A 51,213-nucleotide genomic window follows, 5' to 3' on the forward strand; every position below is an offset into this window, starting at 1 on the left:
CGGCCTCCACCCGGGGTCACCCTTGAGGTCGGAGTCAGTGACGTACATCTCGTCGATCCACACCTTGCCCCCCAGCACGATCCGGTCCTGGTAGCCGTCCACGGTGGCCATGACCCGGTGGCGCCACTCCCAGGCCGTCTGGTGGGAGATGCCGCAGAGCTCGGCGCAGGCGTCGAGCTGCACGTTGAAGCACATGAGGCGTATGAAGACCACCCACCTCCAGAGCGCCCTCTTCGCGTTCTCGAAGACGGTCCCAGTGAGCGAGTTGAACTTCCGGCCGCACCGGCCGCACGACCAGGCGCGGTGGCCCGCGGGCGTGGAGCCGTCGGAGGCGCAGCCCTCGTACGAGCACGACGGGCACCTCGGCCTCGGCCTCCACTTCCGCGCCGCCTCGTCGTAGGTCCCGGCGCCGACGAGCTCGCGGCACCTCCTGGTCTCGACGGCATCCACCAGAAGGGCGAAGTCCGCGTCGGAAAGCGCGTCGACCCCGCCCGAGAAGGGGTTCGGGCTCTTCATTTGGCGTTGTCCCATCCGCGCAGGCGCCCATCCGGCCGGGACGTCGCCAAACATAGGGCCAGATGGGCACCCGCGCAAATCTACGTTTGGCAGCGTGATTGTACCACCCTGCCGCGGCGGCTAGATGAGCACGCCCTCATCCCTACACTGGTTGACTGTCGGAAAAGTAAAATGCGGGGCGACGAGAAAAGTCGCCCCGTTGTTCTTCTGGGGCGTGTATAGAGAGCGGGATCTTATGAAAAACGCCGATTTCCGCAAGTGGCAAGCGGCCCTCGGAGCGACGCTTTCCGTCTTGCTTGCATTTACCCTTGCTTGGGCGTCTCCGATGGGTGGCGGGTTCAGCCAGGCGGCCGCCTTGGGGGTTGTCACCGCTGATGCGGTGCCCATGAGCGATGGGGCTGCGTCGGGGGAGGGGCAAGCTGCTAGCAAGACGGTTTTGGATGCGGCGGCCGAGTCGGAGGCCTCGGATGCAGCAAACGCAGGTGCCTTCGAGCAAGCTGCCGCCGATGTCGGAAGGGCGGAGCCCGAGGTTGAAGAATCTTCTGCGGAACCTGCGTCTGGCGCAGAGGCCGTGCTAGCTCAGACCGATGCCGACGAGGCGCAACGCGCCGCCGAAGAGCGGGCGACGGACGTCGACGAACTTGGCTACGTTCCGGGCGAAATTGTCGTCATCTACGAGGAAGATGCCTCGGTTTCCGAGCAGAGCGATGTTGCCGCGACTATCGGCACCGAGGGAGAGCCCGAGCCGGCGTCCTTCGAAACCGGTGATGCAGCGGTGGTCGACATCGTCGATGAGATCACGGTGGACACCGCCGTGGAAGCGGCCTCTGCCGAAGACGCCGTGAAGTATGCTTTCCCCAATTACGTGGCCAAAAGCTTCGACGAGCCGGTGGCTTCCGCCCAATCGTCGGCGGCATCGCCACTGGCAACTGGCGATGAGCTGGCTAGCCAGCAATGGTATCTGAGCGCCGTAAAAGCCCCGGAAGCGTGGAGTCTGCTGGCGGCTCCGGGGCGCAGCATTGAGCCCGTGAAAGTGGCCGTGCTCGATACGGGCGCGTCTATCAGCCATTCCGATCTGCAGGACTCCATCGATATGAGCCGAAGCGGCGAGGTCGTTTGGGTCGATATGCAGGCGGGCAAGGTGTCCTTCAAGCCGCTCCGAGGCGACGGCTATTTGAACGGCACTAACGAAATGCCCTTCTACAGCACTCATGGCACCCATGTGGTGGGCATCATAGGCGCCAAGGCCGGTAATGGCGGCGTGCTCGGTGTGGCGAGTGGGGGAAGCACAGCGCTCGCCAATAAGATCGTCTCCATTGCGGCGATTGATATCTTCTCCTGCATTGGTGAAAACAACGACGGCACCAGATTCTCCTCCGCGACGGTGCTCGATATCCTTTACGGGCTGGCGAAGGCACGCGATATGGGCTGCAGCGTCGTGAACATGAGCCTGGGTTTTTACACCGACGACGAGACGTGCATCGCGGCGCTCAACGAGAAGACGTCCGAGCTGGACGAACAGGGCGTTGTCCAGGTCTGCGCGGCGGGCAACGATCATACGGCGGCGAAGTCGTACCCGGCCGCCTGCGATGCGACGCTGAGCGTCATCAGCCTTTCGAAGCGCGGCGCTATTCCCAGCAACTCCAGTACCTATTCGATGAAGACGTGGGAATCGGCCGATGGTTACATGCGCTCGTGGTTCTCGAACTACGGAGACTGGTGCGACATTGCGGCGCCCGGTGAGAACATCTTCAGCACGGGTGTGTTTGAGGGCACGTTGAAGAACGGCTATCTGTCCATGAGCGGTACCTCGATGGCGTCTCCGGTGGTGGCTGCGGCGGCGGCGTTGGTGCAGGCTGCCGACCCCGATTTGTCGTCGGCCGAGGTAAAGGACGTTCTGTGCCGCACCGCCGCCGATTTGCATACAGCGGGCAAGGATGGCGAATCGGGCTGGGGTTTAGTGAATGCTGAGGCGGCGGTGAAGGCCGCGTTGCCCCCTTCTCAGCCAGAGGGGCCAGTAGTTGAGCCTGACGTTCCCGAAGAGGAACCGCCTGCGAGTTTGGCGAATGCGAAGCTGGCGATTTCCTCGCTGACCTACACGGGCAAGGTTCAGACGCCCGCCGTTTCCGTGACACTCGGCGGAGCCACGTTGGTGCAGGGACGTGACTATCGTGTGACGATCTCTCCGACGACGGTAAAAGCGGTTGGTACCTACAGCGTGTCTATGGAGGGCGTGGGGGCCTACCGGGGCACGCTCAAAGGATCCTTCAAGGTGAATGCCGCCGACATCTCATCGGCGCAGATTCAGGCTATTGGCAGCCAGAACTATACAGGTAAGGCGGTAACGCCTCAGCCCAAGGTAACGTGGCAGGGCATGACGCTAATGGCGGGAACTGACTACTCGGTGAGCTATACCAACAACGTGAATGCCGGCACTGCCAAGATGACCATTTCCGGAAAGGGCAACTTCACGGGGACGAAGTCGGTCAGCTTCTCAATTGTCAAAGTCGATCGCAATGTTTGGAGGACGGTTGGAGGCAAGACTTACTACTACGGCGCCGACGGACAGCCGGTGAAGTGGGAGCAGAAGATTGACGGATCGTGGTACTACTTCAACGGCTCCGGCGTCATGCAGACCGGCTGGGTGATCTGGGCCAAGCTCGGCACCAAGAGCTACTTCGACGCTGACGGCAAGGCCCGTACCGGCTGGCACACCCTCGGCGGCAAGACCTACTACTTCGACCCCGCCACCGGCCGCTCGGTGAGGTGGGAAAACAGGATCGGCGGGTCGTTCTACTATTTCAACAGCGCCTCGCAGATGCACACCGGCTGGCTCACGTGGAGCGCCGACAAGAAGCGCAGCTACTTCGATCCGAAGACCGGGAAGGCCTATGTCGGTTGGCATAAAATCGGCGGCAAGAACTATTATTTCGATCCTTTGACTTTCAAAACGCGCTAATTCGAGGAGGGGAGCGATGAGGAAAACATTTCGAAAGATCGTCTCAGGTGTGATGGCCGTTCTGCTGATGCAGCTCTCGCTACCTGCTACCTCGTTTGGCGAGGAGTCTGCCCCGCAGGTGGTGCAGGCGGTAGGGGCAGGTACTGATGGCGCTGAGCAGGAGGGCTCTGTTGTCGAGGCTGCTTCTTTGGCTGGTGATGACGTCGTAACGGTGACGGCCCGCGCCCACAGCGTCGATCCTGACGGATGGAGCGCGACGGTGACCTACGAGAAGCCGCAGGCGGGAGTGTCGACGGAGTTCACGATTACTGCCGATGGCGGCCCGAAGGGTTCCGGCAGCTACCAGTACCAGCAAGGCTTTATCTACAAGTACGATCCCTATATCTGGATATACGACCCCACTTTCCCTCCTGCCGAGACTTTCCGTGATTCCAACGTGCTGAGCTATCAGTTCGTCGGTGCCGGGCGTTATCAATACCAGTTTGTGGTGCGCGACACGGAGACGGCGCGCTATATGCGGTTCTCCTTCGAGGTCGAAGTTGCTGGCGATGGTTTTATCGACGCGAATGAAAAGGCCAGAGAAATCGTTGCAGAGTGCTTGCCCGACGGAAACGTGGACGACTATGAGACGGCGCTTGCGCTGCATGATTGGATCATCGACAACGTCAGCTATGATCACACGTTCAGGAACTTGAGCGTCGATCGGGCGCTCTTGGGCATGGCGGTCACTTGCGAGGGCTATCACGCCGCCTACGTTAAGCTCCTCGAGACGGCAGGCATGGAAACGGGCCGCGTCGAAGGAGGCGGCCATGTATGGACGGCTGTGAAGATGGACGGGAAGTGGTATCACGTCGACACGACCCACGACGACGTGAAAGACAGCCTCGCGGGCGCCGATATCCCGGGCTTCCTCTCGAAGGAGCAGCAGGCGCATCTTCTATTTGGCCTCGATGATGCAACTATGAAGCTAGCGAATGCCGGCTATCATGGGCCAACGGCCGGCTTTGAAGCGGATTCGCTCGAGAACAGCTACTTTATCAAAACAGGCGATATTGCCGAGTGGTCTGATCCTATCGCGATCCAGATTTTGGGGAAGCTCAATCAGAAGGAGACCTCCTTCACCCTAACCCCGACAAACGCGAGTTGGGCTCAGGACAGCTACCGGAATGTTGTCAGCAACCTGGTGGCTTACGAGCTTAACCAAGCTGAATGGACGACGGATAACCAGCAGGCCGATGCTATCGTGCGTATCGATTACGCCGACAACAGGTTCGCCGTGAATACGTTCACGGTTCTCACATCTGCGCCGACAGTGGTTCGGAACTTGATCTATAACGGCGCCAGCCAAGCCGGCCTGGCGGTTCCCTCTGCGGGATCCTATGCCCTGTCTGGAACAACGAAGGCCATCGACGCGGGGACGTACACGGCGACGGTTGCTCCTGGTGCTGGTTACGCATGGGACAAGTTGGGGGATAAGACGGCGCGGAGCTACCAGTGGACGATTGCACCCGCCTCAATTGCTTCAGGCGCGGTTTCCGTGTCGGGCGTCAAAGCCTCTTACGAGCATACGGGCTCTCCCATTCGCCCCAATGTGACGGTAACGCATAATGGCCGCACATTGAAAGCGGGGACGGACTACCAGGTGTCTTACGGGGAGAACACTCAGGTCGGAAAGGCGACGGTGACCATTCGAGGAGCGGGCAAGAACTACTCTGGGAGCAGAACCATCTCTTTCGATATCACCAATCCTCGCAATGCGTGGAGAACCGTCGGCGGCAAGACCTACTACTACGGCGCCGACGGGCAGCCGGTGAAGTGGGAGCAGAAGATCGGCGGCCACTGGTACTACTTCAACGGCTCAGGCGTCATGCAGACCGGCTGGGTGACCTGGTCCAAGCTCGGCACCAAGAGCTACTTCGACGCGGACGGCCGCGCCCGGACCGGCTGGCACACCATCGGCGGCAAGCGATACTACTTCGACCCCGCCACCGCCCGCTCGGTGAGGTGGGAGAACAGGATCGGCGGCTCCTGGTACTACTTCAACGCCGCCTCCGAGATGCAGACCGGCTGGGTGACCTGGTCCAAGCTCGGCACCAAGAGCTACTTCAACGACGACGGGAAGGCCCGCACAGGGTGGCACACCCTGTGGGGCAAGCGATACTACTTCGACCCCGCCACCGCCCGCTCCCTGCGGTGGGAGAACAGGATCGGCGGCTCGTGGTACTACTTCAACTCCGCCTCCGAGATGCAGACCGGCTGGGTGACCTGGTCCAAGCTCGGCACCAAGAGCTACTTCAACGACGACGGGAAGGCCCGCACAGGGTGGCACACCCTGTGGGGCAAGCGATACTACTTCGACCCCGCCACCGCCCGCTCCCTGCGGTGGGAGAACAGGATCGGCGGCTCGTTCTACTACTTCAACGCCGCCTCGCAGATGCACACCGGGTGGCTCACCTGGAGCGCCGACAAGAAGCGCAGCTACTTCGATGTCAACGGCAAGGCCCTTACCGGCTGGCAGACCATCGGCGGGCAGCGCTACTACTTCGATCCAGCAACTTACAAGACCGATGGCGCCGTGGCACAAAGCGTTACGGGTTCAAAAGCTGTGGTGTATTGGGTCGTCGACGGGGAGGTCTACCACACGACGAAGGACTGTGTCTCGCTTAAACGCTCCACGAACATCAAGAGCGGTACAGTAGCGCAATCGGGAAAGAAGCGCGTCTGCAAAAATTGCGGATAGGGAAGGCGGGGCTTTCTGTTCTGTCTTGGCTTCCTCGGCTGCATTTCGAACGAGCGATTTCTCAATCTGAAAGAGTCGTCCGTTCGAAATGCTCGGTTACTCGCCCCAGCGCTGCTCTAGCCACCCCATCACGGGCCGTTCCGGCACGCGAATCCTCGCGAGGTCGATGGCCGCATTCATGGTGTATGTCACGATGTCCGACGGCACGCCCACGACGAGGATCGTCGCAGGGCCCAGGGCGTACGCCCATGCCAGGTGCGGCCACAGCCAGGCGCGCATGATGGGGCTGAACGTGGCGAGAGTCGGGATGGTGGAGAGCGCCACAAAGCCAATGATCATGAGACGGCGCCGGCCGTCGAGAGCGGGCCGCCTTCCGGCCATGCACCGTGCACGCTGAAATGAAACATGACGATGAGCACCATGCTCACGATGCGCAGAAGTTCGATGTTTGAGTTACGCATAGGTCTCCTTGGGCGGTTTGTCGGCGAGACGAAGTATAATCGAGCGAGTCATTGCATCCAACGCTTTTGGGATGGCCTTCGGGTTCAGTTCTCGGGCCTGCAGAAAGGACTTTTTATGATCGATCGCAAGGCATTTCGCTCCCTGTCTTCGGGGCTCTATCTCATCACGGCCAAAGCGGGCGAGCGCCGCTGCGGCTGCGTGGTGAACACGCTCGTGCAGGTGGCCAGCGAGCCGGCCACGTTGTCGGTGTCGCTCAACAAGGAGAACGCCACCACCGCCGCCATCCTGGAGTCGGGCCGTTTCGCCGCCACGGTGCTCGCCGAGGACGCCCCCATGGAGCTCATCGGCACCTTCGGTTTCCACACCTCTGCCGATACCGACAAGTTCGCCGCCTGCGCGAGCGCGGTCGACGGCGCGGAGGTGCCCTACGTAACCGAGCATGGTCTGGCGCGCTTCTCGGTGCGCGTTACCGAGACCATCGACGTGGGCAGCCACTACCTGTTCGTAGGCGTTGTGGAAGAGGCCGAGGTGCTTTCTGCTGGCGATCCGCTCACCTATGCCTACTACCACGCCGTGAAGGGCGGCAAGACTCCGCCCAAGGCCGCCACCTACAACAACGGCGACGAGGCCGCGGTTCCCGGGGTCACCGAGACGGCCGCTGGCGCGCCCGAGGCCGGCAAGAAGATCGCCTGGCGCTGCACCATTTGCGGCTACATCGAGGAAGGCTACCCGGACGGCCTGCCCGAGGGCTACATGTGCCCCATCTGCGGCGCTCCCCGCGAGATGTTCGAGCGCGTGGAGCTGTAGTTCCGGGTCTCGAACCGAAAAAGCCCCCCGACGATTTGCGCCGGGGGGCTTTCGTTTGTCGGGGATTGCGCCGCGCCTACAGCGTGCCGTTGCGCCAGTCTTCCAAACCTTCGATAACGAGCGCGTGGGTGCGCTCCACTTCCGGGAGGTGCTTCTCGGCGGCGTCGTACTCGCCGGCGTACAGCGCGTCGGAGACGAGCGTCGCGCAGTCGTAAAGATCCTTGAACGACAGGTTGCCCGCCACGCCCTTCAGCGCATGGGCCTGGCTGTAGCCCTCGGAGTAGTCCTTGGCCTCCATAGCGGCCTGAAGCGCCACGAGGTTCCCGTCGTCCAGGTACTTCAACGCCAAGCGCTCGTACAGCTCGGCGTTGTCGCCGAAGCGGTCCATGGCGTCCACGTAATCGATGCCGAAGGGACGAAGCTTGTCTGCGATCTGAGCGGTCATGATCGCTCCTTTCCCGTGCAAATTCCGGCGCCCGCGCCCCTCTCTCCTCTTCTTTGGACGGCAGTCGCGTTGGTAACTTTGCTCCACAGTGTAATCGCACGTCACGAAGCTGTCAGCGCACGGGCCTACTCGTTTACGTTTCGTAGCCACTTGTCAACAAGTTGTAATCTGAATTTTGACGAATCGTCACCACTGCTGCTCCCGGATATGGTATTGACGATGGTCAATAACGTTTGCCGAAGTCAGATGCAGAAAACTTGCGTCGCTTCCTAGTAGTCCGCCGCGGCGTCGCTTTCCATCCACTGCTCGAAGAACTCCTCGTAGGCGTCGGCGAGCACGGCTTCCCGCGCGCGGCGCATGAGATCCAGCAGGAAGTGCAGGTTGTGCACCGACAGCAGGATGGCGCCGAGCATCTCGTTCTGCTTCACGAGGTGCCGGATGTAGGCGCGCGTGTGGTTGCGACAGGTGGGGCAGTCGCAGGCCGGATCGAGCGGCGTGAAGTCGCGGGCGTACTTGGCGTTGCGCAGGTTCATGCGGCCGGCGCTGGAGAACGCCGTGCCCATGCGGGCCGTGCGGGTGGGCAGCACGCAGTCGAACATGTCCACGCCCTCGCGCACCGCGCGCACGAGCGTGGTGGGGTTGCCCACGCCCATAAGGTAGCGCGGCCGGTCGTCCGGGCAGGCGCGGGCCACCTCTCCCAGGGTCTCGAACATGACCTCGTGGTCCTCGCCCACGGAGTAGCCGCCGATGCCGTAGCCGCCGAAGCGCCGGCCGCCCCCGGCGAGCGACTCCTCTTCGATCTCGCGCAGCCGCCGCACGCTTTCCAAGCGCAAATCCAGGTGCATGCCGCCCTGCACGATGCCGAAGAGCGTCTGGTCGGAGCGCGTATGCGCCGCCAGGCAGCGACGCGCCCAGGCGCTGGAGTAGTCCACGGCGCGCGCCACGAACTCGCGGGTGGCGGGGTAAGGGGCGCACTGGTCCAGCTGCATGGCGATGTCGGCGCCGATGAGCTCCTGGATGCGCATGTTCTCCTCGGGCGTCCAGTGGATCTTGCTGCCGTCGTAGATGGACTGGAACGTGACCCCGTCGTCGGAGAGCTTCACGGTGTCGGCGAGGCTGAACACTTGGAAGCCGCCGGAGTCGGTGAGCATGGGGCCGTCGTAGTTCATGAAGCGGTGGATGCCCCCGGCCTCGGCCACCAGCTCCGCGCCGGGGCGCATGGCCAAGTGGTAGGTGTTCGCGAGCACCACCTGGCTGCCGAGCTCGCGCAGCTGGTCGGTGGTGACCCCCTTTACCGTGGCGGAGGTGCCCACGGGCATGAACATGGGCGTGTGGAAATCGCCGTGGGCGGTGGTGTAGGTGAGCGCGCGGGCGTGCCCGCTTACGGCATCGCATGTGCAATCGAACAGTGCCAAGAAAGTTCCTAACATCGGGGGCGTCCGGGCTCGGAGGGGGTGCTCGCAGCCCGCTGAACGCTTTTTCCCGCTGCGAACGCGATAACAGAAATAGCGAAGATGACGCACATCAGCGGGTACCATCCCGGCATCGCTGCTGCTGAAGTGGAAGCTATTTCTTAACGATCGCGTTCTCCGCGGGGCGTTCAGAGGTCTGCGAGCACCCCCTCCGAGCCCGGACGACACATGGTCATCGAAGGTCATGGTAGTATAGCGCCTGCATGCATTCAAAGGAGCGCTTTTCATGAGAACCGATGATTTCGACTACAACTTGCCCGAAGAGCTTATCGCTCAGGAGCCAGCGGCCGTGCGCGACGAGTGCCGACTGCTCGTGATGGATCGCGAAAGCGGGGAAGTTGAAGATCGTATCTTCAAGGACATCGTCGACTACTTGAGGCCGGGGGATTTGCTCGTGGCCAACGAGACGCGGGTCATGCCGGCGCGCCTGCTCGGCGCCAAGCGGGGCACGGGCGGGGCGGCCGAGGTGTTTCTGCTGCGCGAGTGCGGAGGCCCCGAGCCGCGGACGAACCGCGTGGCCTTCTGGGAGGTGCTCGTGCGGCCGGGCAAGCGCCTGAAGCCGGGTGCCGGGGCCGTGGTGGATTTCTCGAACGCTGCAGGCGAGGTGGTGCTTTCCGCCGAGATCATCGATTGGGCCCGGGACGGCCAGCGCGGCGAACGTGTCGCGCGTCTTTCCACGACGCTGCCGTCGTTGGACGAGGCCCTGCATGCCGTGGGGCATACGCCGCTGCCGCCCTACATCCGCGACTACGCCGGCGACGAGGAGCTGTACCAGACGGTGTACTCGCGCCGGGAAAGCTCGGCGGCCGCGCCCACGGCCGGGCTGCACTTCACGCCCGAGCTCATCGAGCGTCTGCGCGAGCGCGGCATCGGTTGGGCCACAGTGGAGCTGGAGGTGGGTCTGGACACCTTCCGCGTGGTGGACGAGGACGACCCGGAGAAGCACCACATCCACACCGAGTTCTACACGGTGACCCAGGCCACCGTGGACGCCGTGAACGCGACCCATGCCGCAGGCGGCCGCGTTATCGCCGTGGGCACCACGAGCGTCCGCAGCTTGGAAAGCGCCTGGGATCCCGAGGCCGACGGCGGCCGGGGCGCCCTTGTCGCCCGCGACCGCGAGGCCACGAGCCTCTATATCCTGCCAGGCTATGAGTTCCATGTGGTCGATGCCCTCATCACTAACTTCCACGTGCCGCGCTCCACGCTCATGATGCTCGTCTCCGCCTTCAGCACCCGCGAGAACATTCTGGCCGCCTACCAGCACGCCATCGAAGAGCGCTACCGCCTCCTCTCCTTCGGCGACGCCATGTTCTTGCATTAAACGCGTTTGCAACTCGCCTGTTCATGTCGAGCGGTTCCCTGTTTCCCTTTGTCTGGCTTGCAAAATGCGATTTTAGGGACGGCCGTCCTTCGGCGAGGCGACCGCCCTCCTTCGGCGATGTCGCGTTGTGTGCAAATCCGCGGGTCCCTTCCCCCCACCACGCGGGGCATCTCGACCTCTTGCTTGCGTTGGCGCGCAAAACTGCGGGCGCTGCTTGCTGAAATGGCTTGAAAATCACGAAACATCGGCGTCGGAGGCGAAAAACGCGTTTCGTTGTAATACGCTACCTGGGAAAACTTCGCGAATCGAGGCGTAATCGTCCTTTTATGGGCGTCGACTGCTGATCTTTCGTGTTTTTCAAGCCATTTCAAGCGATTGAAGCGCCGATTTTCTACTGCATTCCGATCTTTCGTCATTTTCAAGCCATCATGCCAGCTTCGCGCGGAGAAGGTGGCATACGGCGAGGCGGGGCTCTGCGTTGTTCCGTGAAAGCAGTGCGGTTCCGCATCCCTTGCTTTGGGCGTTAAGCGCATGTGGCTCGCCCGGTCTTGCCTTCGGGCGCTGGACCCGCTTCTTCGCCTGCTTTTCTCTCGAGCGTTGCTTCTGGTCTCGTTCTGCGTCGGCAGCAGGGCACTCGCTCGGCAAAAGATGATGCATTTACTTTCAGCAGAGGATATTTCATGTATCGCGTTATTCCGAGAACACGTGGCGAGCAGAGGTCTTAGAATGCCGCGAATGCGGTTGATCCTCTTTGGCACATCGGCTTTCTCCTATTGGCTTTGCGCGCCGTCGGCGCCCGATGCCTCATGCAGGGTGTCGGCGAAAATTCTGAAGAATTGCGAGCCCGTCCTTGAAGCACTGCGCCATTTGGAAGGAATCTTCCCGTTCCTGCCCCGGCCGCATCATGTCTCTACGACGTCTCATACCAAAAGGCCGTTGTCGGAAGCGATCTGCCATCTTGTGGTTCGCATGCCGAAGGGAAAGGACTTCTGCCGCGTGGAAAGCGGCGTGTTCGTGTCCTGTCCCGAGCTGTGCTTCGTGCAGCTTGCGCAGTCGCTCTCCTTTCACGAACTCGTTCGGGCGGGCAATGTGCTTTGTGGGCGTTTCTACCTCGACGCCGGGAAGGGCGGCGAGCTTGGGCAACGCGAGCCCCTTACCTCGAAGCGGCGCATTGAAGCGTTCCTTCGCGCCAACCCCGGAATCAAGGGCGTGAAGGAGGCTCGTCGGGCGCTCCCGTGGGTTACGGAAGGTGCGGCCTCTCCTCCAGAGGCGTTTCTCGCCATGGTGTTTGGGCTGCCTCATCGCTATGGCGGCTTTCAGCTCTCGGGCCTTGCGGTAAACCGGCGGTTGCGGCCGAGCCACAAGGCCCAGCAGATAGCACGCCGCACCACGCTCGTCCCTGATATCCTCTTTGCTGATGCTCGCCTTGCGATCGAGTACGACTCAACGGCCGAGCACACCAGCTCCTCACAGTTGACGAGAGACGCCCAGAAGCGCCTGGCGCTGGAGGCAGACGGCTACAAGGTCGTTACCGTGACGGCGGGGCAGATCGGCGATTCGGGCGAAATGCGGCGCATTGCCGAGCAGTGCTATCGCCGGCGGGGCAAAAGATTTCGTCCCCAAAGCAAGGAATTCGCGAACCGGCAAGCGCATCTGTTCCGCATGGGCTGGTCGCTCGAGGATTACTGTCTCAAAGAGCAGCCTCGCTAGGTGCTTTTCAAGAAAATAGTTTTCCCAGTTCAGAGTAAAGGATTAGGGAAAAGATTACGAGAATAATCTTTTTCTCGCTCGCTTTCCGATGCGCGATGGCGCGGCGGCGTCCATAGTGGGGATCGTCACGGGGTGCCGAGCCCGCACACAAGTTGAAGGTTGTCGCGGGGTGCCGTACTCGGGCGGCAGCTGGAAGGCTGCCCGAGTGCGAGAGCGGCGGTGAAGGCCGCGGTCGTGGTTCCCCGGGCGGCATCTGTCAAGGAGGGCGCGCGGCGCCCGACAAAGCGCAAGGCGCGAAGGAGCGCCCGGCGCAAGGAGAGGCACGAGGGCGCATGAGAGGCGTCCCGCGCAACGGAAAGAGAGGGAGTTCACCATGACCACCACCGTTACTCGTCGCGATCTGTTCAAGTTCGGCGGCCTGGCCGCGCTAGGCGTGGCCGGCGCCAGCACGCTCGCCGGCTGCGGCCAGCCCAAGACCGTCGCCGAGGCCGCCGCCGAGAAGGGCCTGGCCGACACGGGCGCCGCTGCCGGCCCCGCGTTCCTCGCGCCCCAGGAGCCCATCACCGAATTCGCCGAGACCCACGAGTACGACGTCGTCGTGGTCGGCGCCGGCGAGTCGGGCCTGTCCGCCGTGCACACCGCGCTCGAGGCCGGCGCGCGCGTGGCCTGCGTGCAGAACATCAACGCCGCCCAGACCACCGGTAACATGGCCGCCTCCATCGACCTCACCCAGACCGACGAGGCCGCCGTCCAGGCCTGCGTGAGCTTCATCAATTGGAAGAGCGACTACCGCTCCAACCGCGACCTCGTGAACATCTGGGCTCACAACTCCCAGGAGGCTCTCGCCTGGTGGGCCGAGGAGGCGGCGAAGGGCGGCGTGGAAAGCAAGCCCCACGACGCGGTGCTCTCCTACAACGGCTACGACATCCACCTGCACGCCAACACCTACTTCCACGTGGAGGGCAACCACAACGCCGCCGCCACGGTGATCGCCGAGAACCTGGCCGCCGCCGGCGCCGAGTTCTTCTACAACATGCCCTGCAAGCAGCTGGCCACTGACGAGTCTGGCGCGGTCACGGGCGCCATCTGCGAGGATGCCGACGGGGCGCACCACCTGTTCACGGCGACCAAGGGCGTTATTCTGGCCTGCGGCGACTACTCCTCCAACCAGGAGATGCTCGATTACTACGCGCCGGATACCAAGGGCTTCTCGCTGTTCACCGACTTCCGCGACGGCAGCGCGCTTGTGGCCGGCATGAACGCCGGGGCCATCATGACGCCGCACACCCACACCAAGATGATCCACGGCGAGCCGGCGGCTGTGCGCCTGGAGATGCCCTTCCTCTTCGTCGACCAGGAGGGCAACCGCTTCATGGACGAGACCTGCTGCCGCATGGGCTACATGAATAACTTCGCCCGCCCGTACTTGGCGAAGGCTGGCTTCACCGACTCCACGGCAGCGAAGTTCTTCAGCCTGGTGCCCGCGAACTGGGAGAGTTTCTACGAGGAGTGGAAGGCCGCCAGCCCCTACGACATCTCCCAGTACAACGGCGACAACAAGGTGAACCCCGAGAAGTGGATCACCGCAGACACCATCGAGGGCCTGGCCGAGGCCATGAACGCCTACGCCGCCGAGAACGATTGGAAGCTCACGAACATCGACGCCGCCGCGCTGGCCGACACCGTGGCCCGCTACAACGAGCTGTGCGCCGCCGGCCGCGACGAGGACTTCGGCAAGGCCGCCAAGTATCTCGTGCCCATCGAGGGCGGCCCCTACTACGCCATCCCCCGCGGCTCCAACAAGCTGCCGGCCATTCTGGGAGGCCTTGTGGTCGATAGCAACCACCAGTGCCTGAACGGGGAGTTCGAGCCCATCAGTGGTCTGTACGCCGTGGGCAACGCCTCGGGCCAGTTCTTCGGCGGCGTGGATTACCCCATGGACATCGAGGGGCTCTCCATCGGCCGCGCCATCACCTCGGGCTACTACACCGGCCGCTTGGTGGCGAGTCTCTAAAACACCCGCCGTCTCACCCTCCCGTGCTCGGCCGACGCTCCCTCCCCGTCGGCCGGGCTTTTGTTTGCGAGCGTTTGCATCCTCCGATGGGCAAGGGGCTCGGGAAAGCGCCGACCTCCCCGCCAGCCGGCCCCGTCACCTGCTATAATGGCCGCCATGGGGAATCTGCTGAAGGACATACGGAAGGGGAGGGAGGATCGCTCCCTGTACCTGCGGGGCATCTTGCCCTACCTGTTCGCGCTCGGCTGCGCCCGCGCTTGGGTGACGCTGGCCGTGGCGGCGCCGGCCCTCGCGCTGCCGGCCGCCTTCGATCTGCACGATGTCTTCGATTACGCGTTCTGTCTGATCTCCATCGCGGTGGCGCTCGCCGCGCGCCGCCTTCTGCCCCTGAACGCCACGGGGCGGATGCGCGCAGCGTCGGCGGCGCTGATGGTCGCGGCGTCGCTGTGCCTCATTGCGGTCGGCATCGGCCTGGTCGCAGGGCCGGCGGCCATTGCCCTTGTGGCCGCGGGCGCGGCGGCGGGAGGCGCGGGCTTCGGCCTCTTCCTGCTTCTGTGGGCCGAGGTCCTAAGCTGCATCTCGCTCATCCGCATTTTCCTGTACACGACGGCCTCCCAGCTGGTGGCCGTCGTCTGTGTGTTCTTCTGCGACGGCCTGGACGATTTGCGCGTGGCCTGCGCTTTGGTGATCCTGCCGCCGGTGGCGCTGCTCTGCCTGCGCCGGGCCTTCTCGGCGCTGCCCGTCGCTGATCGCCCCTCGCCGGTCATTCCGAAGTTCACCTACCCGTGGAAGATCTTCGTGCTTCTGGCCCTGTACTCCTTCGCCTACGGGCTGCGCCAGCACCAGCTGGCCGCCGGCGCCGGCATGCACTCGTCGGTCTCGACGGCCATCGTCATGGCGGTGCTGTTCGCGAGCGCCTACTTCTTCTCGAACCGCTTCAATATCGGGACGCTGTACCGCTCGCCGCTCGTGCTCATCGTGTGCGGCTTTCTGCTTGTGCCCGTCGAGGGCGTCTTCGGCACGGCGGCGTCCAGCTATCTCATCTCCATGAGCTACTCGCTCGTGGGCATCATCGTGGCGCTGCTCCTGTACGACATCTCGAAGCGCCTCGGGGTCACGGTCGTCATCTTCGCCGCCATCAAAGGCGCCGAGCAGGTGTTCGTCATCTGGGGCAAGGGGGTCGCCGAGGCCATGGCCGCCGCTGGCATGAACGCCGGCGCCCAGGACGCGGTCATCGCGGTTGCGGTGGTGGCCATGATGTTGGCGGCCACGCTCATCCTGCTGTCCGAGAAGGAACTGGCGAGCCGCTGGGGCGTGCGCATCCTGGATGCGGGCGGCCTTGTGGAGAAGACCCCGGAAGAGCTGCGGCGCGACGAGCGGGCGGCCGAGCTGGCCGAGCACGCCCGCCTCACCCCGCGGGAAACCGAGATTCTGGCGCTGGTGGCCCAGGGCAAGAACGGCCCGGCCATCATGCAGGAGCTGTTCATCGCCGAGGGCACCTTCAAGGCGCACATGAGCCACATCTACGAGAAGTGCGGCGTCGCGAACCGCCGCGAGCTCGTGGCGCTTTTGGGCGCGAGATAGGGCGCGCCCGCTCAGCGGAGGCTCGCCGCCGAACGGAGGAGCGTTGCGGCGTTGGGGCGCGCCTCCGAGGCTCCCGAGGCGCTTCCGATTATGCCGCATAAGTTGTTGCGATGTCGGAATAGGGCTTTGACCTTCGGTTCATTTATGGCACAATAGGCAAGTTAACGCAAAAGCGCCGCTTCGGGGGAGGCTGGGGCGCTCTTCGCGCAAGAGAAAAGGAACGCGCGGGACTAAGGAACGCGCGGGAAACTAGGAACGCGAAAGAAGAAGGTCGCATCCCATGGCATTGGAACGCAACGTCAAGAAGAAGCCGGCCCGTACGGCGGATCGCCGCAACGTGTGGCTGCTCATCCTCACCACCCTGCTCATCGTCGTGTCGGTGGTGCTGTTCACCCCGCCCAACGAGAAGATCAACCAGGGCCTCGACATTCAAGGCGGCCTGTCGGTGGTGCTCACGGCGAAATCCACGGACGGCCAGCCGGTCACCCCCGAGGACATGGAGAAGTCCCGCGCCATCATCGAGAGCCGCGTGAACGCGCTGGGCGCCTCGGAGGCCACGGTGCAGGAGCAGGGGAACGACCAGATCCTCGTGCAGATTCCCGGCCTGGCCGACACCGAGGAGGCGCTCGCCACCATCGGGCGCACCGGCTCGCTGGAGTTCGCCCGCCTGGATTCGTTCACCGATGAGGACGTGCGCAACGCCATCGACTCCGGCCAGACCTCCGGCGAGGGCACGGTGACCGACGAGTTCGGCAACGCCTTCCCCTCGGGCCAGGTGCAGCACATGGCCGTGGAGCCGGGCACCTACACGCCCATCGTCACCGGCGCCGACATCACCAACGTCACCATCGGCCGCGAGAGCGAGGGCAGCACCTACTACAGCGTGAACATCACGTTGAACTCTCAGGGCGCCAAGGCCTTCGCCGACGCCTCGCGCGATCTGGTGGCCGACCACGGCAAGATCGTCATCATCTTGGACGGCGAGGTGCAGTCCGCCCCGGCCGTGCAGTCCGAAATCCCCAACGGCGAGGTGTCCATCACCGGCCAGTACTCTTTGGAAGATGCCAAGGCGCTGCAGACCATCCTGGAGTCCGGCTCGCTGCCGGTGTCCTTCGAGTACGCCCAGTCCCAGGTCGTCGGCCCCACCTTGGGCCAGGACGCGCTCGTCTCCGGCGTCATCGTGGCCCTTATCGGCCTGGCGCTTGTCATGCTGTACCTGCTGTTCTTCTACAAGGGGCTCGGCATCATCACCGCCGCGGCCATGGGCGTGTTCGCCGTGCTTTACCTCGGCATCCTGGCGGCCCTTTCCGCCTTCCACCTGTTCAGCCTGTCGCTGGCGGGCATCGCCGGCATCGTGCTGACCATCGGCATGGCGGCGGACTCCTCCATCCTCACCGTGGAGCGCTTCCGCGAGGAGATCCGCATGGGCCGCTCGGTGAAGGCGGCCTCCATCACCGGCGTGAAGCACGCCATCTTCACCTCCATCGACGCCGACCTCGTGACCATGGTGTCGGCGCTGTGCCTGTTCTTCCTGGCCGCCGCCTCCGTCAAGGGCTTCGGCATGACGCTGGCCTTGGGCATCATCTGCGACATCGCCATGATGCTCATCTTCAAGGCGCCGCTCATCCGCCTGCTGGCGCCGAAGGTCATCGCGAGGCACCCCGGCTTCTGGGGCATCAAGGACTCCATCGACGCGTCGCGCGGTTACGCCGAGCTGGCCGCCGCCGAGGGCGTGCCTGAGGCCGAGGCCGAGGCCGGCGCCCAGATGAACGCCGCCGAGACCCGCGTCATCGCCGAGGGCGAGGGCGAGCCGGGCTCGGTTGCCGTCACCGCTGTGCGCAAGATCAAGGGCCGCTTCATCAAGCGCGACATCAACTTCCTCGGCTACCGCAAGGTGTTCCTCACCGTGGCCGCCGTGGCCATGGTGGCCTGCCTTGCCATCGTGGGCTTCCGCGGCCTGAACTTTGGCATCGAGTTCGTCGGCGGCACGTCGGTGGCCTTCCACGGCACCGGCGACATCACCATCGAGCAGATGCGCGAGGCCTTCAACGACGCCGGCGAGCCGGATGCCGTCATCCAGACCACCGAGACCGGCGGCGAGCCCGGCTTCCTCGTGCGCACCACCACCACCTCGGCCGAGGACGCCACGGCTCATGCCAACCAGGTGGCCGAGGCCCTCGGCATGACCTCGAGCGACTTCGAAGTGACCACCATCGGCCCGGACTGGGGCGCAAGCGTCATCCAGAGCTCGCTCATCGCTTTCCTCGTGTCCATCCTGCTCATCATCGTCTACATCGCCATCCGCTTCGAGTACAAGATGGGCGTCATGGCCATCGTCGCGCTGCTCCACGATCTCATCTTGGTGGTGGGCATCTATGCGCTCGTGGGCCGGGAAGTGAACCCGAACACCATCGCCGCGCTGCTCACGATCCTCGGCTACTCGCTCTACGACACCGTGGTCGTGTTCCACCGCATCAACGACAACATGAAGGGCGAGGACATCCGCTGCACCTTCATGACCATGGCCAACCACTCCATGAACCAGGTGTTCATCCGCACCATCAACACGACGCTCACCTCGTTCATCCCGGTGTTCGCCATGCTCTTGTTCGGCGGCGAGACGCTGAAGGACTTCGCGTTCGCCATGGCCATCGGTCTTATCGCCGGCTCGTACTCGTCCATCGCCATCGCGTGCCCCCTGTACTGCCTGTGGAAGACGCGCGAGCCGAAGTTCGCGAAGCTGCAGAAGAAGTACGGCACGGAAGTGGGCCTGTTCGAGTTCGACCACTCCGCTTCCACGGGCATCGCCCAGGTGCCGCTGGCGCGCCTTGAGGCCAACGCGCGCGCCGAGGCCTACGTAGCTGAGCAGAAGGAAGCGACCGGTGAGGCACCCGATGCCGCAGCGGTGGCGGCGGCCGCCAAACCCAAGCCGGTGAACAACAAGAAAAAGAAGCACCGCCACGGAAGGGCGCAGTAATTATGGTTCGTGAAGGTTCGGCCCCCAACTTTTGTCCGCCTACCGAGGAGGGCATCACCATTACGCTCGTCGACGAGAAGGGCGAGCAGGTGGAACTGGAGTTCCTCGGGCTCGTGCTGAAGGGAGAGAGCTCGTTCGGGTTCTTCTTCCCGGTGGACGACGAGCATCCGGCCACGTCTTCCGGCGAGGTGGTGGTGTTGGAAGTGACCGAGGTCGACGAGGACGGTCAGCCCTGCTCCTTCGAGCTGGTGGACGACGAGGTCATCGCAGCCGAGGCCTACGCGGACTTCCAGGAAGCCGCCAAGGACCTGTACGACTTCGCCTAAGGGCGCGGTTCGAAGGACGCTCGATGATCTTCGTCGCCGATCCTGCCTCCGCGTTCACCTTGCGCGAGCAGCAGATCCTCTACTACATTGCCGGCGGTCTCTCGAACAAGGAGATCGCCGGCCGGCTCTCCCTCTCCGAGCAGACGGTGAAGGCGCACCTGTCCCATATGACCGCGAAGTGCGGTCGCGCGAACCGCGCGGCGCTCGTCGCCTACGGCTTTGAGACTGGCCTGCTTCGTCGCCGCTGATTAGCCCGAACGGGGGATGGCGGGGGAGGCGGCCTCGGGTAAACTGGGACTCTCTCGCGGGGAGGAAAGCGCGCTTGTGACCTTGTTCGTCTTCGAAATACTCTGCATCCTGCTCTACGGCGCGGCGAGCGCCTTGGGAGCGTTCGGCCTCAGGCGCGATCACCGTCGGGCCGCGCGGGAGGCCAAGGGCGTCTATCTGGTTGCCGTGGCGGCGCATTCCGCGGTCATCGGCATGGAATCGGTGAGCACGGAAGGCACGCTTCTGTCCGGCCCCAACATCGTCATGCTGGCCTCGTGGGTGCTTGCCGTGGTGACGGCGGCGGGACTGCTCGTCACCCGTCGCGGGCTCGCCTTCTCCACTGTCGCCGCGCCGGTGGTGGCGCTGCTCATTCTCGTGTCCCAGTGGCTGCGCATCCTCGATCCCGCGGGCGCGGACAACATGGCCTTCTACCACTGGCCGCTCCTCGTGCCCCATATCGTGCTCGTGTTCGTCGCCCTGGCCTGTTTCGCCACTTCGGCTATATCGGCGGCGCTCGATTGGTACCAGCGCCGTCTCATGGCGGCCCGCAGCGCCAAGGTGCTCGAGCTGAACACGCCGGCGCTGGACACGCTCGCCCTCATCTCGCGCTTGGCGGGGCTGGTGGGCCTCGCGGTGCTCATCGCCGCCATGCTCATCGGGTTCACGCACCTGGTGGCGCTCTATGCTGCCATGGCCCAAATCGGCACCGAGGGCAATCTGGGCTATCTGGTGCCGCGTGTGGCGCTCTCCCTGGCGACGACGGCCGTCTGGTCGGTGTTCTGCGCCTTGTCGTTCCTCGCGCCCTGGGCTGCGTCGGCGCGGGCTCGCGATGCCCTCGCCATCGCCGGCCTTGCGGCGGCGGTGCTGCTCGTCGCGGTGTCGGCGGGGTAGGGCCATGGGCTTGTTCGTTGCGGGCGTGAACCCGCGTCGCGCCGTCTTCTCGCCGATAAGCCAGCGTCTCGCCGACGGAGCTTCTCGGCGCGCGCTTCTGGCCGAGGTGTCGGCCCATCGGAGCCTCTCCGAGGGGCTCATCGTGGCGAGTGGCGCGCGCGTGGAGCTGTACGCGGTGGCGGAGGAGGGCTGCGACGCCTACGATATCGCCGCCGGGCTCCTCGGTGCCGTGGCCGATGGGGAAGTGGCCGGCGCGCTCTATTTCGCCGAGGGGATCGATGCCGCCTCTCACCTGTTTGCCGCCTTGTGCGGTCTGGACGAGTTCGCTCAGGGGCCCCAGGCGGGGGCGTCGCTTCTTCGGGAAGGCGACTCGCTTGCTGCGGGGGATCTGGCGCAGCCGGGAGGGCGCGGGGTCCTCGGGGCGCCGGGTTCGCCGGACGCGCTGTCTGCATGCTGGGCGCGTGCCCTGTCGGAGGCACGGCGGGCGGGCGCGCTGGGCGACGACCTGACCCGGCTTGCGGCGGCGGTCTCCCGTCTGTCGAGCGCTCTGTCGGCGGCCGACACCTCCGCTTCGACGGCGGCGCTGGCCGAGACGGCCGTGGAGCTGGCCCGGCGCGTGTTCGGTCACCTTGAGCGCCGATGCGTGCTCGTTGCCGGCCCGGGCGATTTATCGCTGGCCTTCGCCGGTGCGTTCCTCAGTGCTGGTGTAGAACGCTTCCAGCTGCTCGGCGACGAGGAGCATGGCGTCGCCGCCTGCGCGTTCGACGCGGCCATGGCCGACCCTCAGCTGCTTTCGGCACTGCTCGTCGATGCCGACATCGTCTTGGCGGAAAGCGCCGTGGAAAGCGCCGCGCTCGATCGTCGGCTCATGAAGGGCGTCGTCCGCCTGCGTCGGGGCCGTCCGATGCTGCTCGTCGATGCTAGCGCGGACGGCTCGCTCGTCGATCGCCGCATCGCCTCCCTCGACGGCGTCTTCCTCTATACCGCCGCCGACCTGGCCGCTATCACGCGAGACGCCCCCTGGGCGCGTCTCGGTGCCGACGACGCCCGCGAGCGCCTTTTCGCCGATGCGGTTCGCGCTTTTGCCCTGGAGTTGGGCGAATAGGTTGCACGGCATTTTCCCGCTTTTGGCCGTGATGGCCCTCTCATTCCCAACCTAACCCGTTCGGGCGATTCCCGCGAAAAGCGCTCTGGGTATCCTTGGAGCCACGTTGCGGCCGAGTCTGCGGCAAACCCGCCGTTGGCCCTGCGGCAAGCCTGCTGCCAAACCTGCGGCCGCGTCCATGCGAGGGAGAGGAGACCCCGACATGATCGTATCGTGGATGACCACGAACCAATGCAACCTGAAATGCGTGCACTGCTACCAGGACGCCGAGGAGGCCACCGAGCGCGAGCTTTCCACCGACGAGGCGAAGAAGATGATCGACGAGATTGCCCTCGCGGGCTTCAAGATCATGATCTTCTCCGGCGGCGAGCCGCTTTTGCGCCCCGACATCTACGAGCTGGTGGCCCATGCGGCCTCCCGCGGCCTGCGCCCGGTGTTCGGCAGCAACGGCACGCTCATCACCGATGAGGTGGCGCGCCGTTTGAAGGAGGCGGGCGCCTGCGCCATGGGCATCTCCGTGGACAGCCTGGATGCCACCAAGCACGACAAGTTCCGCGGCCTCCCGAACGCCCACGCCCTCACCCTGGCCGGCATCGAGGCCTGCAAGCGCGCCGGCCTGCCCTTCCAGCTGCACACCACCGTGGTCGATTGGAACCGCGATGAGGTGTGCGCCATCACCGACTTCGCCGAAGAGATCGGCGCGCAGGCCCACTACATCTTCTTCCTAATTCCCGTCGGCCGCGGCGAGTACATCCAGGAGACGAGTTTGGAAGTGCTGGAAAACGAGGCGCTCCTTCGCGAGATCATGGAGAAGTCGGCGGAAGTATCCATCGATGTGAAGCCCACCTGCGCGCCGCAGTTCACCCGCGTGGCAAAGCAGCTGGGCGTGGAAACCCGCTTTACCCGCGGCTGCTTGGCGGGGCTCACCTACTGCGTCGTGGGCAGCGAGGGGATCGTGCGTCCTTGCGCCTACATGGCCGAGGAAGCCGGCGACGTGCGTGTGCAGCCCTTCGACGAGATTTGGAAGACGAGCCCGGTGTTCGAGCGCCTACGCACCCAGGCCTACTCCGGCGCCTGCGGGACGTGCGACTACAAGGACGGCTGCGGCGGCTGCCGCGCCCGCGCCGCCTACTACCACGACGGCGACATCCTGGCCCAAGACGACTACTGCGCTCATGGTCAGAAACTCAACGATACTGAGGAGAGCTAGCATGAAGAAAATCGTCCTGTGCGCTGCTGCGGCGGTGTTGGCGTTGGTGTTGGCCGGATGCGGCCAGCAGGAAGGCGAGGCCTCGGCGGCCGATGCGACCCAGCAGGAGCAACAGGCCCCCGAGGCTCCCGCAGCGGAAGCAACGGTGCCCGGCCCCGTCACCTTCACCGACGATATGGGAAACGAGGTCACCGTGGACAACCCCCAGCGGGTCGTGGCATGCATGGGCAGTTTCGCGAACGCCTGGGAGCTGGCCGGGGGCACGCTCGTGGGCGTCTCCGACGATGCGCTCACGGCGGCCGGCTGGACCATCGAGAGCCCGGATGTGGCCACGGTAGGGGACTTCACGGCGGTGAATCTCGAGGCCATCATGGCGCTTAACCCCGATTTCGTCATCATGACGAGCGGTACCGGCGGCCGCGGCGGCGACTCCAGCCAGGTCGACCTGCGCGACGCGCTTGTGGGCGCGGGCATTCCCGTGGCCTACTTCGAGGTGACCATCTTCGACGACTACGAGCGCCTCATGCGCACCTTCACCGACATCACCGGGCGTGCGGATCTTTACGATCAGAACGTGGCGAAGGTGGCCGCGGCCATCGACGCCGTTGTGGGCGCGGTGCCGGCCGAGAACCCGCCGACGGCGCTTTTGCTCACCACCTTCTCCGGTGGCACCCGCGTGCAGAGCTCCGGCACCCAGACCGGGGCCATGCTGGCCGACCTCGGCGTGAACAACCTCGCCGACGAGAACAAAAGCCTCCTGAAAGATTTCAGCCTGGAAGCGGTCATCGAGATGGATCCCGACTTCATCTTCGTCATTCCCATGGGCAACGACACCGAGGCGGCTATGCGCAACCTCGAGGAGGCCACGGCGGCCAACCCGGCGTGGGGCTCGCTTTCCGCCGTGCAGAACGGCCGCTACATCACCTTGGACCCGACGCTGTACCTCGCAAAGCCCAACGCCCAGTGGGATGCGGCCTACCAGGGGCTCTTCGATAACCTCTACGGGCAGAACTAGCGACGGGGGATGTCTCGCGCCATGGGTTCTGTCTCCCGCAACATCGTCGTCGTTGCCGCGACCGCCGTCTTTCTTGCGGCGGTCACGGCGGCGGCGCTCATGCTCGGCGCCTCCTCGGTGAGCCTGCCGGAGCTGGCGACGTGGCTTTTCGGCGGCGACGTTTCCGCCACGGCCCGCAACATCCTTGAGAACGTTCGCGTGCCCCGGGTACTGGCGGCCCTTCTGGCCGGGGCGGCCCTGGCCTGCTCCGGCGCGCTTATCCAGGCGTGCCTGGACAATCCGCTGGCGAGTCCCAACGTCATCGGCGTGAACTCCGGTGCGGGGCTTGCCGTGCTGCTGGCCGCCTCGCTCGTTCCCGGGGCGCTGTGGCTCACGCCGCTGGCGGCCTTCGCCGGGGCGCTCGCGACGGCGCTCATCATCTTCGCGCTGTCGCTGGGCACGGGACTCAGTCGCCTTACCGTGGTGCTCGCCGGCATCGCCATCACCACCGTGTTCGGCGCCGGCATGAACACCATCCTCATTGTTGACCCGGACGCCTACATCGGCTCGTCCACCTTCCTCGTGGGCGGCCTGTCCGGGGTCCTTATGCGCGATCTGGCGTGGCCGGCCGCCTACATCGCCGTGGGCCTGGCGGCGGCGCTGGCGGGCGCGGCGAAGCTGAACATCCTCTCGCTCGGCGACGAGGCGGCCCACAGCCTGGGCGTGAACGTGCGCGCCGTGCGCCTGGGGATGCTCGCCGTGGCCGCCGTGCTCGCCGGCGCGGCCGTGAGCTTCGCGGGCCTCATCGGATTTGTGGGGCTGGTGGTGCCGCATCTCATGCGCTTCTTCGTGGGCCACGACAACCGCTGGGTGGTGCCGGCGTCCGCCTTGGCCGGCGCGGCCTTCGTCGTGGGATGCGACCTTCTGGCCCGGGTGCTGTTCGCCCCCTACGAGCTGCCCGTGGGCATTCTGCTCGCCTTCATCGGCGGCCCCTTCTTCATCTACCTCATCCTGAAGAACAAAGGAGGCGGCCTTGACTGAGCGTGCCATTCAGGGCGAGAGGACGTCGTGCGCGCGTCTCGCCGACGCTAAGGCGCGCGCGTCGGAGTGCGCCATCCGCTACGAGGACCTCTCGTTCTCCTACAGGGCGGGCGCCCCCTTCATGGAGGGGCTTTCCGCCGCCATTCCCGCCGGCGCGGTGACGAGCATCGTCGGCCCCAACGGCTGCGGGAAATCGACGCTGGTGAAGCTGGCTGCCGGCCTTCTGCGCCCCGCGGCGGGACGGGTGGAGGTGGCTGGCCGCGATACTGCTTCCTTGACCTCGCGCGAACGGGCGCATCTGATGGCCGTGCTGGCCCAGACCTCCCGCGTGCCTCCCATGACCGTGGAGGCTCTGGTGGCCTGCGGCCGCCATCCGCACCTGGGGTGGGGCGGCCGACTCGGGCCGACCGATCGCGCGGCCGTGGAAGCCGCCATGGAACGGGCCGGGGTCGCGGTCTTCCGCAATCATGACCTGCACCAGCTTTCTGGCGGCGAGCGTCAGCGTGCCCATGTGGCCCGCACACTCGCCCAGGACACCGACCTCATCGTGCTGGACGAGCCCACCACCTATCTGGATATCAGCGCCTGCCACGACCTCATGGCCCTCGTGCGCGACCTGAACCGACGCGAGGGCAAGACCGTCGCCATGGTCATCCACGATCTGGACCTGGCGCTTCGCTACTCCGATTACCTCGTGGTGATGCAGAAGGGGAGGGTTCTGGCCCAGGGCCCCACCGAGAAGGTGCTCGCCTCGGGCGCCGTCGGCGACGCCTTCCAAATGGACATCTGCCCCCACGACCGCTTCAGCCCCGTGAGGGATGAGGCGGTCGCGGGGGCGCGTGCCGAGATCGGCCGCGGCTACGTCCTCTACCCCCGTCGCCGCTAAGCGGCACCCCGAGGCATCGGCGGCGGCTATCGACGGCTGCGCGCATCCGATGGTCCTGGGGGTTGCGCACGCGGCTCGCGTCGCCTACAATGTGCCCCGTGAATTCTGTTTCAGGGCGAGGTGGAAATCCTCACTGGCGGTAAGCACGGCGCCTGCGCGCGCCGGCAAGCCCGCGACCCTGTGCGAGAGCGCAGGCTGACCCGGTGAAATTCCGGGGCCAACGGTTACAGTCCGGATGGAAGAGGCAGACGCTCGCGCTTCCGGCGCCCCGGCCGATGGGGCCAACGCAAACGGAAGCGCGACATCATGGAAGCCTGTATGAAAGGAATTCATACGGGCTCGTTTTCTTTTTGCGAGGGGAAGCGGCTCCGGAAGATACGCCTCGCGAAGAGAAAGAAGGTCCATCATGGCCAACAAACCCACGACTCACCCCGCTGTCGGTTCCTCCACCGTGCGCCCCGCCAAGGCGCCCACGGCCCAGAAGACCATGGCGAACACGAACCGCTGGTCTACCCGCGTGCTCGTGACCATCGCGCTTCTGTGCGCCATCTCGGTGCTCTTGTCCTTCGTCGAGTTCCCGCTTCTGCCCGGCGTGGCGTGGCTGTCCTACGACGCCTCCATCATGCCCGCGGCGGTCTGCGGCTTCGCCTACGGTCCGGCGGCCGGCCTCGCCTGCGGCATCATCTCGGTGGTGGCCCACGGCATCCTCTTCGCCGACTTCACCGGCGCCCTCATGAACCTGCTCGTGGTCATCGGCTTCATCCTGCCCTCGGCGCTCGTGTACAAGAAGATCCACACCCTGAAGGGCGCCATCATCGGCCTTCTGCTCGGCATCGTGTTCGCCGTCGTCATGGCCGTGCTCGGCAACCTCGTGGTCACCCCGGCCTGGCTCGGCGTGCCGCTGGATGCCGTCGTGGCCATGATCGTGCCCATCCTCATCCCGTTCAACCTGCTGAAGGGCCTTTTGAACGCCATTCTGACGCTTATCGTCTACAAGGCGATCTCGAACCTCATCACCCCGAAGAAAGACCAGGTTAAGGGCCGCTAATGAGCACCGATGTCTTCGTCGACTTCCGCGATGCCGCCTTCACCTACGATGGGGAGGCCTTCGTCTTCCGGCACCTGAACCTGACGGTGCCCCAGGGGCAGTTTCTGTGCCTGCTCGGCGGCAACGGTTCGGGGAAGTCCACTCTGGCCAAGCACATCAACGCGCTGCTTCTGCCCGACGAGGGCGAGGTGATCGTGTTCGGCTGCGACACCCGCGACGCGGAGCAGACCTACTTCATCCGTTCCAACGCGGGGCTGGTCTTCCAGAACCCCGACGACCAGCTGGTGGCGAGCCTCATCGAGAACGACGTCGCCTTCGGCCCGGAGAACCTCGGCATCCCGAACCCCGAGCTGCGCGATCGGGTGACCCGGGCGCTTGCCGAGGTGGGCCTGCAGGGCTTCGAGGCCCACGAGACCAATGCGCTCTCGGGCGGTCAGAAGCAGCGCGTGGCCATCGCCGGGGTGCTCGCCATGGATCCGGCCATCCTCATTCTGGACGAGGCCACGGCCATGCTCGACCCGCGCGGGCGCGCCGGGCTCATGCGCGTCGTGCGCGAGCTGCACGAGCGCGGCATGACCGTCGTGATGATCACCCACTTCATGGAGGAGGCGGCCGCAGCCGACCGCGTGGTGGTGCTCGACGGCGGCGAGGTGCGTATGGACGGCGCCCCGGAAGAGGTGCTCGTGCGCGCCGACGAGCTGCGCGCGCTTTCCCTGGAAGTGCCCTTCGCCTGCCGGCTCTCGCTCGAGCTGCAGGCCGCGGGCGTTCCCGTTTCCACCTGCATCACCGACGACGCCCTGAAGGAGGAGCTATGCGCCTTGCGTTCGAAGATGTGAGCTACTCCTACGAGGGCGGCGAGGCGAAAAAGAAGCGCGGCCGTCGCAAGAAAGACGCCGTCCGCCAGGCCGATTGGGGCAACGCGCCCGATGCCGTGTGGGCCCTGCGCGATGTGACCTTCACGGTGGAGCAAGGGGAGTTCTTCGGCATCGCCGGGCACACCGGGAGCGGCAAGTCCACGCTCATCCAGCATATGAACGGACTCGTGCATCCCACGTGCGGCCGCGTGCTAGCCGATGGGCGCGACTTGGCGGAGAAGGGCGTCGCCACCGAAGTGCGCCGCCAGGTGGGACTCGTGTTCCAGTATCCCGAGAACCAGCTGTTCGCCAACACCGTCTACGACGACGTGGCCTTCGGACCGCGCAACATGGGGCTTGGCACCGAGGAGGTCGACCGCCGCGTGCGGGAGGGCCTGGCCTTGGTGGGGCTGTCCTTCGACGAGCTTTCCGAGCGCAGCCCCTTCGACCTGTCCGGCGGCCAGCAGCGCCGCGTGGCCTTCGCCGGCGTGCTCGCCATGGAGCCGGAGGTGCTTGTGCTCGACGAGCCGGTGGCCGGCCTGGACCCGCTCTCCCGCGAGGAGTTCCTGGGGCTCATCCGCGAGCTGCACGCCGGCGGCCGCACCATCGTCATGGTGTCTCACTCCATGGAGGACTTGGCGGCGCTAAGCGACCGCATCCTCGTGCTGTCCGAGGGGCGCCTGTTCCGCCTGGGCACGCCGGCCGAGGTGTTCGCCGATGCGGCGGAGCTGAAGGCCGTGGGCCTGGGGGCGCCGGCGCCGGAGGCCTTCGCCGCCTCCCTGCGCGAGGCCGGCTTTACGCTGGGGCGCGACCTCTACGACGAGCGCACCCTGGCCGCCGACATCGCCGCCCAGCTGAGAGGCGGTGATGGCGATGCCTGATCGCGCCATCATCGGCCAGTACTGGCCCGAGGACTCGCTCGTCCACGCTATGGATCCCCGGGTGAAGTTCATCCTGTCCTTCGTGCTCATGGCGGCGGTGTTCTGCGCGGCGACGCCCCTCTCGCTCGCGGTGGCGGCCCTGTTCATCGTGGGCTTCTACGCGGCGAGCCGCATCCCGCTGCTCCAGGCCATCCGCGCCATCGGCCCTCTGCTCGTGCTCGTGGTGCTGACGGCGCTCCTGAACGTGCTCTTCGTCCAGGGCGGTCATGTGTACTTCGAGTTCGGCATCATCTGCATCAGCGAGAAGGGCCTGCAGTCGGCCGTCTTCATCGGCTGCCGCCTGCTGCTTCTGCTCATGGGGATGAGCCTGCTCACCCTGACGACCACGACCCTCGACATCACGGCGGCCTTCGAGCGTCTGATGGCGCCGCTTTCGCGCATCGGCGTTCCCGCCCACGAGCTGGGCATGATCCTCGGCATCGCGCTGCGCTTCCTGCCTCAGTTCATGACGGAGCTCGGCATCATCTACCGCGCCCAGAAAAGTCGCGGCGCCCACTTCAACGCGAATCCCTTCCGCGGCGGCATCCAGTCGCTCACGGCTCTGCTCATCCCGCTGTTCACGAGCGCTTTCCGCCATGCCGAGACCCTGAGCGCCGCCATGGAGGCCCGCTGCTACCATGGCGGCGTCGGCACCACGCGCCTGGAACCTCTGCGCCTCACTTGGCGCGACGCCGTGGGCACCGCCGCCCTCCTCCTGATGATCGCCGCCGTCATCACCACCAACTACATTCCGCTTTCGTTTTGAGTTGAGTAGCGTGGGGCTGGAGGCGGTGGTGCCGCGCGCAGTTCATTCAATGGCAAGAGGAGAACGATATGGCCCTCATCGAGCAATGCCATTGAATGCTGTTTGAACACGGCACCACCGCCTCCAGCCCCACGCGGACAAGCCACATTCCCGAGAAAGGACCCCGAAATGACCGGAAACGAGCTCATCGTCGACTACCTCACCAGCGTCCCCGCCTGGTACCTCGCCACGGTGGAGGATACCCCGGAGGGCGCCCAGCCCCACGTGCGCCCCTTCAGCTTCGCCGCGCTGCAGGACGGCGAGATCCAGTTCTGCACCGCCACCACCAAGGACTGCTACCGCGAAATGCAGGCCAATCCCCGCGTGGAGCTGACCGCCTGGAAGCCCGGCCGCGGCTGGGTCATCCTGCGGGGCCGCGCGAACTTGGAAGACCGCGCCAGCGCGGAGGTCCGCGAGGAGGGCTTCAAGCACATGGTCGCCCTCGGCGAGGACTGGGATGATGCGGCTGATCCGCGCCTCACCTTCTTTACCATCGACGACGCCGAGGCGTGGCTCTGCGACATCGACGGCTCCTGGAACCCCATCGAGTTGTAGAGGTCCCGCCCATCACTTTGTTGACATTCGGCGCATTGCGCGCGGAAGGCCCCTCGATGCAGTACAATCGCACCCATGATTGAACTTCTCACAACTATCGATTCTGTCGTGTGGGGCCCGGCGATGATCGCGCTGTTGCTCGGCACGCACATCTACCTGACGTTCCGCACGGGGTTCATCCAGCGCAAGTTGCCCCAGGCTATCCGCATGTCGGTGCGCCGTGATCCGTCGGGCAAGGGCGACATCTCCAGCTTCGGGGCGCTGGCCACGGCACTCGCCGCCACCATCGGCACCGGCTCCATCGTCGGCGTGGCCACGGCGCTCCTCGCCGGCGGCCCCGGCGCCATCTTCTGGATGTGGATCGCGGGACTGTTCGGCATCGCCACCAAGTACGTCGAGACCTACGCGGCCGTGAAGTACCGCGTTCGCGACAAAACTGGCGCCATGCTGGGCGGCGCCATGTTCGTGTGGAAGCGCGCCTTCGCGCGGCCGGACGGCAGCGTGCCGTGGTGGGCGACGCTGGGTGCCGTGTCCTTCGCCGCCTTCGCCGTCATCGCCACCATCGGGACTGGCTCGGCGGTGCAGGCGGCGGCCATCTCCGGCATCGTCACCTCGTCGGTGCCCGCCATTCCGGCCGTGGCCGTGGGCGTTGTGATCGTCGTGGCCGTGGCGGCCGTTATCTTCGGCGGCGTGAACTCTATCGCGCGGGTGTGCGAGTGGCTCGTGCCCATCATGGCCGGCGCTTACGCGCTCGGTTGTCTGGTCATCATGGGCATGAACGCCCCGGTGCTCGGCGAGGCCGTCGGGCTTATTCTGGAATGTGCCTTCACCCCGAAGGCGGCTTTCGGCGGCGCGGTGGGTTCCGGCATGGTGATGGCCCTGCAGTTCGGTTGCGCGCGCGGCCTGTTCTCCAACGAGTCGGGACTGGGCACCGCCCCCATTGTGGCGGCGGCGGCCAAGACGAAGAACCCCGCCGACCAGGCGCTCATCTCCATGACCGGTGCGTTTTGGTCCACGGGCGTCATCTGCCTGCTCACGGGGCTCGTACTCGTGTCCACCATGATCGTGCACCCGGAGATCGGCGCGGACATCCTGGCCAACCCCTCCATCTTCACCGGGGCGGCCTTGGCCAGTGCCGCCTTCGCCGAGATCCCCGTGTTCGGGACGCCGGTGCTCGTGCTCGGCATGTGCGCGTTCGCATACTCCACCATCCTCGGCTGGTCCTATTACGGCAATCGTTGCGTGGCCTATCTGTTCGGCCCCAAGGGCATCAAGCCGTACCAGGTGATCTACGTGGCCGTGGCCTTCTTCGGCGCCATCGGGGTGGGGGACGTGGTGTGGACCATCTCCGACATCGGCAACGCGTTGATGGCCATTCCCAACATCATCGTCATTCTGCTGCTTTCGGGCATGATCGCCCGGGAGACCAAGCACTACGTCTACGACGGGCACCTCGACGAGGAGTATGCCGAGCCCGTGCCTCGCGTGGACAAGGCACAGCTTTAGAAGGCCCCGCCGCCGCTTACGGGGAATTCTTCCATTGTTAACAAAGACGCTCAACTTCTCCCTCTATAATGCGGCTACTTTAGCACGTTAAAGTGCGAAGGCCCGATGAGCGCGCCTTGCCTCGCCGGGACCGCCGCGCCGAGCCGCTGGCTTTGAAGTCCCGCCGCACTGCGCTCACTGAGAGGAGAACCGCCACATGGACATGATTGTTGACGTTATCAACAGCATCGACGCCTTCGTTTGGGGGCCGCCGATGCTCGTGCTGCTGTTAGGCTCGCACATCTTTCTGACCTTCCGCACCGGCTTCATCCAGCGCAAGCTGCCCACGGCCATCAAGCTGTCGGTGACCAAGGATCCCGACGCTCCCGGCGACATCAGCCAGTTCGGCGCGCTGTGCACGGCGTTGTCGGCCACCATCGGCACCGGCAACATCGTCGGCGTGGGCACCGCCATCATCGCGGGTGGTCCGGGCGCGGTGTTCTGGATGTGGATCACCGGCGTGTTCGGCATCGCCACGAAGTACTCCGAGACCTTCGCTGCCGTTAAGTACCGCGTGAAGGATCACAACGGCGACATGCTCGGCGGCGCCATGTACGCGTGGAAGCGCGGCTTCACTGACAAGAACGGCAACACGCCCTGGTGGGCGCTGCTCGGCGCCGGGGCTTTTGCCCTGTTCGCGGCCATCGCGTCCTTCGGCATCGGCTCGGCCGTGCAGTCCTCCGCCATGACCGAGGTCATCTCCACGAATCTGCCCGGCGTGCCTGCCTGGGGCATCGGATTGGCCATCGTCATCATGGTGTCGGTCGTCATCTTCGGCGGCGTGAAGGTCATCTCGAACGTGTGCGAGAAGCTCGTGCCCTTCATGGCCATCGCCTACATCTGGGGCTGCGTTGTCATCCTCGGCATGAACTGGGAGCTCGTCTGGCCCGCGTTCTGCCTCATCGTGGAGAGCGCCTTCACCGCCAAGGCGGCCTTCGGCGGCGCGCTGGGGTCCGGCCTCATGCTGGCCCTGCAGTTCGGCTGCGCGCGCGGCCTGTTCTCCAACGAGTCGGGCCTCGGCTCCGCGCCCATCGTGGCCTCGGCGGCCGCGACCCGCAACCCGGCCCGTCAGGCGCTCGTCTCCATGACCGGCACCTTCTGGGACACGGTCATCATCTGCCTGCTCACCGGTCTCGTGCTCGTGTCCACCATGCTCGGCAACGCCGATCTGCAGTCCGAGATCATGGCCGGCAACATCACCGCCGGTGCGGCGCTGTCCTCCGCGGCCTTCGCGAGCATTCCCTACATCGGCACGCCCATTCTCATCTTCGGCATGATTCTGTTCGCCTACTCCACCATCCTGGGTTGGTCCTACTACGGCAACCGCTGCGTCACCTACCTGTTCGGCAAGCGCGCCATCCGCCCCTACCAGGTGCTCTACGTGGTGGTGGCCTTCCTCGGCGCCATCGGCGTGGGCGAGGTGGTCTGGACGGTCTCCGACATCACCAACGCCCTTATGGCCATCCCGAACATCATCATGGTGCTGCTGCTCTCCGGGCTCATCGCGAAGGAGACGAAGCATTACGTCTACGAGGGCAACCTCGACGAGCGCGACGAGGCTCCCATTCCGCAGCTGGACAGCAAGTAGGTTCTAGCGACATAGTGTGTCATGAGCGAGCGCCCTGCAATGCGGGGCGCTCGTGTTAGAATGGCCAGATGGCCGACGGGCCGTAAGTCCTGAGCGCCAGGCGGTGCCTTCTTTTGCGAAAGGATGTGAATCGCTTGGACGTCCTCGTTTTCGTCGTGCGCCTGGCGACTGCGGTCGTCGGGTTGCTGAGGGAGGCGGTTGCGTTCTCCGAGACGCTCAGGAGGGGCCGGAATAGGAAGGACCGCTAGTTCGCGCTAGCGGTCCTAACTAAACGACGGTGCCGCCTGCATCCACCTCAGGCTGGTCCGTTGGTCGTATTCTAGCATATATTGCATTGGGAAGCGAGCGGATGGAAGCAGCATGGGCGAAGCGAAGACGATTGCAGTCATAGGCGGCGGGGCCTCGGGGCTGGCTGCGGCCGTGGCGGCTGGGGAGGCTCTACGGGATTTGGAAGGTGCCGGAGGTGCGGCCAGTGAGGTCGTAGAAGGTGACGCGGGCGCGGCGCGGGTCGTCGTGTACGAGGCCTCCGACCGCGTGGGACGCTCTATTCTGGCCACGGGCAACGGACGCTGCAACTTCTCGAACGCGCGGCCCGACGAGGGCGACTACCGCAACGCCGCTTTTGTCAGGCGCGTGCTTTTCGAGTTCGAATGCCAGGCGCATCGTCGCGTGCCGTCCCAGGCAAAGACGAGCACCGCGTACTCGAACGGCGTGCTGGGGTTCTTCTCCGACCACGGGCTTATGTGGCGCGAGGAAGGGGAGGGGCGCTTATACCCGCTCGCGAACAAGGCCGCATCCGTGCTCGATTGCCTGCGGGCGGCTTGTGCTGCGGCGGGGGTGGAAGAGCGCGTGGAATGCGAGGTCGCAGCCGTGGAGCCGCCGCGCGCCGAGGGCGCCCCGTTCACGCTGCGCCTGGCCGACGGGCGCTTCGAGCGGGCCGGTGTGGTTATCGTGGCCGTGGGAGGCACCGTCGCGCGCGAGCTTTTGCCCAAGGGCCTTTCCTTCCGCGAGCTGGAGCCGACGCTGGGGCCGTTGGCCACCGATCCGCACATGCCGCGTCGCCTCGACAACATCCGCGTGCGCGGGGCGCTCGAGCTGTGGCGCCCCGGCGAGAAGATGACGCCCCAAGAGCTCAACCGCCACGGCTTCCCGATGGGCACCCACGAAGGCGAGCGGCTGGTGTCCCGCGAGGTGGGCGAGGTGATGTTCCGCAAGTACGGCGTTTCGGGGATCGCTGCATTCAACCTGAGCCGCCTGGTCGAGCCCGGCGACGTGCTCGCCGTGGACTTCGTGCCCTGGGTGCGCCTTTGCGACATGGAGGCGTTCCTTAATCGTCGCCGCAAGCTGCTGCGCGCCTCGCTCGGGCGCGATGTGACGTGGAGCGATATGCTGCGCGGCATGGTGCTCGTGCCCGTGGCCGACGTGCTGCTGGAGGCGGCGGCGCTGGACGGTGCGCGCCCTGTGGCCAAAGGGGAGACGGCCGTCATAGCGCCGGTGCTCAAGGGGTTGCGGCTTCCTGTGACGGGCCTCGGTGACGTGCGACAGTGCCAGGTGCACCGCGGGGGCGTGAGCGTCCGGGCGGTGGACGACCGCACGTGCGAGATGCGGCGCGTGCCGGGGCTCTACGTCGTCGGCGAGGCGCTGGACGTGGATGCGGCGTGCGGCGGGTTCAACCTGCACTGGGCCTGGGCCTCGGGGCTGCTCGCGGGCTGGTCGGCGGCGGAAAGAATCGCGGACCTCGCCAGCTTAGCCGACGCTTCGGGCTCCTCCGACTCGGAGCGGCGGGAGGGGGCGCCGTGCTCAAACAGCATTGAAGTGCAGGGCTCGTCGCGGGTCGCTGGCGGGAACTTATGCACTTCAATGAACTGCGCGCGGACCCCCTCCCGCCACTCCGAGCCTGCTCGTCGGAACAAGAGGGGGCGTGCATGATTCAGGCTTCCAATGTTCCGGTTTCTCTTGATGCTCTCCTGCCAGAAAACGAATCGCTCTTCCGCCGAGAAATCGCGCGGACGCTCGGGGTTAAGACGAGCGCTATCACTGAGGTGAAGCTGCTGAAGCGGTCGATCGATGCGCGGAAGAAGCCGAACGTGCATGGCGTCGTGACCGTGGCGGTCGAGCTTGCGGAAGGCGCTGATCCGCGGCCGGTGAAGGGCGTGGCGGTCAAGGCCTACGAGCCCCCTGAGCCTCTTTCGATACCGCACGTGGAACCGACTGGGCTGCGGCCTGTTGTGGTCGGGGCGGGGCCGGCGGGGCTGTTCTGCGCGCTGTATCTGGCGCGGGCGGGGTTGCGTCCCCTCGTGGTGGAGCGCGGGGCGTCGGTAGACGATCGCGTGGCCATCGTCGAGGCCTTCAACGCCGGCGCGCCGCTCGATACGTGCACGAACATCCAGTTCGGCGAGGGCGGGGCGGGCACATTCTCAGACGGCAAGCTGAACACCGGTATCAAGTCGCCCCATATCCGCCATGTGCTGGAGGCCTTCGTGGAAGCCGGCGCCCCGGAGGACATTCTCGTGGACGCCAAGCCGCACATTGGCACCGACCTGCTCGTCGGCGTCGTGCGCAACCTGCGTCGGGCCATCGAGGAGGCGGGGGGAGAGGTACGGTTCCTTACGCGCCTCGACGGCCTTGTGCTTGAGGGCGGAGCTGCTGATCGTCCGGGCGTCGCTGATGCTGTGGATGAGGTTGGCGGCGAAGATGGCGAAGCGCGCGTCACTGCCGTTCGCCTCGTCGATGAGCGCACGGGAGCGGCAGAAGTCTTCGCCACCGATTGCGTCGTGCTGGCCTGCGGGCACTCCGCGCGTGACACCTTCCAAATGGTTTGCGAGGCCGGGGCGGACATGGCCCGCAAGCCCTTCGCCGTGGGCGTGCGCATTGAACATCCCCAGGCTCTCGTGAACGAGGCCCAGCACGGGCCAGCCGCTGGTCATGCGGCCCTCGGGACGGCCGACTACAAGCTGGCGGTGAAGACCGACGACGGCCGGGGCGTCTACAGCTTCTGCATGTGTCCGGGCGGGGAGGTGGTGGCGGCCGCCAGCGAGGAGGGGCTGCTCTGCGTGAACGGCATGAGCCGCCACGCCCGCGCCGGGGCCAATGCTAACGCGGCGCTGCTCGTGGAGGTGCGTCCCGACGACCTGCCCGGCGACGATCCGCTGGCCGGCGTCGCCTTCCAGCGCCAGTTGGAGCGGGATGCGTATCAGCTCGGCCGCGGCTTGACGGCTGGCGGCGGGGAAGATGCTAGCGCACTTTGTCCTCCGTACACGGCCCCGGCCCAAACGGTCGGTGACTTCCTCGTGCACGCCAGCGGCACCCCGAGCGCCGCGGTGACGCCCACCTACCCGCGCGGCGTGGCTTGGCGCGACCTGCGCGATTGCCTGCCGCCGTTCGTGACCGATGCCCTCGCCGAGGCGCTGCCGGCCCTCGATCGCAAGCTGCACGGATTCGCCAGCGACGATGCCGTCATGACCGCCGTGGAGGCCCGCAGCTCAAGCCCTGTGCGCATCGTTCGCGACGATGGCTTCCAATCGAATATCGCGGGCCTGTATCCCTGCGGGGAAGGAGCCGGGTACGCCGGCGGCATCACGAGCGCCGCCGTGGACGGCCTGCGCGTCGCCGAGGCCATCGTCGCCGCACGCCGTCCGCTCGCGCTGGAAGAGGCCACCCGTGCTCTGGCTGTCGGCAATGCCGTCATCTTCCCGACCGACACCGTCTTCGGCCTGGGCGTCTCCGTGAGCGCGGCTCCGGGCCCCCAGCTCCTCTACGACCTGAAGCACCGCGACGCCGGTAAGCCCGTGGCGTGGCTCGTGGAAGGCCCCGAGGCGCTGGATGTCTACGGAAGGGACGTTCCCGCCTATGCGCGGCGCCTCGCCGAGACCTTCTGGCCCGGCGGCCTCACGCTCGTGGTGCGCGCCTCCGATGCCGTCCCCGCCGCCTTCCAATCGCCCGCGGGCACCATCGGCTTGCGCATGCCCGCCAGCGAGGCGGCTCTCGGGCTCATCCGCGCTGCCGGCTGTCCTTTGGCCGTCACCTCGGCCAACCTCTCCGGGGCCGCCGACACGGCCCGCGCCGAAGATCTCGATCGCGCGCTGGTGGGCCGCACCGCCGGTCTCTATCTGCCCGGTGGCGTTGCGGCTGCTGGCATTGCCTCCGGTTGTGCCGAAGCCGCTCCTTCCGCATCTGCTCGCCTCGCGGCGAGCGATCAATCGGCGCTGCCGCCCGCTTCCGGTACCGCCTCCACCGTGCTCGACTGCACCGGCGAGGCCCCCCGCGTCCTGCGCGCGGGCGCCCTTACCCTCGACGACCTGAAAGGATGCCTCTCATGAGCGATGCCGCCGCGACCGCCGGTCGCACCGAGTTCACCTTCGACTCCGCTGACGGGAGAAGCCAAGTCCGCGCCGTTCTCTGGGTGCCGCTGTCCATGAAACGCGCCGATGCGGCCTTTGGCGAGCCGGAGCTCGGCTGCTTCAAGCCGCGCGGCGTCGTGCAGCTAATCCACGGCATGGCCGAGCACATCGGCCGCTACGACGACTTCGCCCGCTTCCTCGCCGACGCGGGCTACCTCGTGGCCGGTCACGACCACATCGGCCACGGCGATACGGCCGGCGCGCCCGAGCACCGCGGCGTGATCGATGCCGAGGGCGGCGCCGACGCCATGATCGAGGACGCGCAGATGCTGCGCCTGCTCGTCTCCCAGCAGGTGGCGTCCGGCACGCCGTACTTCATCTTCGGGCATTCCATGGGCTCGCTCGTGCTGCGCAGCTATCTGCCGCGCTACGGGTCGGGCCTTGCCGGCGCCATCATCTGCGGCACGGCCAACGAGCCTGTTGCCGTCTCCCGCGCCGGCAACCTGGCCGCCCGGGCCATCGCCCGCGTGCGCGGCGACGACTACCGCAGCAATCTTCTGCACGCGCTTGCCGATGGCGCCTACAGCCGCGCCATCAAGGACGCGCGCACCCCCTTCGACTGGCTCTCCCGCGACCCGGCCGTGGCCGACGCCTTCATGGCTGACGAGGCCTGCGGCTTCATGTTCGGCGCCGGCGCCTACGCCACCCTAACCGAGCTGGCCCACCGCGCCAACGACCCCGCCACCTACCGCGATACGCCGCATGATCTGCCGCTCCTCTTCGTGTCCGGCGACGCCGACCCGGTCGGCAAATGCGGCCGCGCCGTCGCTGCCGCCGCCGAGTCCATGGAAGCGGCCGGCGCCGAGGACCTGACGCTCCGCCTGTTCCCCGGCATGCGCCACGAAATCTTGAACGAGCTCGGCAAGCAAGAAGTCTACGATTTCATCCTGAACTGGATAAACTCACACAACTGAGGCAGAGTTTAGCGGGATGCGGGGTGCCGCTCACCAAGCGAGTTCCGCAGATGGTATCGAAGGCGCAGCGATACTGGGAAAGATGAATCCTGACGCCTTCGATACCAGCGAGGACTGTCTGAGCGACTGAGCGGTACCCCGCAGCCCGCCCCCGAAGAGCCACAGCAAGAAAGCGAGAAGAGGAGAAGCGAACATGAAAAAGTACGTCATAGCGCTCGATGCGGGCACCACCTCTTCCCGTGCTATGCTCATCGACCGCGCCGGCCGCCCCGTCGCCTCGGTTCAGCGCCCGTTCCCGCAGATATACCCGCAGCCCGGCTGGGTCGAGCACGACCCGCAAGACATTCTCTCCTCGCAGCTGGGCGCGCTCACCGAGCTCATCATGTCCTCGAACGTGGACACCGCCGAGATCGATTCCATCGGCATTACCAACCAGCGCGAGACCACCATCGTGTGGGATCGCGCCACCGGCGAACCCATCATGAACGCCATCGTCTGGCAGTGCCGCCGCACGGCGCCCATGGTGGAGGCCATCGCGAGCGACCCGGCTACTGCAGCCGAGATCACCGCGCGCACGGGCCTCGTGCCCGACGCCTATTTCTCCGCCAGCAAGCTCGCCTGGATCTTGGGTGAGGTGCCCGGCGCCCGTGCCCGCGCCGAGGCGGGGGAGCTCTGCTTCGGCACCGTGGACAGCTGGCTCATTTGGAAGCTCACCGACGGGGCCGTGCACGCCACGGACGTGACCAATGCGAGCCGGACCATGCTCTACAACATCCACGAGAGGCGCTGGGATCCCTTCCTGCTTAAGCTCTTCGGCATCCCCGAGGCCATCCTTCCCGAGGTGCGCCCCTCTTCCGGCAGCTTCGGCATAACGGCGAACCCGGGGCTCGTCCAGGGCATCCCCATCTGCGGCGTGGCGGGCGACCAACAGGCGGCGCTCTTCGGCCAGTGCTGCTTCCATGCGGGCCAGGCGAAGAACACCTACGGCACCGGCTGCTTTCTGCTCATGCACACCGGGCACGAGGCCTGCGCGAGCGAGCACGGGCTCGTGACCACGGTGGCGGCCTCAGCCCCCAACGCGGGGGACACCGAGTACGCGCTCGAGGGCAGCGTGTTCATGGCCGGCGCCCTCATCCAGTGGCTCCGCGACGAGCTCGGCATCATCGACAGCGTCGCCGAAACCGACGCCATCGCTCGCAGCGTGGCCGGAACCGACGGCGTCTTCGTCGTGCCCGCGTTCACGGGCCTGGGCGCCCCCTGGTGGGATGCCGACGCCCGCGGTGCCATTTTGGGTCTCACCCGCGGCGCCGGGCGTGCTCACATCGTGCGGGCGGCCCTGGAGTCGATCGCCTACCAGGTGTGCGACTTGGCCCGCGCCATGGCCGAGGACGCGCGCATGCCGCTTTCGGTGCTGAACGTCGACGGGGGAGCGGCGGCCAACGACTTCCTCATGCAGTTCCAAGCCGACATGCTCGGCGCGCCCCTGCGCCGCCCCGACAACGCCGAGACCACCGCTCTCGGCGCCGCCTACCTGGCCGGTCTTTCCACGGGCTTCTGGAAAAGCACCGAGGAGCTGGCGGCCCTGCGCGAGGGCGAAGACCGCTTCCTGCCCACCTTCGACGAGCCGATGCGCGCCGCCCGCCTCGCCGCCTGGCACGAGGCCGTCTCCCGCGTCCGCAGCTAGGACTTCGCCCGTCTCTCCCGATTTGGTGCGGAAAGCGTGAGCGAGGGGGCGCGGGGGCACTCGAGCGCCTACAATAGGCCTCAAGACATTCGCGACGGAAAGGAAGTGGCCCATGCGCGTGAGCATCGGAAGCGACCACGCCGGCTTCGAGCAGAAGCAGGCCCTGGTGGATTACCTGGTGGGGAAGGGGTACGACGTCATCGACCGCGGCCCCGACAACGATGATCGCGTCGATTATCCCGACTATGCGGCCCCCGTGGCCCACGATGTGGCCGACGGTGTCGCCGAGCGCGGCGTGCTCGTGTGCGGAACGGGCATCGGCATGGCCATGGCCGCCGACAAGGTGCCCGGCGTGCGTGCCGCTAACATCATCAACTCCGAGTTCGCCGCCTTGTGCCGCGAGCACAACGATGCGAACGTCATTACCCTTTCCGGCCGCTTCGTGCCGCTCGAGGAGAACGAGCGCATCCTCGACACCTTCTTCGCCACCGACTTCGGCGGCGGCCGCCACGCCGGCCGCGTTCAGAAGATAATGGAACTAGATTAGAGAAGACCAGGGAAGCTCAGAGAAGATTAGCAAAGGAGACAATAGATGGCTTTGGAATTTCTCGCCGCCGAAGACCCGCAGGTGACCGACTGCCTGCGCCAAGAACTCGCCCGCCAGCGGGGGAGTGTGGAGCTCATCGCGTCGGAGAACTTCACCTCCCGCGCCGTCATGGAGGCGGTGGGCAGCGTGCTCACCAACAAGTACGCCGAAGGGTACCCCGGCAAGCGCTACTACGGCGGCTGCGAGAAGGTCGACATGGTGGAGGATCTCGCCCGCGACCGCGCCTGCGAGCTGTACGGCGCGAAGTACGCCAACGTGCAGCCCCATTCCGGTGCCAGCGCGAACTTCGGCGCGTATCTTTCCATCATCGAGCCCGGCGACACGGTGCTCGGCATGAGCCTCGACCACGGCGGCCATCTCACCCACGGCAGCCCCGTGAACTTCTCCGGCCTTCTGTACAACATCGTCTCCTACGGCGTGAACCCCGAGACCGAGACCATCGACTACGACGAGCTCGAGCGCATCGCGAAGGAGTGCCGCCCGAAGGTCATCGTCGGGGGCGCCTCGGCCTACCCGCGCTTCATCGACTTCGAGCGCATGGCGGAAATCGCCCATGAGGTGGGCGCCTACCTCATGGTGGACATGGCCCACATCGCCGGCCTCGTGGCCGCGGGGCTGCACCCGAGCCCGGTGCCCCACGCCGACATCGTCACTTCCACGAGCCACAAGACCCTGCGCGGCCCGCGCGGCGGCTTCATTCTCACGAACTCGGATGAGCTGGGTCCGAAGATCAACAAGGCCATCTTCCCCGGTGCTCAGGGCGGCCCTCTCATGCACGTCATCGCCGGCAAGGCCGTGGCCTTCGGCGAGGCGCTGCGTCCCGATTACCGTGTTTATATGGAGCATGTGGTGGAGAACTGCCGCACCCTCGGCCAGGGCATGACCGACGGCGGCCTGCGCCTCGTCTCCGGTGGCACGGACAACCACCTGTGCCTCGTTGACCTCACGGCCTCCGACATCACCGGCAAGGACGCCGAGAAGCTTCTGGAATCCGTGGGCCTTACGGTGAACAAGAACTCCATCCCCAACGAGCAGCGCTCTCCCTTCGTGACGAGCGGCATCCGCGTGGGTTCCGCGGCCGCCACCACCCGAGGATTTACCGCCGAGGACTTCTACGAGATCGGCCAGCTCATCGCGACCACGGTGTTCAACGCCACCGACGAGGCCAAGCTCGCCGACGTGCGTCGTCGCGTGGACGCCCTGCTGGAAGCCCATCCTCTGTACCCAGGTTTAGAGTATTAAAAGAGGCATTGGGCTTGGCTGAGCAGGCTGCGAGGCGGGGGGCGTCCGCGTGCAGGTTGCGCAGCGAACAGGCGACACGGATGTTGCTGCGATAGCAGTTGGGTAGGCGCGGGGGCGGACGGGGCCTCCGCGCGCAGGTTGCGCAGCGACTGGAACAGTCCAGTGGACTGTTCCACAAAGCGAGCCATTGCTTGGGCACGGAGGCCCCGTCCGCCCCCGCGCCGGACGAAAGGAACTAAATTATGGAATGGAACGACCGCGTCGTCGTCCTCGATCACCCCATCGTGCAGCACAAGCTGGCCATCCTGCGCGACAAGCACACCCCCTCCAACGAGTTCCGCGATGTCGTGCGCGAGCTCTCGCTGTTCGAGACCTACGAGGCCACCCGCGACCTGCCGCTGACCAACGTATTCATCCAAACGCCCATCGCGCCCTTCGACGCCAAGCAGATCACGGGCCGCAAGGTGGCCTTCGTGCCCATTTTGCGCGCCGGCCTCGGCATGGTGGACGGGGCGCTGGAAGTAATCCCCCGGGCCCGCGTGGGGCATCTGGGCATGCAGCGCAACGAGGAGACCCACGAGCCCGAGAGCTACTACGACAAGTTGCCCCGCGACATCGCGAGCCGCCGCGTCTACGTGCTCGATCCCATGCTCGCCACCGGCGGCTCCGCCGAGGCGGCCGTCAAGTACCTGCGCGAGGCGGGCGTGTCGGGCACCATCCGCTTTTTGTGCCTCGTCTCGGCCCCGGAGGGCATCGAGCGTCTGCTCGCCGCCGACGATGATCTCATCATCTACACCTGCGCCATCGACGACGGCCTCAACGAGAACGCCTACATCGTCCCCGGCCTCGGCGACGCCGGCGACCGCATCTTCGGAACGGAGTAGGACGACTAGGTGATTCAATGACGAAAGAGCAGGGAAGGGGCGCCGGATGCCCTCTGTCGGCACCCTCTGAACACTGCCTAGCCGCGACCGAAGGTCGCAACATAAAAGCATGAAGGAGCGAAGCGCCTGAGCCGAAGGCGAATAGCGTAGCGGGGCGTGCCGACAGAGGGCATCCGGCGCCCCTTCCCGGAGGGAGTAACCATGGCAGCAGATAACCGTCCCAGCTGGGACGAGTACTTCATGAAGATGGCCAACGACGTGGCCACCCGCACCACCTGCCTGCGCCGCGGCGTCGGCGCCGTCATCGTGAAGGACCGCCGTATCCTGGCCACGGGATACAACGGCGTGCCCACCGGCCTGACCCACTGCAGCGAGACTGGATGCCTTCGCGAGCAGCTGGGCGTGCCGAGCGGCCAGCGTCACGAGATCTGCCGCGGTTTGCACGCCGAGCAGAACGCCATCATCCAAGCGGCCCGCTACGGCATCAACATCGCCGGCGCCACCATCTACGTGAATACGCAGCCCTGCGTCGTGTGCGCCAAGATGCTCATCAACGCCGGCATCACCGAGATCGTCTACCAGAACCCGTACCCCGACGAGCTGTCCCAGGAGCTTTTGGCCGAGTCCGGCATCCTCGTCCGGGAGTACACAGGGGAGTAGATCAGGGAAAAGTCGGTGATCGAAGCGACGGACGCGCTGATGGGCTTCGTTTTAGTGCACCTGCACAAATTTTCCCAGATCAGGGGCGCAAGCCGCCGCCGCGATCATTTCACCGCTCACCCCAGAAATTGGTTGAGTTGGTCAGCTTTTGTGAACAAGACGTTATCATAGGCAACGGTTTACATTGGGTGTAACAGCGCGCAAGCGCCCCGACGGAAGTAGGTTATGGTACTGGCAATCGCACTCGGCATCTTGGCGGGCATCGCGGGGTTTTTGCCCCTCGTGTTCGGCTTGCACCGGGTGAAGCACATGACGGATTCGGGCAATCTGGGGCACATGGGCGTGCTCATGCTCTGTCTGCTCTTCTCATTTGTCCTCATGTTCGCCTTCGCCATCCTCTGCATCAACGTCAACCGGGATGCTGCGCTGCCCTTTGTCCTGTCGGAAGCCGGGGCTCTCTCCGTCACCGCCATTGTGTTCGGCGTGACGAAACTGGCACGGAAAAGCTAGGAAAGGTTGATACGTGGACGCTCTTTCAACGCTCTCTGAAGAGGTACCTCATCTTCAGGCATCCTTCGATCCCACCGTGGTTTTCGGCGGAGTCACTCAGTACATTTTGTGGATGGTCATCTGCTGGATCATCACGCTGGTGCTGATCCTCGTCGTGGGCCGCAAGCTCACGCTCATCCCGACGAACAAGTTCGTCAACACCGTTGAGTACGGCTACCAGTTCGTGCGCAACGACATGGGCGAGGGCATCATCGGCCACGGCTTCAAGAAGCACGTGCCCTTCCTCGCCACGCTGTTCTTCTTCATCCTCATCTCGAACTTCGTGGGTCTCATCCCCGGCTGCAAGACGCCGACGGGCACCATCTCGGTGACCTGGGCGCTCGCCACCATCTCGTTTATCTACTTCAACGTCTGGGGCATCAAGGCCAAGGGCGGCCTGGGCTACCTGAAGTCCTTCGCTCCGGCGGGCCTGCCGAAGGTCATGGTGCCGATCATCTGGTTCTTGGAGCTCATCTCCACCTGCATCCGCTGGCTCACGCTCGCCGTCCGACTTTACGGCAACATGTTCGCCGGCCACATGGTGCTGGGCATCTTCGCCCTGGCCTCCAGCGTGTTCCTCACCTGCGGCATCCAGGCGCTCGATCCCATCAGCGGCGTACTGTCGCTGCCCTGGTTCCTGCTGCTCATCGCCATGTACGCCCTGGAGACGCTGGTGGCGTTCCTTCAGGCCTACGTGTTCACGGTGCTCTCCGCGGTCTACGTCCAGATCGCCACGAGCGCCCACTAGGAACCGATCCCACGCGCCGCGCCCCGCGCCCGCGCACCCGGGCCGCCAAGGCCCCACCCCCCCATCTGGGTTAAGCCGGCTCCTCCAAAGCCGGAAACCATAATCCGTAAGTGTTTTTGGGAAACAGGCTCAAAAACGACCTAAAGGAGGAAACTGTGGAAACTGTATTCGTCATTGCTGCGCTGAAGCTCGTCGGCTATGGCCTGGCCACCATCGGCCCCGGCCTCGGCATCGGCATCGCCTGCTACGGCTGCTGCGTGGGCACCGCCCGCCAGCCCGAGGTGGGTGGCCGTCTGTTCACGAACTTCATCATCGGTGCCGCTCTGGCCGAGGCCCTGGCCCTCATCGGCTTCGTTCTCGCCTTCATCCTCTAGTTCTAGTCTTTAACTGGTTGTCATAGCCGTTATAAGGCTGGAAGGAGGAATTGCACGTGAAGACAAGAGCGAACAAAGCAGTTGCGAAGGTCGCCTTCGGCGCCCTGGCTCTCAACGCTGCTTTCCCGGCGCTCGCGTTCGCTGCTGAGGCGGAACAGGAGGGCGGTATCTCCGCCATCCTCCCGGACATGGCGGAGTTCATCCCCATGCTCATCGCCTTCATCATCCTCTGGATCATTCTCGCTAAGTTCGGCTGGCCGATGTTTGCCGGCATGCTGGAGAAGCGAGAGAACACCATCCGCGAGGCCCTGAAGAAGTCTGAGGAAGCTCAGATCGAAAGCGAGCGCGTGCTGGCTGAGTACAACAAGCAGCTGGCCGACGCCAAGGCCCAGTCCGCGCAGATCATTGCCGACGCCCGCTCTGTGGGCGAGGCCGTCAAGGCCGACATCACGGCCCAGGCCCAGACCGAGGCCGCCGACATGATCGCGAAGGCCAAGGCCGCCATCGAGGCCGAGAAGAAGCAGGCCATCTCCGAGCTGCAGGCCACCGTGGCCGACACCTCGGTCGATGTGGCCGCGCGCCTGATCGGCGAGGATCTCACCGAGGGTGAGCACCGCGCCATCATCGAGCGCTACGTTAAAGAGGCGGGTAGTTTCAATGGCAACTAATCGTCTCGTCGTGAAAGAGGAAGTCGCGGTTTACGCATCGGTGCTCTTCGATGCCGCCCATACCGCCGGCGGCCAGGAGGCTGTGCTTGAGGTGCGCGAGCAGATGGGCGAGATCATTCGCCTCATGCGCGCCGATCTCGAGCTCACCCAGAGCCTGTCGAACCCGGACTTCACCCCCGCTCAGCGCAGGGATTTGGTGGAGGGCGTCTTCGCCGACTGCCATCTGGCGCTGCGCGAGGTGCTCGCGGGTATGGCCGAGCGCGGTCAGGCGGACCTGCTGCCGCGGGTCTTCGATCGCTATCGCGAGCTTCTGGGCGACAAGCTGGGCATCTGCGTGGTCGATGTGACCACCGCCGTGCCGCTCGACGACGGACTGCGCCAACTCATTACGGAAAAAGCCGAGGCCGACCTGGGACGGAAGGCGGTGCTGCGCGAGCGCATCGACAAGTCCATTCTGGGAGGCATCATCATGGATGTTGACGGGAACTACATCGATGCGAGCATGATCTCGCAGCTCAATCGCGCCCGCAACGTCCTCAAGGACACAACAGATGGAGGTGAATGCTAGTGACTGAAATCACCGCACAGTCCATCGACGAGGCGCTGAAGAAGCAGCTCGACCAGCTGAACGTCAGCGTCGAGTCTCGCGAAGTGGGCACGGTCATCCAGGTCGGCGACGGCATTGCGCGCGTCGACGGCCTGCGCGATGCCATGGCCGGCGAGCTGCTCGAGTTCATCGGAGAGGGCGGCAAGACCGTTTACGGCCTTGCCCAGAACCTCGAAGAGGACGAGGTCGGCGCCGTGCTTCTGGGTGACGTCACCGCAATCAAGGAGAACGACCAGGTCCGCACGACCGGTCGTATCGTGGAGGTTCCCGCCGGCAAGGCCATGCTCGGCCGCGTGGTGAACCCGCTGGGCCAGCCCATCGACGGCAAGGGCCCCATCAAGGCCGAGGGCACGCGCCCCGTGGAGTTCAAGGCTCCCGGCGTTATCTCCCGTCAGCCCGTGAACGAGCCGATGCAGACCGGTATCTTGGCCATCGACTCCATGGTGCCGATTGGTCGCGGCCAGCGCGAGCTCATCATCGGCGACCGCCAGACCGGCAAGACGGCCATCGCCATCGACGCCATCATCAACCAGAAGGACACTGACATGATCTGCATCTATGTTGCGATCGGTCAGAAGGCCTCCACGGTGGCCGGCGTGGTGGAGACCCTCGAGCGCCACGGCGCCATGAAGAACACCATCATCGTGGCCGCCACCGCCTCCGACTCCGCTCCGCTGCAGTACATCGCGCCGATGGCCGGCGCCGCCATGGGCGAGTACTTCGTCTACAACGGCGAGGACGGCAAGCCCGCGGGTCCCGAGAACAAGGGCCGCGCCGTGCTCATCGTCTACGACGACCTGTCCAAGCAGGCCGTGGCCTATCGTCAGATGTCGCTGACCCTGCGCCGCCCGCCGGGACGCGAGGCCTATCCGGGCGACGTGTTCTACCTGCACTCCCGCCTGCTGGAGCGCGCGGTCAAGATGTCCGACGAGAACGGCGGCGGCTCCATGACGGCTCTGCCGATCATCGAGACCCAGGCCGGCGACGTGTCCGCCTACATCCCGACCAACGTGATCTCCATTACCGACGGTCAGATCTTCCTGCAGACCGACCTGTTCTTCCAGGGCCAGCGCCCGGCAGTCGACGTGGGCATCTCGGTGTCCCGCGTGGGCGGCTCCGCGCAGATCAAGGCCATGAAGCAGGTGGCCGGCTCTCTGCGTCTGGACCTCGCCAGCTACCGCGAGCTGCAGGCCTTCACCCAGTTCGGCAGCGATCTGGACAAGGCTACCCAGGATCAGCTGACCCGCGGTTCGCACATGACCGAGCTTCTGAAGCAGGGTCGTTACATGCCGATGCCCGTGGCCGAGCAGGTCATTGCCATCTTCGCCGGCAACGAGGGCTTCCTCGACGATCTGCCGCTCACGTCCGTGGTTCGCTTCCGCACTGAGCTGCTCGCGTCGCTGCGCGCCTCCAAGCCGGAGATCCTGCAGACGATCAACACGGAGAAGAAGCTCAGCGACGAGACCAAGGTCGCTCTGAAGGAGGCCATCGCCGCCTTCAAGCAGTCCTTCGACGCCGCAGCGTAAGGTAGGTAGACCATGCCCAACCTACACGACATCGAACGGCGAATCAAATCCGTCACCTCGACGAAGCAGATCACGCGCACCATGGAAATGGTCGCGGCTGCCAAGATTCGCCGTGCTTCCGAGCGCGTGGAGAGCGCGCTCCCTTGGGCGGTCGCCATCTCAGACATGCTCATCAGCACGGCAAAGTACGCTCACTTGGATAACGAGCCGCTGCTGCAGGTCCACGACGAGGTGAAGCGGGTGCTCATCGTAGCCGTCACCTCCGACCGGGGTCTCGCCGGCGGCTTCAACACCAACGTGCTTCGCTATGTGGAGAAGCTCTCGAAGGAAAAGCAGCGGGAAGGTGCCGAGGTGGAGGTGGCTGCCTGTGGCAAGAAGGCCATCGGGTACTTCACCTACCGAGGCATCGAGCCGGTGTTCTCCTTCGCGGGATATTCGGCCGACCCCGAGTTCGCTCAGGCGGCCGAGCTGTCCGGCTATGTGATGCAGGCTTACGCCGAGGGCAAGCTCGACGAGGTGTTCATCGTGTACAACCACGCGAAGAACGCCGCCGAGCAGACCTTGGTCGAGCAGCAGGTGCTGCCGGTGAAGGAGGAGTCCTACGCGGATCTTCTGGGTCTTAAGGCCAAGGAGGAGGACATTTTCAAGTCCTTCCGCGAGCGGGACGATTCCGCCATCCCGGGCGACATCGACTTCGAGCCGAGCACGGAGTCGGTCATGTCCTACATGATGAACGCCTACCTGAACAACGCGTTCTACTACGCGATGCTCGATTCCGCAGCGGGCGAACAAGGCGCTCGCCGCAACGCGATGAAATCGGCTACCGACAACGCGAACGAGATGGTCTCCACCCTGGAGCGCATTTACAACACGGTGCGCCAGGGCGCCATTACCACGGAGATCACCGAGATCGTCGGCGGTGCCGCAGCTTTGGAGGATTAAATGGCTGATAACACTTCTACTGAAGCGGCCAAGGGAGGCGCCATCGGACGCATCGTCCGAATCGTCGGCGCCGTTGTGGATGTGGAGTTCCCGGCGGACGCCATGCCGGCCATCTACAACGCCCTTACCGTGAAGGCACAAACCCCAACGGGTGAAGTGTCCACCGTGCTCGAGGTGCAGACGCACCTGCCCGGTGACATCGTCCGTACCGTCGCTATGACGTCCACCGACGGCATGGTGCGCGGCTTGGAGGCAACCGACACCGGTTCCCCCATCATGATGCCCGTGGGCAAGGCGACCCTGGGCCGTATTTGGAACGTGCTGGGCGAGCCCGTTGACGGCAAGCCCATGCCCGAAGACGTCGAGTGGCGCCCGATTCACCATCCGGCCCCGCCGTTCGACACCCTGGTGACCACCACCGAGACCTTCGAGACCGGCATCAAGGTCGTCGACCTCATCGAGCCCTACGTCAAGGGCGGAAAGACCGGTCTGTTCGGCGGCGCTGGCGTGGGCAAGACCGTCTGCATTCAGGAGCTCATCAACAACCTGGCTCAGGAGCATGGCGGCACCTCCGTGTTCACCGGCGTGGGCGAGCGTACCCGCGAGGGTACCGACCTCTACCTCGAGATGACCGACTCCGGCGTTATCGAGAAGACCTGCCTGGTCTACGGTCAGATGAACGAGCCTCCGGGAGCCCGTCTGCGCGTGGGCCTCGCGGGACTTACCGAAGCCGAGTACTTCCGTGACCAGGGCCAGGACGTGCTGTTGTTCATCGACAACATCTTCCGCTTTACCCAGGCCGGTTCCGAGGTGTCCGCACTGCTCGGCCGTATGCCCTCCGCTGTGGGCTACCAGCCGACGCTGGCCACCGAGATGGGCGATTTGCAGGAGCGCATCTGCTCCACGCAGACCGGTTCCATCACGTCCGTGCAGGCCGTGTACGTGCCCGCCGACGACCTGACCGACCCGGCCCCGGCCACTACGTTCACCCACCTGGACGCCAAGACCGTTCTGTCCCGTTCCATCGCCGAGCTGGGCATCTACCCGGCCGTGGATCCGCTGGAGTCCACCTCCCGCGCGCTGGATCCCGAGATCGTCGGCCAGGAGCACTACGACGTGGCCATGGGCGTGCAGCAAATCCTGCAGCAGTACAAGGATCTGCAGGACATCATCGCCATTCTGGGCATGGACGAGCTGTCCGAGGACCAGAAGTTGACCGTGAACCGCGCCCGTAAGGTGCAGAAATTCCTGGGCCAGCCGTTCCACGTGGCCGAGGTCTTCACGGGCCTGCCCGGCGTGTACGTCAAGGTCGAGGACACCGTACGCTCCTTCAAGGAGATCCTCGATGGCAAGTGCGACCACATCCCGGAGCAGTGCTTCGTGAACAAGGGCGCCATCGAGCAGGTCTACGAGGCCTACGACGCCATGCAGAAGGAAGGTAACTAATGGCCTCCATGGGCTGCATTGTGGCTCTTCCCGACAAGGCCCTGTTCCAGGGCGAGATCACCTATGCCAACATCCCGGGGACCGACGGCTACTTCGGCGTGCTGCCCGGGCATGAGCTGACGGTGTCGCTGAACCGCGAGGGCGGCGTTGTGACGCTGACCATCGGCGAGAACGAGAAGCGCGAGTTCCTCGTGATGGGCGGCGCCACCTCCGTGCTCGACGACAAGGTGACGGTGCTGGCCCGCTTCGGTACGGCCGTTGAGGACATCGACGCCGAAGCCGTGCGCGCCGAGGCCGCCGAGTGCAAGAGCGCCATCGCCGAGCTGGAGCAGAAGAACGATCCCCAGGATCAGGCGACGCTGATGACCCATCAGAAGAAGCTCGAGTGGTGCGAGGCCCAGCTTGCGCACGTAGGCCAGGCCGCGTAAGGTCCAGCCGAGCCAAGAAAGGGAGCCGCGACACGCGCAGCCCCAAATTTTGAGCCTGTTTCGAGAGGCGCCCACCCCGGGCGCCTCTCGTCGTTTAACTACGAAACCGACTTCGCTTCATGTCCGACGTACGAAATTGACTTCGCTTCATGCTCAACGGCATTTCCCTACGCTCGAGCGAGTCGGAAATTTTCGGAGCCTTCCCAACGGCCGCCCCTCTCAGTCAACGAACACCCCCGTTTTTGCATGAAATCTCGAGTTGTTAGCGTCTAGGGCCGCTGCGCGAGAAGATCGGGAAGATGCGCGCCAAATGCGCTCTCGCAAAACACCAGGTCAAGATCTTGCTCCTAGGAGATACCTCCAAGCTCGTCATTCGGGCGCACCTCCGAGGGGGGTGCGGACAGTTACTTGGACAGCGGCCTACGCCGCCAGCCCCAACCGCCTCCTGCGGTTGTCTATCGTATCGTAGACGGTCCTGCCGCCCTCCCG

General features: G+C 65.3%; 46 protein-coding genes and 1 riboswitch. Of the genes, 41 read left to right on the forward strand and 5 right to left on the reverse strand.

Translation table 11 applies throughout. The features are described from left to right. Positions 1-516 (reverse strand): transposase (locus ACW4QM_RS09400; protein ID WP_455798391.1); only part of this gene is annotated, 516 nt, incomplete at its 3' end. Positions 517-751: 235 nt separating this feature from the next. Between ACW4QM_RS09400 and ACW4QM_RS09405 the strand changes: the two genes are divergently transcribed. Both ACW4QM_RS09405 and ACW4QM_RS09410 read left to right on the forward strand, forming a co-directional pair. After that, complete coding sequence (locus tag ACW4QM_RS09405; protein WP_173113605.1) at positions 752-3,475, forward strand: S8 family serine peptidase; 2,724 nt, start codon at positions 752-754, stop codon at positions 3,473-3,475. A 16-nt stretch (positions 3,476-3,491) separates the two neighbouring features. Next, positions 3,492-6,215 carry a transglutaminase domain-containing protein gene (locus ACW4QM_RS09410; protein WP_451917131.1) on the forward strand — a complete coding sequence of 908 codons (2,724 nt, stop codon included), beginning with the start codon at positions 3,492-3,494 and terminating at the stop codon, positions 6,213-6,215. A 96-nt stretch (positions 6,216-6,311) separates the two neighbouring features. Here the strand turns inward: ACW4QM_RS09410 and ACW4QM_RS09415 are convergent, their stop codons facing one another. Both ACW4QM_RS09415 and ACW4QM_RS09420 read right to left on the reverse strand, forming a co-directional pair. Next, positions 6,312-6,554 carry a hypothetical protein gene (locus ACW4QM_RS09415; protein WP_173113599.1) on the reverse strand — a complete coding sequence of 81 codons (243 nt, stop codon included), beginning with the start codon at positions 6,552-6,554 and terminating at the stop codon, positions 6,312-6,314. Beyond that, the gene (locus ACW4QM_RS09420) at positions 6,551-6,676 is read right to left on the reverse strand and encodes a hypothetical protein (RefSeq protein ID WP_269434837.1); all 126 of its coding nucleotides are present in this window, start codon (positions 6,674-6,676) and stop codon (positions 6,551-6,553) included. The genes ACW4QM_RS09415 and ACW4QM_RS09420 overlap by 4 nt, the downstream gene beginning before the upstream one ends. A 115-nt stretch (positions 6,677-6,791) precedes the next feature. Here ACW4QM_RS09420 and ACW4QM_RS09425 point away from each other — a divergent pair, with 115 nt between their 5' ends. Continuing rightward, positions 6,792-7,484, forward strand: coding sequence for a flavin reductase (locus ACW4QM_RS09425; protein WP_173113596.1), 693 nt, complete (start codon positions 6,792-6,794; stop codon positions 7,482-7,484). Positions 7,485-7,560: 76 nt separating this feature from the next. Here the strand turns inward: ACW4QM_RS09425 and ACW4QM_RS09430 are convergent, their stop codons facing one another. Both ACW4QM_RS09430 and tgt read right to left on the reverse strand, forming a co-directional pair. Next, positions 7,561-7,929 carry an Hpt domain-containing protein gene (locus ACW4QM_RS09430; protein ID WP_173113593.1) on the reverse strand — a complete coding sequence of 123 codons (369 nt, stop codon included), beginning with the start codon at positions 7,927-7,929 and terminating at the stop codon, positions 7,561-7,563. Between the two features lie 269 nt (positions 7,930-8,198). After that, complete coding sequence (tgt, locus tag ACW4QM_RS09435; RefSeq protein ID WP_161127391.1) at positions 8,199-9,344, reverse strand: tRNA guanosine(34) transglycosylase Tgt; 1,146 nt, start codon at positions 9,342-9,344, stop codon at positions 8,199-8,201. A gap of 283 nt (positions 9,345-9,627) precedes the next feature. Here tgt and queA point away from each other — a divergent pair, with 283 nt between their 5' ends. The 38 genes from queA to ACW4QM_RS09625 all read left to right on the forward strand — a co-directional run bounded on the left by queA (position 9,628) and on the right by ACW4QM_RS09625 (position 50,724). Beyond that, on the forward strand, positions 9,628-10,725 hold the full coding sequence (gene queA, locus ACW4QM_RS09440) for a tRNA preQ1(34) S-adenosylmethionine ribosyltransferase-isomerase QueA (RefSeq protein ID WP_161127392.1): 1,098 nt from the start codon (positions 9,628-9,630) through the stop codon (positions 10,723-10,725). Positions 10,726-11,460: 735 nt separating this feature from the next. After that, the gene (locus ACW4QM_RS09445; protein WP_455798392.1) at positions 11,461-12,435 is read left to right on the forward strand and encodes a hypothetical protein; all 975 of its coding nucleotides are present in this window, start codon (positions 11,461-11,463) and stop codon (positions 12,433-12,435) included. 373 nt (positions 12,436-12,808) lie between these two features. Beyond that, on the forward strand, positions 12,809-14,449 hold the full coding sequence (locus ACW4QM_RS09450) for an FAD-binding protein (protein ID WP_451918063.1): 1,641 nt from the start codon (positions 12,809-12,811) through the stop codon (positions 14,447-14,449). Between the two features lie 156 nt (positions 14,450-14,605). Beyond that, on the forward strand, positions 14,606-16,033 hold the full coding sequence (locus ACW4QM_RS09455; RefSeq protein WP_349051102.1) for a helix-turn-helix domain-containing protein: 1,428 nt from the start codon (positions 14,606-14,608) through the stop codon (positions 16,031-16,033). 280 nt (positions 16,034-16,313) lie between these two features. Beyond that, the gene (secD, locus tag ACW4QM_RS09460) at positions 16,314-19,010 is read left to right on the forward strand and encodes a protein translocase subunit SecD (RefSeq protein WP_455798393.1); all 2,697 of its coding nucleotides are present in this window, start codon (positions 16,314-16,316) and stop codon (positions 19,008-19,010) included. A gap of 2 nt (positions 19,011-19,012) precedes the next feature. Then, complete coding sequence (locus ACW4QM_RS09465; protein ID WP_114548984.1) at positions 19,013-19,336, forward strand: DUF1292 domain-containing protein; 324 nt, start codon at positions 19,013-19,015, stop codon at positions 19,334-19,336. A gap of 23 nt (positions 19,337-19,359) precedes the next feature. After that, positions 19,360-19,584 carry a response regulator transcription factor gene (locus ACW4QM_RS09470; protein WP_455798394.1) on the forward strand — a complete coding sequence of 75 codons (225 nt, stop codon included), beginning with the start codon at positions 19,360-19,362 and terminating at the stop codon, positions 19,582-19,584. A 76-nt stretch (positions 19,585-19,660) separates the two neighbouring features. After that, positions 19,661-20,494 (forward strand): hypothetical protein, encoded by an 834-nt coding sequence (locus tag ACW4QM_RS09475; protein WP_455798395.1) that lies wholly within the window; start codon positions 19,661-19,663, stop codon positions 20,492-20,494. A gap of 4 nt (positions 20,495-20,498) precedes the next feature. Then, entirely contained in the window at positions 20,499-21,599 is a 1,101-nt protein-coding gene (locus ACW4QM_RS09480; protein WP_455798396.1) for a hypothetical protein, read from the forward strand. Positions 21,600-21,801: 202 nt separating this feature from the next. Further along, positions 21,802-22,809, forward strand: a complete 1,008-nt coding sequence (gene nirJ2, locus ACW4QM_RS09485; RefSeq protein WP_455798397.1) for a putative heme d1 biosynthesis radical SAM protein NirJ2 — start codon at positions 21,802-21,804, stop codon at positions 22,807-22,809. Between the two features lies 1 nt (position 22,810). Continuing rightward, positions 22,811-23,824: an ABC transporter substrate-binding protein gene (locus ACW4QM_RS09490; RefSeq protein ID WP_455798398.1), complete on the forward strand. Its 1,014-nt coding sequence runs from the start codon at positions 22,811-22,813 to the stop codon at positions 23,822-23,824. A gap of 21 nt (positions 23,825-23,845) precedes the next feature. Next, complete coding sequence (locus tag ACW4QM_RS09495) at positions 23,846-24,844, forward strand: FecCD family ABC transporter permease (RefSeq protein WP_455798399.1); 999 nt, start codon at positions 23,846-23,848, stop codon at positions 24,842-24,844. Continuing rightward, entirely contained in the window at positions 24,837-25,730 is an 894-nt protein-coding gene (locus ACW4QM_RS09500) for an ABC transporter ATP-binding protein (RefSeq protein WP_455798400.1), read from the forward strand. Before ACW4QM_RS09495 ends, ACW4QM_RS09500 begins: the two co-directional genes overlap by 8 nt. Before the next feature lie 102 nt (positions 25,731-25,832). Next, a riboswitch (FMN riboswitch) is annotated at positions 25,833-25,981 on the forward strand. A gap of 155 nt (positions 25,982-26,136) precedes the next feature. Then, positions 26,137-26,778, forward strand: a complete 642-nt coding sequence (locus tag ACW4QM_RS09505; RefSeq protein ID WP_022739577.1) for an ECF transporter S component — start codon at positions 26,137-26,139, stop codon at positions 26,776-26,778. Continuing rightward, positions 26,778-27,614, forward strand: a complete 837-nt coding sequence (locus tag ACW4QM_RS09510) for an energy-coupling factor transporter ATPase (RefSeq protein ID WP_117283483.1) — start codon at positions 26,778-26,780, stop codon at positions 27,612-27,614. Before ACW4QM_RS09505 ends, ACW4QM_RS09510 begins: the two co-directional genes overlap by 1 nt. Beyond that, positions 27,590-28,513 carry an energy-coupling factor transporter ATPase gene (locus ACW4QM_RS09515; RefSeq protein ID WP_117283482.1) on the forward strand — a complete coding sequence of 308 codons (924 nt, stop codon included), beginning with the start codon at positions 27,590-27,592 and terminating at the stop codon, positions 28,511-28,513. The genes ACW4QM_RS09510 and ACW4QM_RS09515 overlap by 25 nt, the downstream gene beginning before the upstream one ends. Beyond that, the gene (locus tag ACW4QM_RS09520; RefSeq protein WP_223901250.1) at positions 28,500-29,318 is read left to right on the forward strand and encodes an energy-coupling factor transporter transmembrane component T family protein; all 819 of its coding nucleotides are present in this window, start codon (positions 28,500-28,502) and stop codon (positions 29,316-29,318) included. Before ACW4QM_RS09515 ends, ACW4QM_RS09520 begins: the two co-directional genes overlap by 14 nt. 168 nt (positions 29,319-29,486) lie before the next feature. Continuing rightward, entirely contained in the window at positions 29,487-29,912 is a 426-nt protein-coding gene (locus ACW4QM_RS09525; protein WP_455798401.1) for a pyridoxamine 5'-phosphate oxidase family protein, read from the forward strand. 75 nt (positions 29,913-29,987) lie between these two features. Continuing rightward, the gene (locus tag ACW4QM_RS09530) at positions 29,988-31,418 is read left to right on the forward strand and encodes an alanine/glycine:cation symporter family protein (RefSeq protein WP_022739582.1); all 1,431 of its coding nucleotides are present in this window, start codon (positions 29,988-29,990) and stop codon (positions 31,416-31,418) included. Positions 31,419-31,614: 196 nt separating this feature from the next. After that, complete coding sequence (locus ACW4QM_RS09535; protein WP_022739583.1) at positions 31,615-33,045, forward strand: alanine/glycine:cation symporter family protein; 1,431 nt, start codon at positions 31,615-31,617, stop codon at positions 33,043-33,045. Positions 33,046-33,405: 360 nt separating this feature from the next. Then, positions 33,406-34,974, forward strand: coding sequence for an NAD(P)/FAD-dependent oxidoreductase (locus tag ACW4QM_RS09540; protein WP_455798402.1), 1,569 nt, complete (start codon positions 33,406-33,408; stop codon positions 34,972-34,974). Continuing rightward, complete coding sequence (locus ACW4QM_RS09545) at positions 34,971-37,364, forward strand: FAD-dependent protein (protein ID WP_455798403.1); 2,394 nt, start codon at positions 34,971-34,973, stop codon at positions 37,362-37,364. The genes ACW4QM_RS09540 and ACW4QM_RS09545 overlap by 4 nt, the downstream gene beginning before the upstream one ends. Continuing rightward, complete coding sequence (locus ACW4QM_RS09550; RefSeq protein WP_455798404.1) at positions 37,361-38,359, forward strand: alpha/beta fold hydrolase; 999 nt, start codon at positions 37,361-37,363, stop codon at positions 38,357-38,359. Before ACW4QM_RS09545 ends, ACW4QM_RS09550 begins: the two co-directional genes overlap by 4 nt. A 193-nt stretch (positions 38,360-38,552) precedes the next feature. Continuing rightward, complete coding sequence (glpK, locus tag ACW4QM_RS09555; protein WP_455798405.1) at positions 38,553-40,043, forward strand: glycerol kinase GlpK; 1,491 nt, start codon at positions 38,553-38,555, stop codon at positions 40,041-40,043. Positions 40,044-40,155: 112 nt separating this feature from the next. Continuing rightward, positions 40,156-40,590 carry a ribose 5-phosphate isomerase B gene (gene rpiB / locus ACW4QM_RS09560; protein ID WP_022739592.1) on the forward strand — a complete coding sequence of 145 codons (435 nt, stop codon included), beginning with the start codon at positions 40,156-40,158 and terminating at the stop codon, positions 40,588-40,590. 45 nt (positions 40,591-40,635) lie between these two features. Beyond that, complete coding sequence (glyA, locus tag ACW4QM_RS09565; RefSeq protein WP_237974477.1) at positions 40,636-41,892, forward strand: serine hydroxymethyltransferase; 1,257 nt, start codon at positions 40,636-40,638, stop codon at positions 41,890-41,892. A 242-nt stretch (positions 41,893-42,134) separates the two neighbouring features. Continuing rightward, positions 42,135-42,776, forward strand: coding sequence for a uracil phosphoribosyltransferase (upp, locus tag ACW4QM_RS09570; RefSeq protein ID WP_114540222.1), 642 nt, complete (start codon positions 42,135-42,137; stop codon positions 42,774-42,776). A 201-nt stretch (positions 42,777-42,977) separates the two neighbouring features. Continuing rightward, on the forward strand, positions 42,978-43,436 hold the full coding sequence (locus tag ACW4QM_RS09575) for a deoxycytidylate deaminase (RefSeq protein WP_114549599.1): 459 nt from the start codon (positions 42,978-42,980) through the stop codon (positions 43,434-43,436). A gap of 15 nt (positions 43,437-43,451) precedes the next feature. Next, on the forward strand, positions 43,452-43,607 hold the full coding sequence (locus tag ACW4QM_RS09580; protein WP_161127414.1) for a hypothetical protein: 156 nt from the start codon (positions 43,452-43,454) through the stop codon (positions 43,605-43,607). 54 nt (positions 43,608-43,661) lie between these two features. Further along, positions 43,662-43,946, forward strand: coding sequence for a hypothetical protein (locus tag ACW4QM_RS09585; protein WP_455798406.1), 285 nt, complete (start codon positions 43,662-43,664; stop codon positions 43,944-43,946). A 13-nt stretch (positions 43,947-43,959) separates the two neighbouring features. Beyond that, positions 43,960-44,733, forward strand: coding sequence for a F0F1 ATP synthase subunit A (gene atpB, locus ACW4QM_RS09590; RefSeq protein ID WP_173113508.1), 774 nt, complete (start codon positions 43,960-43,962; stop codon positions 44,731-44,733). Between the two features lie 155 nt (positions 44,734-44,888). Continuing rightward, positions 44,889-45,107 (forward strand): ATP synthase F0 subunit C, encoded by a 219-nt coding sequence (gene atpE, locus ACW4QM_RS09595; protein ID WP_022739598.1) that lies wholly within the window; start codon positions 44,889-44,891, stop codon positions 45,105-45,107. A 56-nt stretch (positions 45,108-45,163) separates the two neighbouring features. Then, positions 45,164-45,775, forward strand: a complete 612-nt coding sequence (atpF, locus tag ACW4QM_RS09600; protein ID WP_022739599.1) for a F0F1 ATP synthase subunit B — start codon at positions 45,164-45,166, stop codon at positions 45,773-45,775. Further along, positions 45,765-46,343 carry an ATP synthase F1 subunit delta gene (gene atpH / locus ACW4QM_RS09605; RefSeq protein ID WP_237974476.1) on the forward strand — a complete coding sequence of 193 codons (579 nt, stop codon included), beginning with the start codon at positions 45,765-45,767 and terminating at the stop codon, positions 46,341-46,343. The genes atpF and atpH overlap by 11 nt, the downstream gene beginning before the upstream one ends. Beyond that, positions 46,337-47,908 (forward strand): F0F1 ATP synthase subunit alpha, encoded by a 1,572-nt coding sequence (atpA, locus tag ACW4QM_RS09610; RefSeq protein ID WP_237974475.1) that lies wholly within the window; start codon positions 46,337-46,339, stop codon positions 47,906-47,908. Before atpH ends, atpA begins: the two co-directional genes overlap by 7 nt. 12 nt (positions 47,909-47,920) lie before the next feature. Beyond that, complete coding sequence (gene atpG, locus ACW4QM_RS09615) at positions 47,921-48,850, forward strand: ATP synthase F1 subunit gamma (RefSeq protein WP_114549604.1); 930 nt, start codon at positions 47,921-47,923, stop codon at positions 48,848-48,850. Then, complete coding sequence (gene atpD / locus ACW4QM_RS09620; RefSeq protein WP_022739603.1) at positions 48,851-50,296, forward strand: F0F1 ATP synthase subunit beta; 1,446 nt, start codon at positions 48,851-48,853, stop codon at positions 50,294-50,296. Then, the gene (locus ACW4QM_RS09625) at positions 50,296-50,724 is read left to right on the forward strand and encodes a F0F1 ATP synthase subunit epsilon (RefSeq protein ID WP_022739604.1); all 429 of its coding nucleotides are present in this window, start codon (positions 50,296-50,298) and stop codon (positions 50,722-50,724) included. Before atpD ends, ACW4QM_RS09625 begins: the two co-directional genes overlap by 1 nt. The last annotated feature ends 489 nt before the right edge of the window (positions 50,725-51,213 follow it).

The organism is Adlercreutzia sp. CNCM I-6207, assembly GCF_977072305.1.

Bases quoted from the DNA above. Each gene is read 5' to 3' on its own strand.
- ACW4QM_RS09540 (WP_455798402.1), top strand. From the start codon at position 33,406: ATGGGCGAAGCGAAGACGATTGCAGTCATAGGCGGCGGGGCCTCGGGG.
- ACW4QM_RS09550 (WP_455798404.1), top strand. From the start codon at position 37,361: ATGAGCGATGCCGCCGCGACCGCCGGTCGCACCGAGTTCACCTTCGAC.
- ACW4QM_RS09410 (WP_451917131.1), top strand. From the start codon at position 3,492: ATGAGGAAAACATTTCGAAAGATCGTCTCAGGTGTGATGGCCGTTCTG.
- ACW4QM_RS09585 (WP_455798406.1), top strand. From the start codon at position 43,662: ATGGTACTGGCAATCGCACTCGGCATCTTGGCGGGCATCGCGGGGTTT.
- ACW4QM_RS09495 (WP_455798399.1), top strand. From the start codon at position 23,846: ATGGGTTCTGTCTCCCGCAACATCGTCGTCGTTGCCGCGACCGCCGTC.
- rpiB (WP_022739592.1), top strand. From the start codon at position 40,156: ATGCGCGTGAGCATCGGAAGCGACCACGCCGGCTTCGAGCAGAAGCAG.
- glyA (WP_237974477.1), top strand. From the start codon at position 40,636: ATGGCTTTGGAATTTCTCGCCGCCGAAGACCCGCAGGTGACCGACTGC.
- ACW4QM_RS09545 (WP_455798403.1), top strand. From the start codon at position 34,971: ATGATTCAGGCTTCCAATGTTCCGGTTTCTCTTGATGCTCTCCTGCCA.
- ACW4QM_RS09505 (WP_022739577.1), top strand. From the start codon at position 26,137: ATGGCCAACAAACCCACGACTCACCCCGCTGTCGGTTCCTCCACCGTG.
- ACW4QM_RS09470 (WP_455798394.1), top strand. From the start codon at position 19,360: ATGATCTTCGTCGCCGATCCTGCCTCCGCGTTCACCTTGCGCGAGCAG.
- ACW4QM_RS09415 (WP_173113599.1), bottom strand. From the start codon at position 6,554: ATGATCATTGGCTTTGTGGCGCTCTCCACCATCCCGACTCTCGCCACG.
- nirJ2 (WP_455798397.1), top strand. From the start codon at position 21,802: ATGATCGTATCGTGGATGACCACGAACCAATGCAACCTGAAATGCGTG.
- glpK (WP_455798405.1), top strand. From the start codon at position 38,553: ATGAAAAAGTACGTCATAGCGCTCGATGCGGGCACCACCTCTTCCCGT.
- ACW4QM_RS09530 (WP_022739582.1), top strand. From the start codon at position 29,988: ATGATTGAACTTCTCACAACTATCGATTCTGTCGTGTGGGGCCCGGCG.
- atpA (WP_237974475.1), top strand. From the start codon at position 46,337: ATGCTAGTGACTGAAATCACCGCACAGTCCATCGACGAGGCGCTGAAG.
- secD (WP_455798393.1), top strand. From the start codon at position 16,314: ATGGCATTGGAACGCAACGTCAAGAAGAAGCCGGCCCGTACGGCGGAT.
- ACW4QM_RS09430 (WP_173113593.1), bottom strand. From the start codon at position 7,929: ATGACCGCTCAGATCGCAGACAAGCTTCGTCCCTTCGGCATCGATTAC.
- ACW4QM_RS09425 (WP_173113596.1), top strand. From the start codon at position 6,792: ATGATCGATCGCAAGGCATTTCGCTCCCTGTCTTCGGGGCTCTATCTC.
- ACW4QM_RS09455 (WP_349051102.1), top strand. From the start codon at position 14,606: ATGGGGAATCTGCTGAAGGACATACGGAAGGGGAGGGAGGATCGCTCC.
- ACW4QM_RS09515 (WP_117283482.1), top strand. From the start codon at position 27,590: ATGCGCCTTGCGTTCGAAGATGTGAGCTACTCCTACGAGGGCGGCGAG.
- atpD (WP_022739603.1), top strand. From the start codon at position 48,851: ATGGCTGATAACACTTCTACTGAAGCGGCCAAGGGAGGCGCCATCGGA.
- ACW4QM_RS09465 (WP_114548984.1), top strand. From the start codon at position 19,013: ATGGTTCGTGAAGGTTCGGCCCCCAACTTTTGTCCGCCTACCGAGGAG.
- upp (WP_114540222.1), top strand. From the start codon at position 42,135: ATGGAATGGAACGACCGCGTCGTCGTCCTCGATCACCCCATCGTGCAG.
- ACW4QM_RS09490 (WP_455798398.1), top strand. From the start codon at position 22,811: ATGAAGAAAATCGTCCTGTGCGCTGCTGCGGCGGTGTTGGCGTTGGTG.
- ACW4QM_RS09510 (WP_117283483.1), top strand. From the start codon at position 26,778: ATGAGCACCGATGTCTTCGTCGACTTCCGCGATGCCGCCTTCACCTAC.
- ACW4QM_RS09625 (WP_022739604.1), top strand. From the start codon at position 50,296: ATGGCCTCCATGGGCTGCATTGTGGCTCTTCCCGACAAGGCCCTGTTC.
- ACW4QM_RS09405 (WP_173113605.1), top strand. From the start codon at position 752: ATGAAAAACGCCGATTTCCGCAAGTGGCAAGCGGCCCTCGGAGCGACG.
- atpH (WP_237974476.1), top strand. From the start codon at position 45,765: ATGGCAACTAATCGTCTCGTCGTGAAAGAGGAAGTCGCGGTTTACGCA.
- ACW4QM_RS09520 (WP_223901250.1), top strand. From the start codon at position 28,500: ATGGCGATGCCTGATCGCGCCATCATCGGCCAGTACTGGCCCGAGGAC.
- ACW4QM_RS09535 (WP_022739583.1), top strand. From the start codon at position 31,615: ATGGACATGATTGTTGACGTTATCAACAGCATCGACGCCTTCGTTTGG.
- queA (WP_161127392.1), top strand. From the start codon at position 9,628: ATGAGAACCGATGATTTCGACTACAACTTGCCCGAAGAGCTTATCGCT.
- ACW4QM_RS09445 (WP_455798392.1), top strand. From the start codon at position 11,461: ATGCGGTTGATCCTCTTTGGCACATCGGCTTTCTCCTATTGGCTTTGC.
- ACW4QM_RS09480 (WP_455798396.1), top strand. From the start codon at position 20,499: ATGGGCTTGTTCGTTGCGGGCGTGAACCCGCGTCGCGCCGTCTTCTCG.
- ACW4QM_RS09450 (WP_451918063.1), top strand. From the start codon at position 12,809: ATGACCACCACCGTTACTCGTCGCGATCTGTTCAAGTTCGGCGGCCTG.
- ACW4QM_RS09420 (WP_269434837.1), bottom strand. From the start codon at position 6,676: ATGCGTAACTCAAACATCGAACTTCTGCGCATCGTGAGCATGGTGCTC.
- atpG (WP_114549604.1), top strand. From the start codon at position 47,921: ATGCCCAACCTACACGACATCGAACGGCGAATCAAATCCGTCACCTCG.
- ACW4QM_RS09525 (WP_455798401.1), top strand. From the start codon at position 29,487: ATGACCGGAAACGAGCTCATCGTCGACTACCTCACCAGCGTCCCCGCC.
- ACW4QM_RS09575 (WP_114549599.1), top strand. From the start codon at position 42,978: ATGGCAGCAGATAACCGTCCCAGCTGGGACGAGTACTTCATGAAGATG.